Genomic DNA, 57,671 nt, shown 5'->3' on the forward strand with positions numbered 1-57,671 from the left:
TTCCATGCTGGCCCAATGTTTGGGCATCGGCTCCACGGACAACACCCGCAATAGAGCACGATCTCGCGATCCAGCGGCATGTCTTCCACCCGCGCTCCCAGCACGTTCAATCCCGCGGCCTGCGCGGTCGGGCCCGCATACTGCGCTCCGGGGATGTGTGCCTGCTCGAACAGCACCCGGGAGCCTACTTGCAGGATCAGCACGCCCTTCGCACCGGCCTTGAGTTCCGTTGCAAAGGCCTCGGGCTGAATCAGCCGATCCTGAGGCACCACGGACGCGGGAACATGATCGGGCGCGGGAGACGCCTGGGCGGCAATGTTCCGCGCACACAAGAGCACTGTGACGAACATCAAGAGCACTGTGACGAACATCAAGCCGGCGACGAGCCTGCCGGCGGAGAAACGATGGAGGTGCCAACGGATCATCAAAGATTCCTTTCCCGCCATCGTAACTCGCTCCAGCGTTACGACCCCTGCGGAATCATCCTGAAGTCCTCGGGCTCGCCACTCTGTGGAACCTCCCAGCCTCCCGGCGGCGTGGTGCGCTCGCTGGTCGGACCCCAGGTATGCGGCTCGTAGACGCGCAGCGGCGTATGGGCCGCAAGCACCGGATCGACAATCCGCCATGCTTCTTCAACGTAGTCCTGGCGCGCAAACAGGGTCGGATCTCCGGCCATGGCATCGGTGAGGACGCGCTCGTACGCCTCCATCTCGTCCGGCTGCTCGTGGCGGCAGGCAACCAGCTCCACACCGGCACGTCCCGGCTTGCCAGGATTGACCACGCTGACCGCCATCGCGATGGTCATCTCCGGGCTGATGCGAAGCCGAATGTAGTTCTGCGGCCCCGGATCTTCATTGATCCACGTCTCCGGAGGCTTCTTGAACTTGGCCAGCACCTCCATGCACGTCATAGGAAGCTGCTTGCCCGCGCGGATGTAGAAGGGAACTCCGCTCCACCGCCAGGACTTCAGATCGACCCGCATCGCCGCGAAGGTCTCGATGTCGGAGCCCTTCGCCACTCCCGGCTCATCCAGGTAGCCGTCGAACTGTCCGCGCATCACATCGTCGGGATGCACCGTCTGCATCGCTCGCAGCACCTTCACCTTCTCGTTGCGGACGGACTCGGCATCGTTGCACGCCGGCGGCTCCATCGCCACGTTACATAGCACCTGGAAGATGTGGTTCTGCACCACATCGCGGATTGCTCCGGTCTGGTCGTAGAACGCCCCTCGACCCTGAATGCCGAAGTCCTCCGCCATCGTGATCTGCACACTCTCGATATAGTTGCTGTTCCAGAGCGGCTCCAGGAAGGTGTTGGAGAACCGGAAGCTCACCAGGTTGTGCACCGGGCCTTTGGCCAGGTAGTGATCGATGCGGAAGATGGCGGACTCCGGAAACGCGCTCAGCAGGATGCGATTGAGCTCCCGGGCCGACGCCAGGTCATGGCCGAAGGGCTTCTCCACGATCATGCGTGCGCCTTGCGCCGCACCGGACGCCACCAGCTGTTCGACCACCTTCTCAAACAGCACTGGAGGAATGGCAAGGTAATGCGAGGGGCACTTTGCATCGCCAAGCTGTAGCTTGACCTGAGCGAAGGTCGCAGGATCGGCGTAATCGCCATCGACATACCGCAGCAGGGAACTCAGCTTCTCCCAGGCGGCGGCATCGACACCGCCGTGCTTCTCGAGTGAATCATGAGCCCGGGCCTTCAGCTGGTCCAGGTCCCATCCCGCCTTGGCCACGCCAATGACAGGAACGTTTAGCGAACCTCGCTTCACCATCGCCTGTAGGGCGGGGAAGATCTTCTTGTAAGCCAGGTCTCCGGTGGCGCCGAAAAATACCAGCGCGTCCGACTGCATCTTGCTCATGTACACGACCTCCAGGAGTGCGCCGGCCGCTCCGGCAGAGATGCTTGCCGGCAGCACCAGCTGTCTCCCAGCATAGATGTCCCGAGCTTCCGTGAGCGAACCCGGGAGAAAGCAGCAAGAGGATCATGCCCGAGTGCAGCCAGGCAGCACCATGAAAGTACCATTACGAAGGTCATAGCCCGCCCCGATGTGCCTAAAGGCTAAGGTCTGCATGCCTCGGTAACGTGCAGTGTGCAAAATTGACCGCACGCAAGAGATGTCGTCCACATTGAAAACACCGCGCGGCCGTAGGTCATTGTTAACCATGCATCGATGGGAGCGATATCACACGCCACAACCGTTTTTCGCGTCGTGCGGGGACTCAAATTCCGTCGTGCATCTGCCGGGGGAGATGCGCCCCGTTTGTGTCATATCGAATCGTGGTTCACGCCGTAGCATCGATCTTGCGAAGGGGCAGGAGGGACCGGCCTATGTCTTACAGCGTCGGAAGAGTCATCGAATGCGAGCGCGGCGTGTTCGAGCGAAACCTGGATCTGCGGCCATTCGAGGTTGCCCACACGCTGCGAGATCATCCTCTGTTGCAGCTCCCTTCCCTCGTCGAATTGGCCGAGACCATGTCCCATCGAGCCCCGAAGGATGTCCACTACAACCAGGGAGTGATCGAGACACGCGACGTCGGGGCCCACCGTTCTCCTCCCTCCCGCGACTATGCGGCCCGGCTGCTGCACTTCATCGATCAGGCCGACGCCTCCGTCCTCCTCCGCCGGGTGGAGCAGCAGGATGGCTATCGTCAGATCATGGAGGCGCTGGTGCTGGACGCCCTCTCGCTGGCCGGCAACGAAGCCAGCAACCTGCTTCGCCGCATCGAGTGCTTTGAGTTGGTCCTGCTCGTCACCTCACCCAACCGCGTTACCGAGTACCACGTGGACAGCGACTGTTCCTGGATCTTCCAGATCCACGGCGCCAAATCCGTGCACCTGTTCGACCGCGATGACGCGCACGTGCTGCCCCAGGAAGAGCTTGAGCGCTTCTATGCCGTCGACAGGCGTTCGCCTCGCTATAAACCGCAGTACGAGGCCCGTTCGACGGTCTCGACCATCGCGCCCGGAACGGGACTCCACATCCCCGCCAACACCCCACATTGGCTGTTGAATGGCCCCGACGTCTCGATCTCGCTCAACATCATCTTCCACCTCAGGGACACGGTCCACGCGAGCCTCTATCGCGCCAACCACTTCCTCCGCCGCATCGGTGTCAAACCCGCAATCCCGGGCCGGAATCCTCACAGGGATCGCGTCAAGGCTGTCGCCTCGAGCATCCTGACCCAAATGGGTCGCCAGCTCAACTCGAAGAACATCCGCGTCCCACGCGAAGCTGTGATGGAACGCCGCCGGATCGCCTCCCTCGTCGCAGCCCGCTGACGCCGTTTCGCCGTAATCGCAGCAGCAAGCCGTGCGCTTGACTGCGGCATGGCAGAGTCCCACCGCTACAATGGAGAGAGCGTCGGTCGCCTCGCGAGTCTCACTGCGGGCTGCCCGGCGATAGATTCAACCGGAAGTCTCTCTCCATGTCGCGCACCTTCTACATCGAAACCTTCGGCTGCCAGATGAACGCCCACGACTCCGAAAAGGTCGTCGGCACACTCGTGCAGGAGGGCTACACCCAGACCTCCGATGAGGCCGAAGCGTCGCTCATCCTCTACAACACCTGCTCCATCCGCGATAAGGCCGAGCAGAAGGTCTTCCACCGCCTTGATGTGTACAAGCGGCTGCAGGGAGAAGGGAAGCGTTTCGCCGTCATCGGCTGCGTCGCCCAGCAGGAAGGCACCAAGATCTTCGAGCGCGCCCCCCACGTCACGCTGGTCGCTGGATCGTCCTCGTATCGCAATCTTCCACAGATGCTGGAGCGCCTCGAAGCCGGCGAGCGCCGCATCACCGGCCTCGATGATCGCGACACCGACGAGACTTTCGACACCGAGTTCACCGCGCGCTCCAACCCGCACCGGGGCTACATCACCATCATCGAAGGCTGCGACAAGTTCTGCGCCTACTGCGTGGTGCCCTACACCCGCGGCAAGGAGCGCTCGCGCACCTCTGGCAGCGTGCTCGCCGAAGCCCAGCGCATCGCCCAGATGGGCTACACCGAGATCCAGCTTCTCGGCCAGAACGTCAACAGCTACGTCGACCCGACCGGCAAGCGCAACTTCGCGGAGCTGCTCGCCGCCGTCGGCGAGGTCCCCGGCATCCAGCGCGTCCGCTTCACAACCTCGCATCCGCGCCAGTTCACCAAAGACATCGTCGACGCCATCGACGAGCGCCCCGCGCTCTGCAACCACATCCACCTGCCCGTGCAGTCGGGCTCGTCGAACGTCCTCAAGGCCATGCAGCGTGAGTACACCCGCGAGTGGTACCTCGAACGCATCGCCTGGATCCAGTCCGCCAAGCGCGACATCTCCATCACCACCGACATCATCGTGGGTTTCCCCGGCGAGACCGACAAGGACTTCGAAGACACCATCACCCTGCTCGATGTGGCGAAGTACGACAGCGTCTTCGGCTTCAAGTACTCCCCCCGCCCCAACACGCCCGCGATTCACATGCACGACGCCATCCCGGACGAGGTGAAGGTCGAGCGCTTGAGCATCCTCAACACCCGCCAGCGGGAGATCCAGCGCACCAGCTACGAGCGCCACATGGAAGCTCTCGTTGAGGTGATGGTCGAATCTAATACCGCCAATCCACGCGGTCAGTTCACCGGCCGCAGCTCGCAGAACAAAACCGTCAACTTCACGATGGAAGACTGCATCGTCGCGCCGCCCGTCGGCAGCTATCTCGACGTCCGCATCGACCGCATCTTCCCCAGCTCCCTGGCCGGCATCGCCATTTCGCAGCCCAAGGCACCCTCGCCGGCCCTGCTTGCCCAGCAGGCACTGAACGCTCGCTTCAGCCCGGCGGCCGGCTGATTCCACGCTGTTCGCCACAGCCAGCCCCTCAGAGTAAACTCTTCGCATGCAGATTCCGGGCTTCAAGTCGGAGGTCGCCGCCAGCGAGCAGGAGGTTGAGGTCCGCATCCGTGGCCTCATGATGGACCCCTCCACCCGGCAGCCCATCGTCGTTCTCAACGACCTCTCCGGCCAGGTGGTCCTCCCCATCTGGGTTGGCCTCTTCGAAGCCAATGCGATCTACCTCGAGATCGAAAAGTCCACCATGCCCCGCCCCATGACGCATGACCTCATGCGCAACCTCGTCAGCAGTCTCAATGGCCGCGTAGCGCGAGTGGTCGTGGGCTCGCTCCTCGAAGACACCTTCCACGCCACCATCTGGCTCGACCAGAACGGTGAATCCGTGGCCATCGATGCCCGTCCCTCCGACGCCATCGCACTCGCCCTGCGCTCTGACTGCCCCATTTTTGTCTCCAAGTCCGTCTTCGACCATGCCAAGGCCGCCACAACAGGCGCTAACATGAACGCCTCCGACGAGCTGCGTCGCTGGCTCGAGGGACTGAACGACGACGAGATGGGCCGCTACAAGATGTAGCTGCCGCACGTTGTAGTCTGGGTGGGAATGCGGACCCTTCTTCTCCGAGGACTGTACTCGGTCTTACGTGCCATGCGGCCCCGCCGGCCCACAGGTCTCGAGGTCCGTACCGTCCTCCTGCTGCACTACCAGATGCCTCTCGGCTGTTGTGTGCACGCCACGCCCATCTTCGCCGCCGTCAAAGCTGCAAGACCCTCGTCGCGTCTCATCGTGGCGACGCGAGGGCTCGGCGCCGAAACCTTCCGCCATGATCCCCACATCGACGTGCTCATCGAAACCTCTGACCCCAGAGGCTCCCTCGGAGCGCTGCGCAAGACCGCGTCCGAGCTGATCGCGATACTGCGAGATCGCGGCGAGTCAGTGGACCTGGTGCTGCAGCCCGCGACCGACCGTGCAGGCTCATTCGCTCTGCTGGCACTCCTCTTGCGGCTTGCGCCAACGGTCGGCTTCGCCAACCTGCCTGAGCTCTACGACACCTATCTCGCGTACAACAGCGAGCTGAGCCTCATCGACAACAACCTCCGCCTCGTCGGAGCACGGAGCCCTCATCGCGAACCCGCCGTCTACTTCGTGCCGCGGGAGTTGGCCGAGGCGCGTGCGCTCCTGCTCGAAGCAAACCCAGCCCAGCTCCCTGTGTGCGCCTTCGTCATGCAGGGCAGTGGAGGCCAGAGCACTGGCTGGCACGCCGACCGCTTCGCCTCGGTCATCCAGCACGTGGAGGTACGAGGCTACGAGACGATCTTCCTCGGCACCCAGGCGGATGAACCCAGGATCCAGTCGGTCCTCGATCTCGCCGGTTCCTCTGGTACTTCTCTAGCCGGTCGCACTACCATCGCGCAGCTATCTGCGCTGCTGACCCAGTGTGACCTGCTGGTCTCCATCGATACCGGCACGATGCACGTAGGGCGCGCAGCGGGTGTCCCGATGGTCGTCCTCGGGCCCTCATGGCAGCGGCCCATCGAGTGGCTGCCGCTCCAGGTCGCGAACGCCCGCGTCCTGCGCGGCCAGGATCGCAGCGAAGCCCCCCCCGGCTATCAGCTTGACGAGATTCAAACCGCCGACGTGATCGAGGCGATCAACAACCTCAGCACGTTCTATCCGCCCTCGCAAGAGTCCCGCGAGTCTCGCGCCCAACGCCTGCTCAGTAATGTCCGCGCCTAGCGAACCGCCAGCTCATCCAGCCACGTATAGAACTCAGGGAACGACACCGCGGCAGCCTCAGCACCCTCGATTGCAGTCTCGCCCTGCGCCCGCAACGCCGCAATCGAGAACGCCATCGTAATGCGGTGGTCGAGACCTGAGTCCACGACGCCGCCACGCAACGTCTGTCCACCCGGGATGTCCATACCGTCCTCGTGCTCCGTCACCTCCGCACCCATCGCGCGCAGGTTCTTCACCACCAGCGCAATGCGGTCGGACTCCTTCACGCGCAGTTCGCGCGCATCGCGAATCTTCACACCATTCTTGCTATAGGGCGCAATCGCCGCGATCACCGGAAGCTCGTCGATCAGCTGCGCCGCAAGCTCGCCCGCAATGTCCACGCCCTTCAGTCCCTCGTGTCCGCGATTCACCTGGATCGTGCCCACCATCTCGCCATGCTGCTCCTGCACGTCGAGGATCTTCACCACACCACCCATCGCCGTCACCACATCCAACATGGCCGCCCGCGTCGGGTTCACTCCCAGCGAGTCCAGTACCAGGTTCGAGTCCTCAAACAGCAGCGCCGCACACAGGAAGAATGCAGCCGAGCTCATGTCGCCGGGGATCGTCACCGACTCGATGGCCTTCAGCTTCTGCCCGCCACGAATGTGCAGTCGATTGTCCTTGCGCTCCAGCTTCACGCCGAACGCCCGCAGCGCGTGCTCCGAGTGGTCACGCGTCCGCACCGACTCCGCGATGGAGGTCACACCATCCGCTTCGAGCCCCGCGAACAGCACGGCCGTCTTGACCTGCGCGCTCGCAATCGGCGACTCAAAGTCGATCGCCTTCAGCTGCGCTCCGTGAATCGTCATCGGAGCATGACCCTCGGTCAGGTCGATCTTCGCTCCCATCAGCTCCAGCGGCTTGCGGATACGCTCCATTGGCCGCACCGTCAGCGACTCATCGCCGATGAAACGGAACTCGCCCTTCTGACCCGCAACCAGCCCCGCCAGCATCCGCATCGTCGAGCCCGAGTTGCCGCAATCCAGATCGCCCGCCGGCTGCTGCAGCTTGCCACCCACCCCCGTAACGTGGATATCCTTGCCGTCGAACTCGACCTTCGCGCCCATCGCCTTCATGCAACCCAGCGAGCTGTGCGGGTCTTGTCCGCTCGAGAAATTCTCCAGCTTCGTCGTGCCCTCGGCATACCCCGCCAGCATGGCATAGCGGTGCGAGATCGACTTATCGCCTGGCAACATCAGTGAGCCGCGGAAGCCACGTGCCGGGCGCACGATCTTGGTGATGGACGGAGAACTCGAGTGGGACGCGGTACTTTCTGTTGCGGATGCCATGGCAGTATTTTACCGTCCTATTCCGGATACTTCGTCCGTATCCGCACGGTGCGCTCGAGCTCGTCCGCGTTCTCAATCACCTTGCGCCGCAGGTCCGGATCCAGCCCCGGCTGCGCCGTCCACTCTTTCACCACCTCCAGCGACGCCGCGCTCGTCTGCCCATCCAGGAACGCGCCCAGCCACCCGCCCAGGAAGAAGATCTTGCGGTCCCTCTTGATCTCTGGCAGCTGATCGAGCGCACGACGAAGATATGGCGCGGTCAACTCCGTCTGGTTCCACGCATTGAAGCTCCCCAGGCTCTGCGTGATCCAGTCCTCCGGCTTCGCTCCGGGAGACCCAGGCAGCTGCTGATACGCCGCAAAGTAGCTCGCCTTCGTCGTAGCATCCGGGGTGCCCGCTGCGAGTGCCCACGCATATTTCTGCCCATCACCTGAGGAATCTCGCTTCTGCTCGTCAGCAAGAATCCGCGCCGCATCTTCATCGCCCAATGCAATCAACTTGCCCACAAGGTTCCACCGGTCGAGCGGACGCAATTCGACGCCCGGTACCTTCAGTGTCCCCGCCAGCATCTGTTTCAGCGTCCCTCGCGCTGCAGGCGTCTCCGCAGCAGAAGTCAGCAGCCGGAAGTGAATCAGTGCCAGATCCGTGCTCTGAGCATGCATCATGCGATCCGTCATCGCAGCTTCCAACGCCGCAGCCAGCGGCTGCCGCGAGCTCGCACTCAGATACCGATGCATCGCTGTGATGGCGTGAGATCCCTGCGCCCGGGCAAGGTCGGGATCCTCTTCACTCGGTAGACTCTTCTGGACCATCGCCACGTACTCACGCGGTGCCCAGCGCACCGTGTGGACCTGATCCCACAACGCTCCCCACAGCATGCTGCGCAGCAGAGGATCGAAGCTCGCACGCTCTGCTACCAACCGCGTTTGTAGTGCTGCGCGCGAGCCATCATCCATCAGAAATCGTCCATAGCCCTCGTCGCCTGCATTCGCGAAGACATAAGCGGGGCATGGGCGCCCCACAGCTGCGCGCACCTCATAACTCTTCGTCGCCCAGTCGACGCGCAGCGTCTCAGCCTTGCCCTTAGTATCCGCAGGCGCCAGCAGCACCTCATTCGCGATAGGCCACGTAAATCCATCCGGCAGCACATCCTGCTGCGAGAGCGTCAGCTTCGCAAGCTTGCCCTGCGCATTGCAGCTCCAGCTGACGGACACCTCCGGCATGCCACGCCGCAACACCCACGCATCCGCCCAGCTCTTCACATCCTGCCCACTCGCCCGATGAAACGCATCGACCAGGTCCGCCCATGTCGCGTTTGAATATGCATGCTCGCGCAGATAGATCCGCAACCCATCGCGAAACGCCTCATGCCCCAGCCGGAACTCCAGCTGCTTCAAGATCGACGGTGCCTTTTGATAAACAATCGCGCCATACGCGCTCTTCGCGTCCTTCAGGTTCGGCACGTCCTGGTAAATCGGCGTGGTGCCTTCGGTTTCGTCGATCCCATACGCCGCGGGCTTGATGCTCTCGTAGAAGTGCTTCCACGGGTTCGTCTCCGAATGCAGCGAAGCCATCGCGCTATACGCCATGTACTGCGCGAAGCCCTCCTTCAGCCACAGGTCGTCGAACCACCGCATCGTCACCAGGTCGCCGAACCACTGGTGCGCCAGCTCATGCAGCACCGTCACATCGCGATTGAACCGCTCGGTCGCCGTCGGCGCCACGCGGAACAGCACGCTTTCTTCCTTCAGAAACGTCTCGCCTGCATGCTCCATGCCCCCAAACGGGAAGCCCGGCACCAGCAGCAGATCGTACTTGGGGAACGGATATGGCTGCGCGAAGTACTGCTCGAACCACGTGCGGCCTTCGGCAGTAAGTTTCTGCACCGCCGGAGCCTCAACTTTCGCCTTCGCGAGTTGCGAAGCACGAACGTAGAGATCCGGCTCGCCCGGCTGTCCCGCCAGCTTTGCCCACGGTCCCGCAGCAAACGCGAAAAGGTACGTTGAGATAGGCTTCGACTCCGAAAAGATCCACCGCTGCTGCCCCTCGCGCGACTGGCTCACGTCCGGCTTCGTATTCGCAATCACCGTCCACGCCGCCGGAGCATCGATCTGCAGCGTGAACTTTGCCTTCAGGTCCGGCTGATCGAAGCACGGAAACGCCATGCTCGCGTCCATCGGAACGAACAGCGAGTACAGGTACTCGTTGCCGTCGTCCTTATCCTCAAAGCGTGTGATCGCCGCTCCAGCTGCGGCAACCCGCGTGCCAAAGGTCAGCTCCACGACGTTGTCGCCAGCGCGCAGCCGCGCCGCGGGAAGCATCAGGTGGCCGTCGGTCTCCGCGACGCCAAGCGGCGCTCCATTCAGCATCGCTGAGTGGAGCACGCCATCGCGGAAATCCAGCGCGAGGTCCTCGCGCGCGCCCTCAGGCGGCAACGTAAATCGTAGCGTCTCCCGGCCGGGAAGGACGCTGGCATGCGCCGCGACGGCAAACTCGAGACCATACCGCACGTCACTCACCTGCGCTGCTCGCTCCTTCGCCAGCGTCCGCGATACGCCGCCGCCCGGCCCCTCGGCTACCGCCGCCCCAACGCCCAACATGCCCAGACCGATCGCCGCCACGCACCACGTCCCAAAACGCACCGTTGGGCCCTCCACTCGTTCGCTGATTTCTCTGGTTCCAGCTCGATGCTACCCTCCCGGCCACTTACGTGTATGCGCGGAATGATCTGATAGCGTTATCACACCCTTGACGGACGTCTCTTGCTCAATCCTTGCGTTGTAGAGAGAATGTCCCGACTCCATCTTTCGCAGGCGACATGAAACTCAACTCCTACGTTCTTCGCAGCACCATGGTCGGCGCACTCGGCGGCCTGCTCTTCGGCTTTGACACCGCGGTCATCGCCGGCGCCAACCACGGCCTCACGAGCACCTTCCACCTCCAGAACGTTCTCTGGCATGGCCACACCGTCTCCCAGCTAGGCATCACCGTCTCCATCGCGCTATGGGGAACCGTGATCGGCGCCTTGACCGCAGGCGCGCTCGGCCAGAAGTACGGTTCGCGAGAGATGCTCCGCCTGACCGCGGTGCTTTACCTGCTCTCCGCTATCGGTTGCGCGTTCGCGCCCACCTGGGGCATCTTCCTCGCGGCGCGCTTCCTCGGCGGACTCGGCATCGGCGGCTCCTCCGTACTCGGCCCCGTCTACATCGCCGAGCTCGCTCCCGCCCACATCCGCGGCCGTCTAGTAGGCACATTCCAGATCATGATCGTCGTCGGCATTCTACTCGCCTACCTGTCCAACTACCTCATCAGTCTCGCCCACCTTGGCGCCATCGAATGGCGTTGGGAGCTCGGGGTCGCCGCATTGCCGGCGGCAATCTTCATGGTGCTGCTCTATACCATCCCTCGCTCTGCGCGTTGGCTCACTACGCAGGACCGCTTCGATGAAGCTCGCGAGGTTCTCGAGCTCATGGGCTCGCCGAACTCGCAGGCCGAGATCGACGAATTCAAGGAGTCGCTTCACCTCGAGATCTCCGGCAGGCAAGCCAGCCTCTTTGAGCGTCTAAACGGCCGCTTCCGATACGCGATCCCAATGTTTCTCGCCTTCTCCGTTGCGGCGTTCAATCAGCTTAGCGGCATCAACGCGATCCTCTACTACCTCAACGACATCTTCGCGGCCGCTGGATTCAGCCAGGTGTCAGCCAACATGCAGGCCGTGGCCATCGGGACGATGAACCTGCTCGCCACGTTTCTCGGCATGCTGCTGATCGATAGACTCGGCCGCAAGGCTCTGCTGCTTATCGGCGCGGTCGGAACAACAGCGTGCCTGGCTTTCGTCGCGATAATCTTTTCCACCCACAGCCATCAGAACCTTCTCGTTTGGGCGCTGGTGGCCTATATCGCGTTCTTCGCGATCTCCCAAGGCGCCGTCATCTGGGTCTACATCAGCGAGGTCTTCCCGACCCGCGTCCGCAACAAGGGCCAGAGCCTCGGCTCCGGAACGCACTGGGTGCTCAACGCGATCGTCTCGTATGCGTTTCCGCTGGTAGCTGCAAAGTCCGGGGGCGGGGCGCCCTTCGTCTTTTTCGCAGTGATGATGGCTCTGCAGTTCATCGTCGTGCTCTTCTTCTTCCCGGAGACCAAACAGGTCTCCCTCGAAGAGCTGCAGAAAAAGCTCAAGATCGTGTAGCCAGCCACACGCCAAGCAAAAGGCCGCCCTCAATGGACGGCCTTTTGCTGCTCGTACGTGGTACGCCGAATCCTAATGTCCCGGAGGCGTATCCGGGTACAGCCGAATGTCATCGATGCCGCGATAGCGCTCGGCATAATCCATGCCATAGCCAATCACAAACCGGTTCGGAATCTGGAAGCACACATAGTCGGCCTCGATCGGCACCAGGCGGCGCTCCGGCTTGTCCAGGCAGGTCGCAATCTTCAGCGACGCCGGCTTGTGCTGCAGCATCAGTTGCCGCAGGTAGCTCAGCGTCAGACCCGTATCGAGGATGTCCTCGACGATGATCACGTGCTTGCCCTCGATCGGGTTGTCGATGTCCTTGATCAGCTTCACCGCGCCCGACGAAACGCGCGCCCGGCCATAGCTCGAGACCGCGACGAAGTCGAAGGTGTTGTCCACGGTGATGGACCGGGCAAGATCGGCAAGAAAAATCGCCGCGCCCTTCAGTACGCCGATGAGCACGATCGACTGCCCGGCATACTCCTCCGAGATCTGCTTGCCAATTGACGCAACGCGCTCCGCGATCTGATCTTTCGAGAAAAGAATGTCCATGGAGGCGGGCGCAAGGTACGGGGGGAGGGGGGGCGTGGCCATAACGAATCAAGCCTAGCGAAAGAACCGCCGCGAAGCGACCCTCCCGCTGAGGAAAACTAGCGCTATTCGAACATCGTGCTCCGTTGATCGCACGCTCCGTATACTTGAAGACGCATGTATCCGTATCTCAATCTGGGGTCGATCCACATCGGCACCTTCGGTTTGCTCTTGTGGGTCGCCGCTGTCTGCGCGACCATCGTCCTCCACAAGAACTTCGTTCGCAACGGTGTTGCGACTGATGCTCTCAATGTCGTCGCCCTCGTCGTGCTAGCCGGAATCCTCGGCGCCAAGGCCTGGCACGAACTCGAAGACCCAGCTCAGCTCGCCGAATCCTGGCGCCTCATCATGCTGCCCGGCTGGCATCGCCCCCTGGATATGGTGATGGACTTCCTGCGCTGGTTCCAGGCCGGCTTCGCGTGGTACGGCGGCCTGCTCGCCGCCATCGCCACGCTGATGGCCTGCGGCGCATCCACAAAGCCCAACGGCCTCACTGGTCTGCGTGGAGCGATGCGGATGCTCGACCTCGCCGCCCCCGCGGCGGCACTCGGCTACGGCATCGGCCGCATCGGTTGCCTCACCTCGGGCGACGGCGACTACGGCGTCAACACCACGCTCCCGTGGGGCGTGCACATGATGACTGGCCCGGACCAGTACCACCGCGCCCTCGTCGTCCCCACGCCGCCCACAGCCGCCGTACAGCCCACGCCCATCTACGAGCTCCTCTTCGGCTTGCTGCTCTTCTGGCTGCTCTGGACGCTCGCCGCGAAGGCTCGCCCCCTAGGCTGGATGACCGGCCTCTACCTCGCCCTCGCCGGCGTAGGGCGCTTCCTCGTAGAGTTCGTCCGCGTCAACCCCAGGCTCTACTTCCACCATACGATGTCGAATGCGCAGGTAGCCTCACTGGGCAGCGTGCTCTTCGGCATCGCCCTTGCCGTGGCTTCGCGAAAGAACCTTGCCATCGAGCCAGTACCTTTGCCTCCAGAGGCAAGGGAAGCGACAGCTTAGCGCGAAAGGAAACGGGTGCCCCATATCTCGAAGAGATGTGGATTTGCAGGATCTCAGCGTCGCCGCGAGATCCTGACTTATAGCCGCTTCAAATACTCCCGCGCCAACGCCAGCTCCGGGAACAACCTCTCCTCGGCCTGGAACTCGCGCGAGTGCACGCACCGCCGTCCCGCGCGCACCCGCACCGGATGCTTCAGGTGCAGCATCTCGTGGTACAGCAGGTATTCGATGGCATACCGCGGCGTCCCCGGCTTATCAAACACCTTGCTCACGACGATCGTGTTGTGCGCCGCGTCATAGTGGCCTAGCATCCGCCGCGCCACGTGCTCGCTCCAGGTCAGCGTTGGCCGTCCCAGCAGGCCATGGAAGAAGCGCTTGTTCACCGCTTCGAAGACCTCGTCGAGGTCATACACGCGCCCCTTCGCCGTCGTAATGCGCTTCCGCCCACGATCCTGCCGAATGCGTTCCGCCTGCTTCGCCACCGGCTCGGACTGCGTGTAGCGGCGGTAGCGGTCGGCGAGATACGGGGCAATTGGTTTGCGGTAGAGCTTCGCCAGAAGAATGTGTGCAATGGCCTGGTGGATCGTCTCGGGCGCGTGCTCCAGCAGGTCCGACAGCCGCACGATCAGCTGGCCTTCACGTAGACGGATCGTGGTGTTCAGGCTCGTGAAGCGGCGGAACTTGATCTCCATTGGCGGCATCGGAGCCCGAGGGCGGAGATCGCGATACGCCTCCGCGAAGATCGCATACACAGCTTCAGAGACGGGGGGAAGTACGGTCGGCACGCTCTTTCGAGGTTAACACGCTGGGCCCCCGCGCATCCTGTACCCCGTTCACGCGATGAAACCCATTGCGAACTATGGCTCACGACCCGCCATCGGCGCATGCGGATCGCCCCGCTTCGCCTTTTCGGCCTTTTCCGCATCAGGATGCGCCTTGAAGTACGCCTCCTGTTCGGTCTTCATCTGGTCGGCAATCTGCCGCGTGTCCTTCACCGCGTCCAGCGCGATGCGCCGCACCACGTTGTAGTGCTCGTCGTCCACTGCTGCCCGCAGAGAACTCGCCCACCGCTCCGTCGCTTCCACCAGCTTGGGCAACTCCTTGCGAACATCGCGGTGCTTCTGCCCGTACTGATCGAGGTTGTCATTCAGCTCGTCGGCAATCTGTCCAAACTGGTCCATCGCATCATGGAGATCCTCAGCCGTGGAAACATGCTGGCGTCCATGCAGCAACTCGTCGATCCACCGCTGCCGGTCATCGAGGATCTTGACATACGCCGCAATGCGCGACAGCGGCTCGTAGGCCGAATCCCGCAGCGAGTCGACCTCCTTCTCGCTGAGCACACCCTCCGTAGCCTGTGCCCGCAGACCCGCCACACAGCCAGCCAGCACAACGCCGGCAAGCAGCATCGCCAGCCCTCGAGCAAACCGCTTCACCGCGAGAACACCAGCCGCAGCATCGTCGCGTGCAGTTTGTCGAGCTGCGTCAGCGAAGCCTGGACGGCGTCCCGTTCTTCGGCCGTGGCTGCGCGCGCCATGTCCGAGAGCCTTTGCTGCGTATGTTCCATCAGCTTCTCGGCGTTCTTCAGCCGCCTCGCGTTGCCCGCGGAAGCCGCGTCGATCTTATGCATCACGCGATCGATCCGCCCCATCGTCGCTGCGACCTTCTCTTCATCTCCCGCAGCCATGGCTCTGCCCGCGGCCTCGGTAAGGCCGTGCAGCACCTCGGTGTAAAGGAAGCATTGTTCCTGGGGTTTGGCTTCATCAGCCCGCTGCTCGAGCAGCGCCAGCGCCGGTGCGTCCAGCATCGCCTCATCCGGTGCGGAGGCCGCCAGCGCACAGGGCGCGCCCGCTACAAAGAGGCCCAAAGCAAGTCCCAGTCCTGCCCACGAACTGGCCCGAGGTGAGATTCCCACAAACTGCCGATCGACCATAGCGCACCTCCCGGGGTGACGCCTTGTTGGTGACGACGGAGCCGATTTCCTACTTCGTCGACTTCAGTGCTACCAGCCGATGACGCGCCTCAAACTCCTCGTCGGGGAATTTGCCGTTCGCCATCGCCAGAAAGGCCCGATATGCTTTCGCCGCTTGCTGGTACTGATGCAACGTATCGTACGCGGTTGCCTCGAGGAATAACGAAGCTGGCGATTCGGCAAGCACTGTAGCACGCGCAGACAAGGCCTGCAACGTGGTCTTAGGATCGCTGTTCCTGGAGGCGGCGAACGCCAAATGTCCTGCAGCTTCTCCCCAATCCGTATCATTCTGGAACCCGGCCCGCTGCGCCACCGCGCGAGCCAGCACCTGCTGCGCTTCGGCGTACTTCTGCTCCTTCACCAGCAGCCCTCCCAGCGCATCTTTGAGCGCGGGTTCGCCCGGGTTCGCCGCCACCAGCTGCCGGTACAGAGGCTCCGCCTTCGCATTGTCGCCGGCCAGCCCGTACAGCTGCGCCAGCATCCGCGTCATTGCGGGATCCGCCGCAAACTCCGGCGACCGCTCCCGCAATCCCTCGACCAGCGGGATCGCCTCAGCGGTCTTGCCTTCTGCCGCCAGCACGGAAGCCATCTGCGCCACCAGCCGCGGGTCGTCCGCGTGCTTCTCCAGCGCAGGCTTCAGCACCGCTTCCGCATCGGCGTTGCGGCCCAGCTTCACCAGCACATGCGCCAGCCCCGCAGTCGCATCCACGTCGGCTGGATTGACCGCCAACGTCCGCCGATAGGCCGTTTCCGAGTCCGTGGGATCTCCCGAGCGCTCGGCCAGCTCGGCCGTCAGCGCGGAGTCTCCTGACAGCTCTCCCGTCAGCCGCACCGCCGTCAGCAACTCATCCGAGGCCGCAGCGGGATCGGTCGAAGCATCCAGCCGCGCCAGCGCCCTAAGCGCGCGCCCACGAAGATCCGGGGCAGCGGTCTTCATTCCGGCGACCACCGTCAGCTGGCTCCGAGCCTCGTCTGCCTTGCCCACACGCGCCTCGAGCAGACCCAGCGCCAGCCTCGGCTGCGCCAGCCCGCCATCGGCAGCCACCGCAGCCGCGTAAGACTTCGCCGCCGCATCCCGCTCGTCGTTCGATTCCTGCGCATAGCCCAGGTCGTACAGCACCTGCGAGTCGTTGGGCTGCTTGGCGGCGAGCTCCTGCAGCTTGCCTTCGGCGGTCTTGAAGTCACCCTTCTCAAGCGCGGCCTCAGCTTCACGTAACGTCTGCGTCGTCGGGTCCTCACGCACCTCATCTGCCCGGTGTGCTCCCGGAGGAGGAGCCTGCGCTACCGAGAAAACCGCACCCGCGAAGAAGACGAACGCCGCGCCCAACCCCGACCTCATTGCCAACCGACCCACTACGCTACCTCTTGCTCTTTCGCCGCGCGCTCCTGCTTGATCGCAGCCCGCGGCGAGATCTCGCCCTTCAGCACCGGCGCCAGCCAGTACCCAGTGTGAGACTCCTTCACCTTCACAATGTCTTCGGGCGTGCCCGTCGCGACCACCGTGCCGCCGCCCGATCCACCCTCCGGACCCATGTCGATCACCCAGTCCGCGCACTTGATCACATCCAGGTTGTGCTCGATCACCAGCAGGGAACCGCCGCCATCGATCAGCTTCCGGAATGCCGCCAGCAGCTTCGCTACGTCCTCGAAGTGCAGACCGGTAGTCGGCTCGTCAAGGATGTACAGCACCCGGCTCGCCGCCCGCTTGGCCTCGCCGCGCACGCCCACCGCACCACCCGAAGCTCCACTGCGCGCATTGGCAAGATGAGTCGCCAGCTTCACGCGCTGCGCCTCGCCGCCCGAAAGCGTCGTCGCCGACTGGCCCAGCCGCACATAGCCCAGCCCCACCTCGTCCAGCACGGCCAGCTTGTCCACGATCTTCGGGTGCCCGGCAAAGTACGTCAGAGCCTCGCGCACCGTCATGCCCAGCACATCGTGGATGTTCTTGCCCTTGTACTTCACCTCGAGGATCGCCGCCTTATAGCGTGTGCCGTTGCACTCCTCGCACGGCAGCTCCACGTCGGCAAGGAACTGCATCTCCACCGTCACCGTGCCATCGCCCTCGCAGACGTTGCATCGCCCACCCGGCACGTTGAAGCTGAAACTCCCCGCCGTCAGGCTCTTGCGCTTGGCATCCGGTTGCGACGCGAACAACTCGCGAATCGCGTCGAAGGCCTTGATGTACGTCACCGGATTTGATCGCGGCGTGCGCCCAATCGGCGACTGGTCGACCAGGATCACATCGTTGAGAAACTGCGTACCCGTAAGCTCGCGGAACAGATGCGCCGGAAGATCCTTCTGGCCCTCTTCGCCTTGTCCCAGCGACTGTGCCAGCGCGCGATATAGCACCTGGTGCACCAGCGTCGACTTACCCGAGCCCGATACGCCAGTAACGCAGACCAGCATGCCCAGCGGAATCTCAATATCCACCCCGCGCAGGTTATGCTCCCGCGCACCCCGCAGGATCAACGTCTCACGGCCCGGCTCGCGCCGATGCTTCGGCACCGCGATCTGCGTGCGCCCGCTGAGGTAACGCCCCGTGATGGAAGCGTCGCTCTTCTTGATCTCATCGACCGTCCCCGCGGCCAGCAACTTGCCACCCAGCTCACCCGCTCCCGGCCCCAGATCCAACATATAGTCAGCTGCGCGGATCACATCGGGATCATGTTCGACCACGATGATCGTATTGCCCAGGTCGCGCAGGTCTTCAAGGATGTGGATCAGCTTCGCTGTATCCCGCGTGTGCAGCCCGATCGACGGCTCATCGAGCACATATAACGCACCCACCAGCCGCGAGCCCAGCGAACTCGCCAGCTGGATGCGCTGCGACTCACCGCCGCTCAGCGTCGAGCTCAACCGATCCAGCGTCAGGTACTCGAGCCCTACCTGCTCCAGGAATCCGATCCGCTGCCGCACCTCTTCGAGAATCTTGCCCGCAATCTCCTCTTGCGAAGGCGATAGCTGCAGGGCATTGAAGAAGTTCTTCGCCTCGGTAATCGTCAGCGACGAAGCCTCGCAGATATTCTTCGTCCCACCCGACACATAGTCTGCCATCACCACAGCGCGAGCCTCTGCTCGCAGCCGCTGGCCCTTGCAGTCCGAGCACGTGGCATAGCCGCGATACTTCGAGAGGAACACCCGCACATGCAACTTGTACTTCTTGCGCTCCAACTCCGCGAAGAAGCCACGCACGCCGGCCCAACCACGGCCACCGTCCCACAGGAAGTCCCGCTGCGCCTGCGTCAGGTCGAACCACGGCACATCGATAGAAATCCCAGCGGCCTTCGCCGAACGCTTCATCTCGCCATGCCAGGCGCGGTACTTGGTCTTCGTCCACGGATCGATCGCGCCCTCATCGAGCGTCTTTGACTTGTCAGGAACAATCAGCCCCGGATCGAAGTCGATGGTGTTCCCAAAACCCTGACAGCGTGGGCAAGCTCCATAAGGGTTGTTGAAACTAAACAGCTGTGGCTCTGGCTCGCGGTACGCCCTATGGCAATCCACGCACGTGAACGCCGACGAGAACCTCAACACCCTCGGCTCTTCCGTGTCCTCGCGCGGCATCGTGCGAAATACAATCTCTCCCGATTCGCGATAGCCCGTCTCGATCGCATCCACAAGCCTCGAGCGGATCTCGGCCGAGAGCGCAAGTCGATCGATCAGAACAAAGATCGGCCGCTCCGGGTTATCGCCCTCGGCCGCCACAAAGTCCAACTCCAGCAGCGACTCCGGCGTCGAGAACTCCACAATCTTCCCACGCGGGTCCGCACCCGACTCAAGCTGCCAAAGCCGGTTGAATCCGCGCCGCCGCAGCTCGCCCAGCCGATCCCGCAACGCATCGGTCAGCGGATCAGCCTCGCTCTTCGCGCCCTTCACAACCTTGGCGGCCTTCTTCGCTGCAACGCTCTTCGTGGCCCGCTTCTTCGGAGCAGGCTCTTCGCCTTCCGTCTCCAACCCTTCCGGCGCAGCCACACCATTCAGAGACTCCAGCTTCACCTCGCGACGGAAGATAGGGAAGAGCGCATACACCCGCGTGCCCTCAGGCTGCGTTAGCACCCGCGTCACGATCTCATCCACCGTGTCGCGCCGCACGATGCCGCCGCAGTGCAGGCACGTCACCGTGCCGCAACGCGCATACAGCAGGCGCATGTAGTCGTAGATCTCAGTCGCCGTCGCCACAGTCGAGCGAGGATTGCGCGTCTGGTTCTTCTGCTTGATCGCAATCGCTGGCGCCAGCCCATCCATGAAGTCCACATCCGGCTTCTCGATGCGCTCCAAAAACTGCCGCGCATACGCTGACAGCGACTCAACATACCGCCGCTGCCCCTCGGCATACACCGTGTCGAAAGCCAGCGAACTCTTGCCCGAGCCCGAAACCCCACTCACCACCGTCAGCGCACCATGCGGAATGTCCACATCGATGCCCTTGAGGTTATGTGTCCGTGCTCCCCGAATTGTGATCTTGTCGTTCAATATTGTCTGTTCTTTGCTCTCTGAACCCTTGGCCCTGAGCCCTTGGCCCTAGTTCTTCTGTGGCCGCAGCATCTCGATCAGCAGCAGACACGCCCCGACAACAATCGCCGAGTCCGCCACGTTGAAGTCCGGCCAGTGGTAGTGGTAAATGTGCACCTCGAGGAAGTCCACGACGTGTTGCAGCTTCCACCGGTCATAGAGATTCCCGATGGCGCCACCAAGAATCAGCGCCAGTGCAATCGCAGTGCCGTTGATCGTGCGCCCCAGCTTCCACAGCAGGCCCACGACGACCAGCGCAGCGATCAGCGAGAAGCCAATGAGCATGAAGCGCACCGTCTCGGGGTTCTTCGCTTCGTCGAACATCGAAAACGCCGCGCCCGTATTGAGCACATGCGTGATCCGGAAGACGCGCGGGATCACCACAATCGCGCGCCCTGGTTGGATATGCTTCACCACCCAGAGCTTCGAGATCCGGTCCAGCACAATCACCAGCGCTGAGAGAACGAAGAGCAGCGGACGCGCATCGCGCCGCAGGGTCGAGGTCGAAGACATTAGGCCGCGCCCCCGTTCGTCGCTGCAAAACCAACTGCATCCAGCGCCTCAGCGCATCGCCCGCACACGGTGGACCACCGGGAATCGATGCCAACATCCGGCACCACGCGCCAGCAGCGCTCGCACTTAACGCCCTCGGCAACCTTCGCTTCGATGATCACCGCTGCCGCATCCTTCGTCGCTCCCACCGCCTGCACACTTGCCTGCGAGACATTGAAGAACTCCGCCAGCGCGGACTCATACTTCACCAGCACATCCTGCTCCGGCGAGCCCTCAGTCACGATCACCGTCACCGCCGCATCCAGTCCCTTGCCGATGGCCTTCGCGTTGCGCAAAGACTCGAGCTCGAGATTCACCAGCTCACGCACGCCGAGCAACTGCTCCCAGTCCTTCTCGAGCCTCTCCACCGATCCCGGCACGATCTCGTCGATGGCAGGGAACAGGGCAAGGTGCACACTCTCCGCTCGCCCTTCGACCTTTGGCAGGTGCTGCCACACTTCATCCGCGGTAAAGCTCAGGATCGGCGCGATCAGCCGTGTCATGGCCTCCGCGATCCGCCACATCGCCGTCTGCGCGCTGCGCCGTCCTGCACTATCCGGAGCGTACGTATATAGCCGGTCCTTCACCACGTCGAGATACAGCGCACTCAGGTCCGTGTTCGTGAACTCGTTCAGCGCCTGGTACGCGCGATGAAACTCAAACTCGTCGTATGCCTTGCGAATCGCCGCATCCAGCTCCGCCGTACGCGCCAGGATGTACTGATCGAGCGGCTGCATCAGCGCAAACGGCACAGCATGCTTCGCTGGATCGAAATCGGCGAAGTTCGACAGCAGAAACCGCAGCGTATTGCGCAGCTTGCGATAGTTGTCACTCACGCGTTGCATCAGGTTCTCGCTGGCGGCCACGTCCTCGCGGAAATCGACGGAGGCCACCCATAACCTTATGATCTCGCCGCCGAGCCGCTTCGCGATATCGACCGGATCGACACCGTTGCCCAGCGACTTCGAGAACGCCCGCCCCTGCTCATCCAGCGTCCAGCCACAGGTCGCGACAATCTTGTACGGTGCGGCATCGCGCATCCCAACAGCGCACAGCAGCGAGGAGTGGAACCAGCCGCGATGCTGATCTCCGCCCTCAACGTAGAAGTCAGCAGGGAACTTCAGCTCCGGCTCTACCTCGAGCACCGCATGCCAGCTCGCCCCCGACTCGAACCACACGTCAAGGATGTCCATCTCCTTGCGGAACGGCATGCCCGCATCTCCGGCGCAAGCTCCGCAGCTCTTGCACGCCGTGCCCGCAGGCAGCAGCTCGCCAACATCCTTCACGTACCAGGCATCCGCGCCATCCTTCGCAAACAGCTCCACGATGGACTTATTGATCGCCTCATCGTTCAGCGGCTCATGGCACTTCTCGCACAGGAACACCGCGATCGGCACACCCCAGATCCTTTGCCGTGAGATGCACCAGTCCGGGCGTGTCGCAATCATGTTGCTGATGCGCTCCTGCCCCCACGCCGGGTCCCACACCACGCGCGCGATCTCATCCAACGCGCGTTGGCGGAACGTCGTCTGCACCGTCTCCTTGGACGACAGCACCGGCGTCTCCATCGAGATAAACCACTGCTCCGTCGCGCGGAAGATCAGCGGCTTGTGGCACCGCCAGCAGTGCGGATACGAGTGCACCAGGTCGTGGCGGCCCATCAGAGCGCCGCGCTCCTTCACCAGCTCGATGATGACCGAGTTCGCCTTCTGCACGAACATCCCGTCGAACGGCATGCCATCGTAGTTGCGTAGCTTGCCCTGCGGATCGACGTTGCACACCAGCGGCAGGCCATACTTCACGCCGGTCGCAAAGTCATCCGGGCCATGCGAGGGAGCCGTATGCACCGCACCCGTACCCTGCTCGGTGGTGACGTAGTCCGCGTTGACGCCCAGGATCGAACGATCCAGGAACGGATGCTGGAAGGTTGCGTACTCCAGTTGATCGCCGCCTAGGTAGCCAACGATCTCGAAGGGGCCCAGATTACAGGCAATTGCCGTCTGCCCTAATAGAGGCAACGCGACAATGTAGGTGGCACCGTCCGCAGGTCGCACCAGGGCGTATTCGATCTCCGGATTGAACGCAATTGCCATTGAAGCTGGCAACGTCCAAGGGGTCGTCGTCCAGATAATCGCGTACGTCGGACCGCTAAGGTCGACAGGCTTGGATGCGATGGCGTGGCTGGCCTTTGGTGAGGGGCTAGTCATCTTGTACCGCACATACACGCTCGGCGAGGTGTGCTGCTCGTACTCCACCTCCGCCTCGGCCAGTGCCGTGCGGTCATGCGTGCACCAGTACACCGGCTTCAGCCCCTTGTAGACGAAGCCCTTCTCGTAAAACCCGTAAAACGCTTCGAGGATCTTCGCCTCGTAGCCGAAGTCCATCGTCTGGTACGGCTTGTCCCAGCGCCCGAACACCCCCAGCCGCTTGAACTGAGAGCGCTGCAGGTCCACGTACTTCGCCGCGTACTCGCGGCACGCCTTGCGGACCTCCACCGGGTCCATCTCCAGCTTCTTGCCGCCCAACTGCTCGTCTACCTTGATCTCGATCGGCAGCCCATGGCAGTCCCAGCCCGGGACGTATGGCGAATCGAACCCGGCCATGGTCTTCGTCTTCACCACGAAGTCCTTGATGCACTTGTTCAGTGCGTGGCCCAGATGGATCGCTCCGTTCGCATATGGAGGGCCGTCGTGCAGAATGTACTTTGGCGCGCCGGCACGGGACGCTCCCTCGGCGTACAGCCCGCGAATCTTGTCGTACAGGCCGGTATTCTCCCAGCCCTCCAGCCGCGCGGGCTCGTTCTGCGGAAGATTCGCCTTCATGGCGAAATCCGTCCGCGGCAGGTTCAATGTTCCCTTCAGACCCTTGTTCTTCTCGCCGTCTGCCATCCGCTTGCTCGTTTCGTCTCCTGCAGGTCAGGCATAACCCGGCGTGGCTCCACGGTGGAACGCTGCCGCCGGGCAGCCAAACCCTTATTGTAGTCGGGAAGCGGCCCGAAACCGGTTGCGCACCGCATCCCCGGCAGCAGGCTTTTCGAACGGGCGGAACCCAGAGTGGCACCTTAAAAACTTCCACTGAACTTCCTGCGTCTAATCACGTACAGCATCACGAGGCCAAAGATTTGTACAATAACCTCGGATGTTCAAGAGCGGCCCCCACTGTCTGGAAGCCAGCAGAAAAGCTCAGAGCGCTGCAGCTCCGTTAGCGGAAAGGAACCTCCCCCGAGCCCGTCGCTCCCCAAGCCGCACACTATGCCCCTTGAAACCATCTCTCCTCCCGACAATCCGCAGCAGGAAACCCTGCATGCACAGGCCGAGGCGCCACACCTCGCCGGCGAGATCAAAGAGCCAGGCGTCTTTCAGTCGCTGATCGAAAACGTCCGCGACATCTTCTTTGCGCCCAAGCTTCCTCCGCTCGTGCTCGAGTCCACCCCCATCGCGGTCGCCGACCCCATGGCGACCAAGCGCGACCCCGTCTCCACGGCAATCGCCGCCGGCATCCATATCGCCATCGCCCTGGCGATCCTCTTCGTCGTTGGCAAGAAGGTCGTCGAGACCGTCGCTCCGGAGAAGAAGGAAGTCGTTTCCCTCACCCTTCCTCCGCCGCCTCCCGTGCTCCCACGAGCCGACCGCATCGGCGGCGGCGGTGGTCAGCATGACGTTGGTCCGGTCACCCAGGGCCGCCTGCCCAAATTTGCGCAGGAACAGATCGTCCCGCCCAAGGCCCCCCCCACCCAGGCTGCCAAGATCCAGATCGAGCCCACGGTCATCATGCAGAAAGACCTCAAGATGGCCAACAACGACATGCCGAACCTGGGCATGCCGAACTCCAACCTCAAAGGGGCGTCGCTGGGCAATGGCACGGGGACGGGCATCGGTTCCGGCAACGGCGCCGGCATCGGACCGGGATCAGGCGGCAACACCGGCGGCGGTGTCATGCACATCGGCGGCACGGTCAAGGCCCCGCAACTCACCTTCTCCGTGGAGCCGGAGTTCTCCGAAGAGGCTCGCAAGGCCAAATTCTCCGGCAACGTGCAGGTCTACCTCATCGTGGACGAGCAGGGAAATCCCAGCCACGTCAAGGTGGTTCGCGGCGTGGGGATGGGTCTGGATGAGAAAGCCGTCGAGGCCGTCCGCCAATACAAGTTCAAGCCTGCCATGCAGAATGGCAAACCTGTGAAGGTGGACTTGTACGTCGAAGTAAACTTCCAGATCTTCTAGCCGAATCCCGAAACGCGAAAGGCCCGCCAATCAGGTGGGCCTTTCTGTTTGCTCATTAACTCCGGTCAGTGCGCCAGCGCCACCGCATGAACTTCATCGAACGTCAGGTTCTCCGCGTCGCTGCCCGTCTCGTCCTTCCAACGCTCGAACAGCTTGCCATAGCTATCCGTCGAGCACCGCTCGCGATCCACCTGCAGCTGCTCCAGCATGGCGTCGATCCATTCCGGCGCACCCTCCAGCTCGGCCCACACGCCGATCGGCGTCTCGTCCAGCACCAGGTGTCCTGCATCCAGCGCAAACTCCGTCCGGAACTTCTCGTAGCGGAACACCGGCCCATACCCGAGCTGGGTAAACACCTCTGCCATCGCGTCGCCGTCGTCGACCACCGTCTCGGTCTCCACCCGCGTCTTGAATCGAGCATCCAGCTCGCTAGGCGCAGCCGTACGCTTGTGCGTCATTACGTGGTGGCCGTTATAGTCCCGCAGCCGCAGGATCTGTTTCTTCACGCGGAGCTGGCGGTCGGGCGTGTCGTAGAGAATATTCGTCTCGAGCGTCCGTTCCGTGACCAGCTGGAATCCAGCGCGTAAGGCCGAGAATCGGAAGGAGACCGGATCCTCGACGGAAAACTTCAACTCGATCTCGGCCGCCTGCATGGGGGGAGTATAGGCCTGCGGAAAAGAGCCTGCCGTGGAAAACGGGGCACACTTTCAGTGGATAGGCTCCATTTTGGCAGCGTAGCAAGGCAATCTGGATGGCCACCCGGACGCGCGGCCCCGCTACCTCGTCCGCGCCGCCTTGGCCAGCCGGTCGCGAATGGCGTCATAGAAACCACCCTCCCGCGGCATGGGGGCGACGATGACATCGACCCCGCGATCGTCGAGCTCTCGAAGGCCGGCAAATAATCCCGCCGCCAGCTGTTGCGGGTCAGCCCAATCTCCCCAGGCAAAAAATGGCGATCCAGGCGGAATCGCCCAGCCATCCGGAACGAGCATCCCGACGAGACCGCCAGCCTGCTGTTCAGCTACAACAGCCTCCAGCAGCGAATGCGTAAGATCCTCCTCATCCGGAGCGACGAGAACCACTCGCGCCCGTGGAGCATAGTGTCGAATCCCCACTCCCGGTGAGGGCAGCGACGAAGGCTCATCGCTCGAGGAGGTTGCAGGGGGAACATAAACCTCCACCGCAATCCCCGTCACCTCTGTTAGCTCCTCCGCAGACACAGCTCCCGGCCGGTAGAGCACCATCGGCGTCTGCGTCGGATCGAGCACCGTGGACTCCAGGCCAATCGCGCTCGGCCCGGCATCCAGCACCGCATCAATACGGCCCTCGAGATCAGCCAGCACATGCTCCGCGGTCGTCGGGCTGGTGTGCCCAAAGCGATTCGCGCTTGGTGCCGCGACCGGAACCTCCGCCGCAGCCAACAGCGCCAGTGCCGCAGGATGCGCCGGCATCCGCACTCCCACCAACGGCCGGCCCGCAGTCACCGCATCTCCAATGGCCGCAGACCGGGGCAGCAGCAGCGTCAGCGGTCCGGGCCAGAATGCCGCTGCCAGTGCGGCAACCCTTGCCTGCAACTCCACAGGGACCTGCGCCACCACCTCAAGTTGTTGCAGCGAAGCCAGATGCACGATCACCGGGTCCCATGCCGGTCGCCCCTTCGCCGCAAAGATTCCCGCTACCGCCTCCGGTAGCAGGGCATTGGCTCCCAGACCGTACACCGTCTCGGTGGCAAACGCGACTAGCCCACCCGAGCGCAGCAACGCTGCGGCGCGGGCGAGATCGTCCGCCTGATCGGCATAAAGATGGAGGGTTTCGGGCAAATCAGACCTGGGCCGCGAGCAATTGGATCCCGCCGCGGCGTGTACCTCTACTTCATCACACTGATGCGCGGCTGCGCTTCGGAGGCCTTGAAGAGATACTTGATGCTCGACTTATAGATCAACACCCGGCTCTTGCCCGTGCGCAGCTTCACCACAAACCGGTCGAACCACTCGATGATCCCGTGCAGCTCTTCGCCATCGTCCAGCACCACCGTCATCTCCGTCTGCTGCTGGATCTGCTTCTGAAAATAAAACGCCTCCGCATGCGTGCTCTCGGGCGACGAGAGCGATTCCTGCGCGTTCGCGTGCGTCAGAGGATCTTCACCGTGCGAGGGGTCGTGCCGCAGGCTGCCCAGCGGAAGGCGCGGCCTGATCAGCTTCCGCGTTCCGTTGAACGTGTCATCGCGTCGGCTGCTGCGTTTGTCGTCGGTCAACGGTCGTTCTCCCTTGAAACAAAAAGCTACTACCGGCAGGCGAAGTTCCGGCCCGCAAGCCTTCTGGTATCTCCGCATGAAATGAGTGCTGGCCGTAGGATGCAGAAATCTGTGGTGGCGATATCCGGGATTCCCACAGTCCCGCCATCGAAACCATCTATTAATCGTGACACAGATCGTTTCTAGGGGCATCCTGTCGAAACTGGCTTACCGGACGCTCTCAAGCCCCACCGCCATCGCATCCAGGCTCAGGGATCGCAGCAGATTGCGTCGCATCCCGCTCTGCACCTGGTCCATCGCCCGCACCGCGGCCTCAATCCACGGGTAGTCGAACCCTGCGGCCATCCGTTCCAGCTCGGCTCGCTTATCTACGTTGCGGATACGGTCCGGTACGCCAGCATTCAGCAGCAGCAGGTCCTCCAGCACCGACGACAGCGCCCGCAACAGGGCAGTCGTCTTCTCCTGGCCCTCCGCGCCCGCGCGGTAGCTCTCCGTCATCTTGAACAGCACGGAGTGATCCTGCATCCCACCGGACCGCTCCGCCGTCTGCAAGATGGTCAGCGCGTCGTTGCGCGCTGCCGCATAGGTCGCGAGATCGAACGCAAGCGCCCGCCCCGGAGCTCCCTCACTCAGCCGTGCCACCAGCTCCCGCTCCGCGCCCTTCAGCTCCCGCCGATGCTCCGCCAGCAGCGCCGTAATCTCCTCCACCGACATCGCTCCCAGGTGCGCCACTGCGCACCGCGACCGGATCGTCGGCAATAGCTCGCCCAGGTTCTCCGCCAGTAGGATCAGGTGAACCTGGTTCGGCGGCTCCTCCAGCAGCTTCAGCAGCGAGTTCGCCGCCTCCTTCATGAACGCCGCCGAAGTAAACACAAACACTCGTCGCGGAGCCTCCGTCGGCTCATAATGCGACCTCTGGATCACAGTTCGAATCTGCCCCAGCTTGATCATCAGCTGCGGAGGATCGGGCGGCACGATCAGCACATCCGGATGCGTCTGCACCAGCACCCGCGTCTCCCGCTTGTCCGTCTCGGACTTCATCTCCTCGCGCGTAGCGATCGCCTCTTCCACCCGCGCGCTCAGGTCCGCACACTCCGCGATCCGCGTGCAGTTCCGGCACTCCCCGCAGAACCTCGCCAGCTCGCGCGTCTCCCCCTCTGGCAGCCCTCGCCCGGAAACCTCGCGAGGCTGCCGCTCGCACTCCAGCGCCATCGTCAGCATCACCGCCAACGTGTACTTGCCCACCCCTCGGGGTCCCAGCAAGATCATCGAGTGCGGCAACCGCCCCGAAGCAATCGCCGCCCGCAGGTTGTCGAGCACAGCATGGTTGGCATGAAAATCGTCGAACGTGCGCGGAAGAGGCATGGCTATCCCAGCTTATCGCCCCGGTCGGTGTGAAACGCCTCAGCCAGTGCCTCCACATCCCCTGCCACAATCTTCGCCACGTTCGCCGAGATACGCTCCACCGGCCAGTCCCACCACGCGATCTCTTCCAACCGGGCGACGGTCTCCTCATCGAATCTCCGACGAATCACCTTCGCCGGATTTCCACCAACCACTGCATAGGCCGGCACATTCGCAATCACCACCGACCGCGCCGCAATCACCGCGCCGTTCCCAATCGTCACGCCCGGCATAATCAGCGCCTCATACCCTAACCACACATCGTTTCCGATCACCGTATCCCCCTTGTACGGAAGCTCTCCCGGCTCAGGAGCGGCCGCTTCCCACCCATTCCCGAAGACGAAGAACGGATACGTCGAGATCCCCATGAGCTTGTGGTTTGCGCCGTTCATGATAAATTTCACGCCCCGCCCAATCGCGCAGAATCGCCCAATCACCAGCCGATCGCCGAGGAAAGGGAAGTGGTACAGGACATTGCGTTCGAAGTTCTCGGAGTCTTCCGGGTCATCGTAGTACGTGTACTCGCCGACGAGGATGTTCGGGCTCTTCACCGTGTTGCGGACGAAGCAGACCTGTGGAAAGCCGGCCATCGGGTGCGGGTTCTTCGGATCAGGACCATGCATGCCCTTCCGTCATATCACGCCGTCACATCACGCATCGACGAGATCCCGGTATCGCACTCTCGTCATCCGGTGTATCACCACCATCGACGCCGCGAGCCACACCAGGAACAGCACGTCGAGGGATGTGATCAGAAACTCTGTGATGAACAAGGAGGTCGCGACGGACCAGGGGATGCCGCGTGTTCCCCACAGGCCCCGGACCACAGCCACGACGACAGCGAACAGGACAGCCGTCACGAGCCGCCACCGCCATACCAGGGGAAGGTGAAACCGGGCTCCATGCGAAGGCTCGTTCCAGTAGCTCCACAGCCAGATTCCGACGATCCCCAGCCCCGCAACGGAGCTAAACAACTGCATCACCTCATAGCCGCGCAGGTGGTGCCTATGCCCCGGGAAGAAGAAGGCCCGCCTCAAGAGAGCGATATGGTGATACGGCCAGAATCCGCGATGCGTGAACGCGTCCCATAGGAGGTGCGAGGCCACGCCCAACAGGATGCCAACCACAACGAGCAGCGCGAACGGCGCACTCCAACGGCGCTTCGCCAACGCGTTCAGGGCCGTCTCTTCCGAAACCACCACCGCAAGCGCAGCGGGCCGGAGATATGCTCCCCAAATCCAGAACAGCCCCAGCGCAAGCGGGAGGTCAAGGACAAAGACTCCCGCCAATGTGTGCCCAAAGCGCCCATGCGGCGCCAGCCTCAGGAAGTACAAGAGGTCTGGCGCAAGGCAACCGATCGTAATTGCGGCCACGGGAAGGCGCGTCCTGCGAAACGGGATGGCTGCTGCCGCGTGAGCGGGCGTAAAGGGCATAGATCCAGTGTCGCATTCAGCCCGGAAATCGCCGGTCCGCGAATAATCCTGCCGTGCCTTATTGCGCGTGAGCGCGAACCACTTTTGCCGACGTGATCAGCCCGTCGAGCCACATCTGGTCGGCATTCAACATGGGGTTCGGGCGGCGTCTCGCCATATCCGCTGCGATCTTCCCAATCATCGACGCTTGCGTGAGAATCCGAACCCGGTCGCCGGGAAGGTCCTCGAGCAGCCAGCAATGCAGCAGATCGATGGTCCCGTTCTCATCGTCCTCAATCTGGCCACGGAAGCTCATCCGCGCCGCTTGACCGGGTGTCGGCGGAACGAACTCGGCGACCTCAGCCTCTAACTGAAAGCCAAACGTGCTGAAGGAAAACTTCATCCCCGCGCCTAGCTTTTTGCCAGGAACCGACACGTCGGAGACTTGCGGGTAATATGCCGGCCACAGGGACGCATTGATCAGGATCGGCCATACATCCGCAGCCGAAAGGCCCTTCACAATGTCTTCGTTGGAGACGAAATTGTCGGTCGTTCCCGGCAGGTAGCGCTCGGGCCAATGGATACAGTTCACGGGGTTACCTCTTCTGAGAGCTATCGGCGCACCTGGGCAGATGTCTGCCGAGAAGCCAGCGCGTTATCTTGCGAAGTCTTATCGCGCCAAACCACGACTTCTGTTCACTGTGCCCCAGGACGCGCCATGCTTCGCGGAAATCTGCGCCGCCGCAACAAAACGGTCCAGTCCGTTGGCCGTTCTCGTTCCCAAATGGTTCAGCGGGCAATCGGCCGCATCACCATCGGATACTTCGGCCGTAGCGTGATCTTCGCCTCGAGCTCCACCGGAAAGCGCGGCACAAAGTCCAGCTTCCAGCGCTGCGCAATCGTCGCTAGCGCCAGCACGCCTTCCATCCATGCAAAGCTCTCGCCGATGCACTGCCTCCGCCCGCCCCCAAAAGGGAAGTAGACGAAACGTGGCCGCGCAGCCTTGGCCTCCGGCGTATGCCGCTCCGGCTGGAACGCCAACGGCTCCTCCCAGTACTCCTCCGACCGATGCAGGATGTACTGGCTGATGAAGAAGTGAGTCTTCGGAGGCAACCGATACTCCCCCAGCGTCACCGGGGAGGTCGACTCCCGCCCCATCGCCCATGCCGGAGGATACAGCCGCATGGCCTCCGCAAACACCATCTCCGTGTAGCGCAACTGCGGATAGTCCGCCAGCGTCGCAGGCCTCATACGCCCGCTCGCATTGCCCAGCAACCCATCTACCTCGGCGTACATCCGGTCTCGAGCTTCCGGGTTCTGGCTCAGCAGGTACCAGGTCCACGTCAGCGCATTGGCGACCGTCTCATAGCCTGCCAGGAAGATCGTCAGCACCTCATCGCGCACCTGCGCATCGCTCATGCCACTGGCCGAACTCGCCGCCAACCCCTCTTCCTCGTAATGCGCCGCCACCAGCATCGACAGCAGGTCGCCCTTGCCCTCCAACTGCTCCGGGCTCAAGGTCCGCCGATTCGCGATCAGCTTGTCCACGATCGCATCCAGCCGCGCCTTCGCCCGCCGGAACTGCATGACCCCTGGAATCGGCCAGTGCAGCACCCTCTCCAGCTTCGGGAAGGCGATCAGGAAGTTGTACAGCCCCATAATCGTGTTCGACTCATCCGCCACCGACAGCACATCGTCGTCCACCTCGCTGTCAAACAGCGTCCGCGCCACAATCCGCAGACTAAGCCGCATCATCGCGTCAGCAACATTGATCTCTTCGCCCGCCGTCCACGTGTCGGCAACGATCTCCGCCGCCTTGACGATCTCCTCGGCGTAGCCCGCAATCCTTCCGCGATGAAACGCCGGCGCAATCAGCTTGCGCTGCCGCATGTGGATCGGATCGTCGGAGGTAATCAGCCCTTCACCCAGTAAGATCTTCATGCGCTTGATCGTGCGCTCCCGCACGAACGCCTGCCCCTGGTTGACCAGGATCTCCTGCACGAACTCCGGATCGTTGACGAACACGATCGTCGTGCCCATGAACTTGTAATGCGCTATCGGACCGAACGTTTGGTGCAGGTGCTCGAACAGCGGAATCGGCTGCCCGAAGTTCACCCACTTGCGCCGCGCGTACCGCACCAGGCTACGCTTCAACCCGGGAGGGAAGCGATACTCGCCCTCGGTGTGGGCAGGGATGTAATCGTAGCTGCTGGCAAGATCCTGCATGGGTCGCCTACATCCGATGCTATGGAGCGGTCGGGGACGCGGCATCCGGAGCAGAGATATCTCCCGCATCTTCATGAGCTCGCAGCCGGTCCATCACCACGTTGAGCACGGTGGAAGCAATCGCCTCGATGCGCGCATCCTCGGTCAACGCAACCACCCTCTTGGGCTCGCGCCCTGCAATCGTCCGGTAAGCCTCATACACCCTCCGGTAGAACTCATCGTCCTCGCGCTCGAACCGGTTCTCATCCGTCCCTGAGGTCTGGATGTGCCGCTCGTTGCGGCGTCGCGCCCGGCGTAACGAGCTCTCCAGCGGCGGCAGCAGCAGGATCGTCAAGTCCGGCTGAAAGCCTCCACAGACCGCCTGGTGCATCGCCAGCACCCGCTCCGAGCCCAATCCGCGCCCTCCGCCCTGGTATGCCTCGGACGAGTCCGTGTAGCGATCGCACAGCACAATCGCGCCATCAGCCAGCGCCGGCTTCACAATCTGCTCCAGCGACTGCGCGCGGTCCGCAAACATCAGTGCTAGCTCCGCCGTCGGCGTAATCGCACCCAGCTCCGACTCCGACCGCGAATCCAGCAGGATCGCCCGAATCCGGTCGCCCAACGCTGTCCCACCGGGATTGCGCAGCGTTACGACGCGCCGCCCCTCGGCTTCCAGGGCAATCGCCAGCCGCCGCACCTGGGTGGTCTTGCCCGAGCCATCCAGCCCTTCAAACGTGATGAACAAACCTTGCCGCACAGGCCCGAGTGTACCTCGCCGGCAGGCTGCCCCCACTTGGCTGCCGGGCATCCTAGTCCCTCGTGGCCGGAAACCGCGCGACGCGCCACATCGGGAATCCGAACGCGCGCAGACACGGGAGGAACCCATGATCGTCGTTCTTTTGCTGGCTATCTTCGCGCTGATAGGTCTATGCTTTGCCGGTCTGGCATACTCTGCGAGCAAGCGGCGGCGAGCAGGCCAGCGCGGCGTCAATCCGGCCGATGTCGCAGCCGGACGTTCGACGAAATAGTCGGACCGCCGTCATCGCAATTCGCTCTGGTAACTACGCGAACGCGGCACGTCCATCCCTGAAGCCCGCGTAGAAGTGAGGCTTGTCATGCTTCTTTTCCTGTTGATTGGAATCTTCACCCTGCTCAGCATCGCTCTGTTTGTACTCGCCGGCGTCGCATTCCATGACGAAGCCATCCACTCCCACGACGTCGTGCATGCTACACCGATCCGAGGGACGCACTAGCCTGCAAAACCAGCCCGCGCGGCTCACCCGCCTCTAGTGGGAAAGCTCGGGCTTCCAGACCGCCGTACCGTTCGGTTGCAAGCTGATAGCAACCGCGCCCCGCTCACCCTCCGTCACCGAGGGCCCAGTCGCGCTGTGCGGCTTCTTCGCCGCGTCCGTCCACGTGACCTTCAGCGGTCCGTTCCCAATCAGCTCGAACCGATAGTGATACTCGCCGCCCGGCTCCAGCGTGCTGGTGCCAAAGCTCGCGCTCGGGTAGTCGACTTCGATCTCCGAAATCCTGCCCCCCGTGGCGTTCGTCACCGTCGCAGCGATGAACGCGGACTTGCATCCACTGAGTCCCAACATCCCTGTAGCGGCCATTAGTACCAGCACGTACTTTTCGATTCTCAAGCTCACTCCGCACTTCCTTGCGTCTCTGTCTCTGCGGGCTGGGCTGGAGTCAGCTTCGCCAATCCTTGCTCCACCGCCCGCACGCGCCGCATCAGCTCCGGCAGCCGCGGCAGCGACGTCACCATTCGCAGCCAGGTCCGGTTGTCCATCGACGGCGACCCGCTCACCATGGCTCCCGGCTCGATATTCATTCCTACGCCCGACTGCGCGGTCGCGATCGACCCATCGCCCATCTTCAGGTGGCCCGAGACCCCCACCTGCCCCGCAAGAATCACGTTCTTCCCCAGGATCGTCGACCCAGCCAGCCCCACCTGCGCGCACAGCAGGGAATCCGGCCCCACATCTGACCCATGCCCGACCTGGACGAGGTTGTCGACCTTCGCTCCCGCACCGATCCGAGTCTCCCCGATGCTCGCCCGGTCGACGCAGGAGTTCGCCTGCACCTCCACCCGGTCCTCCAGCACCGCGGGACCCGCCTGTTGAATCTTGCTCCAGCGCCCGGCCGCGTCCTTGGCGAATCCAAACCCATCCGCCCCGATCACAACCCCGTTCTGCAGCACAACCTCATCGCCCAGCAGGCAGCCCTCGCGCACCACCGCATGCGCATGGATCAGGCAGCGAGCCCCGACCGTCGAACCCGGATACAGCACCGCGTGCGGCAGGATCACCGTCCCATCGCCGACGACGCACCCGGCCCCAACCACCGCAAACGCTCCAAGATGAACATCCCGCCCCAACTGTGCCGTCGGATCCACCGCCGCCATCGGATGGATTCCGGGAGCATAAACCGGCGCCGGATACATCAGCTCAATGGCTCGTGCCCAGGCAAAGTACGGGTTCTTGATCCGCAGCGTAGCGACCGGCACCTCATGGAACTCCGGCTCCACAATGATCGCCGCCGCTCCCGTCTTCGCCGCCAGCCGGGCATAGGTTGGGTTGGCGACGAACGTCACCTCCGACGGCCCTGCCGTCTCGATGCCGCTAAGCCCCGTAATCTCTTTCGCAGCCACCGCCGCGACATCATCGCCGACGCCCGGCAATAATTCAGCGACCAGCCGCTCGGCCAGCTCTCCTAAGGTCATGGAGGGGATTGTAGCGCGGCAGCCCCTGCGTCGCCGTGATGGATAGCAAGGCCCTCAGCCCTCAAACAGCCCAGCCTGCAACGCATCCACCACAGCCTTCGCCCTGTCCGCCGCTGCCCGCTTCGCGGGTGAACTGATCGACCCCAGCAGCTCCAGCGACCGCATGGCCGCCCGCGGCACGAAGACCTTCTGCGTGTTCCCCCGGCCGTCTGGCGGCGACATCAACACCCCGCGATCCTCCAGCAGCATGTCGATGAACCCCATGTCGAAGTTCGCCAGCCCCTCGACCTGATCGTCGTCCGCAAAACCCACTCGCAGCCACAATCCCTCGCCCCGCGGGCGTCCCTGGAAGGTCCTGCGTCCCATTCGCTCGGGGTCCACGCTGTCCGCCAGATTGAAATCCCGCACATAAGCAATGAGCTTGATCGTAGTGAGCAGAAGTGATTTCGTCCGTCCATCGGGAAGCAGCAGGAGGATCTCCTCACCGCTGACAAACCCCGCTGGCGGCAGGTATCCCCAGGACGGCTCGGCGTCGAACTGGCGTACAACGACTTTCTTGTGCGCCGCAGGCATAGGGAGGTCGGCCCTCAGTCGCAATCGCCGCTTCAAGCCCTTCGCCGCAACTGCTCCGGCTGAGATTTTCGCACGTCGCTATGACAGCGCTGCAGAATGGGTGCAAAAATCTGGAGATTTTGCCTCATTTGCTGTACAATCCACGAGGGCCGAGATGTGCCGGCAGAAGCATAACCTGCTGACAGTCATAGGGTTAGCTCATTGGCCGCACGTCCAACTACCGCACCTCCGTCAAACGACGCGTGCGCTGCCGGAGAACGAATCACCACACTATGGCCGATTACATTTACCTCCTGCAAACTCGCCTGACACCCGCACAGCAAGCTGCTCTGCAGCACGTGCGCGATGCCGCCAGGGCTCATGCCATGACGGTCTTTCTCGTCGGCGGGGCTGTCCGCGACCTCACCAGCGGCTCACCCGTGCGCGACCTGGATTTTGTCATCCAGGGCAACGCCACCAAGCTCAAGAAGGACATCCAGAAGACCGGCGCAACGCTGATCGGAGAACACGCCGCGACGCAATCGCTCTTCTTCAACTTCCCGGGCGGCGCGCGCGTCGAAGTAAGCTCTGCCCTGAGTGCCACTTGGCCCAAGCCCGGCAAACCGGTCTTCAAGCCTTCCACCATCCTCGAGGACCTTCGCCGCCGCGACTTCACGTCCAATGCCATGGCGATCTCCCTCAACGAGGGCTCGCTGGGCCTGCTGATGGACCCGCTCAATGGCATCGCCGACCTTGAGAACCAGGAACTCCGCCTGGTCTCGAACTACGGCTTCATTGAAGACCCCGTCCGCATGATCCGCTCGCAGCGGCTCGCCGCCCGCCTCGGATGGCGTCTCGAAGAAAAGACCCAACAGCGTTACGAGACCGGCAAGGCAGAAAACTACATCGCCGCGATGAGCGATTGGGATCGCGGTTACGAGCTCGAGGAGATCTTCCACGAGGAAGACCCCCTGCGCGTGCTGCGCCGCCTCGAGTCCGAAGGCTGGATGCAGGCGCTCTTCCCGGCGCTTTCCGCCGCCAAGGCCAACGAGGCCGAGCTCAACAAGATGCGCGATCTGGCCGGTCAGCTGGAAGTGGTCAGCATCTTCGCCGACTCCTCCGCCGTCCAGTTCCCGCTGCTCGTCTCCAAGCTGTCCCCCAAGGAAGTCGCCGACCTCAAGCAGTTGCTCGCTCGCCCCGGCTTCGTCGAGCAGATCGCCGCGCTCGAGCCCGCGACCAAGGAGTTCGGAGCTCTCTTCGCAGGCAAGGCCGCGGCTCTGCCGTCGGACGCCTGGAAGCTCCTCCATGCCACCTCGCCTGAGGTCGTCCTCTCGCTGGCGCACAGCTCCAAGAGCGCGCCCGTGCAGGCCCGCTTCACCGCCTTCCTCAACGACTGGTCCCAGGCCCGCACCAGGGTTCCGTATCAGCTCATGCAGGAGATGCGCATCACTCCCGACCTGCCCGGCTACGCGGAGCTGATCGAGAAGCTGCACTTCGCCATCATGGACGGCCTGCTCGAAAATCCGGAGGCCACAAAGGCCTTCCTCGAGCCGTACTCTCCACCCGCTCCGCCACCGCCGCCCACGCTGCGCCGCCGCGCCGCCAAGCCGGCGAAGGCCTCCAAGGCCAAGCCGAAGAAAGTGGCTCCTCCGGTGGACGAGACGCTCGCTGAGGCCGTAGCCGAGGAGCATCCATCGCTACCTCCGGACCCGACACCCGCGGAGCTGGAAACCGTCGGCGCTCCCGAGCCCAAGGCTCCTGTCGCCAAAGTCGCCGCGGTCAAGCCTGCTGCGAAGAAGGCCGCAGAGCCCGCTCCCAAGGCTCCAGCTCCCGTAGCCGCCCCGGCCAAGAAGCCAGCCCCCGCCGTGAAAGCTGCTCCTGCAAAGGCTGCGGCCAAGCCAGCACCCAAGGCCCCGGCCAAAGCTGCACCGCCTGCGAAGAAGGCTGTACCTGCAAAGGCGGTGAAGGCACCCGCGAAGAAGGCGGCTGCCAAACCTGCTCCTAAGCCCGTAGCGAAAAAGGCCCCTGCAAGAACGATCAAGAAGGCTGTCCCTGCGAAGAAGGCTGTCGCGAAGCCCGCACCAAAGCCCATCGCCAAGAAGGCCCCGGCGAAGGCAACCAGCAAGGCTCCCGCGAAGAAATCGGCCCCTGCAAAGAAAGCGGCCAAGCGCCGCTAGGCCCCATCCTCATAACAACGACAACGGCCCGCCGCGATCTCGCAGCGGGCCGTTGTCTCTTGCTTAAGCAGCTCTAATCGCGACCGCGCTTCCGAACCTCGATGCTCAACCGCTTGATCTTCTGATTCAGCGTCGACAGCGGAATCCGAAAGTACGTCGACGCCTCGGTCTGGTTCCAGTTGCAGCGCTCCAGCCGGTCCGTAATGATGCGGCGCTCGATATCCTCCATCACATCGAACAGGGAAGCATCCGTGCGCTGCTCCAGCAGGGCCGTCGAATACGACGTCCCGCGAAGCTGCGCCGGAAGCAGGTCGGGGGTCAGCTGCGGTCCATTGGCCAGCACGACACCCCGCTCCATCGCATTTTCCAGCTCGCGCACGTTGCCCGGCCAGTCATAGTCCATCATGATGCGCAGCGACTCCGCAGCCAGCTCTGGCGGAGGAAAGTTGTTCTCCTCGGCGTAGACCTTGAGGAAGTGCGACGCCAGCAGTGGGACATCCTCCTTGCGGCTGCGCAACGGAGGAAGCTCCACCTGGATCACCGCCAGCCTGTAGAAGAGGTCCTCGCGGAAGCGTCCCTCCTTCACCGCCTGAGACAGATTCACGTTCGTCGCCGCGACGATACGCACATCGACCTGGATCTCCTGCGTCCCGCCGACGTGCATGAACCGGCGGTCCTGCAGGACGCGCAGAATCTTCGCCTGCATGTCCATGGTCATGGTGCCAATCTCATCGAGGAACAGCGTGCCGCCGTCCGCAACCTCGAACAGGCCCTTCTTGGCCGAGATGGCCGACGTAAACGCGCCGCGTTCATGCCCAAACAGAGTGGACTCAAGCAGGTCCGAAGGCACCGCACCGGTGTTCATCGGCACAAATGGCTTGTCGCGACGTGGCGAGTGCGAGTGGATCGCCTTCGCGATCAGCTCCTTGCCCGTGCCGCTCTCGCCCTGGATCAGCACCGTCGACCGCGACGGCGCAACCTGTGCCACCAGGTCGAAGAGCTTCAGCATCGTGTCGCTCTTGCCCACGATGTTCTGGAACGAGTAGCGCTGCTTCAGCGTCCGCTTGAGCTGCGCAACCTCGGTCTCGGCCTTGCTCTTGCCGATAGCAGAACGAATGTCCGCCAGCAGCTTCTCGTTGTCCCATGGCTTCTGGACAAAGTTCGACGCGCCCGCGCGGATCGCATCGACGACGTTGCCCACCGTGCCATACGCCGTGATCATGATGACCGGCAACTCTGGCGACAACGCCTTGATGCGGGGCAACAGATCGATGCCGCTCTCACCCGGCAGAGCCAGGTCCAGCAGCAGAAGGTCATAGCTGTGGCGAGTCAACAGGTCCAGGCCTGCGCTTCCGTCGCCCGCCATCTCGACGTTGAAGCCTTCAAGAGTGAGTAGCGTCTCCAACGAGTCACGAATGCCAGCCTCGTCGTCGATGATCAAAATTCGCTGGCCCTGCGATGGTGCCGCGTGGATCATTGCCGACGCTGGCCCATCGCTTAAAGCTGCATTAGACATGCACTACCTTGCCTTCCTCTGTTCTGCCCTGTCGGCCGATCGCGTGAGGCTCTTGGCGTACCGGTGCATCGAGGGCAGGGAATTCCAAACGGAATACCGTACCCTCTCCTACGTTGGAAGATACTTCGATGGTTCCACTGTGCTCCTGAACAATGCCATAGGTTACGGCCATGCCCAGGCCTGTACCCTTGCGCTGCCCATCCTTCGGCGCCAGCTTGGTGGTAAAAAACGGGTCGTAGATGCGGCGCATCACCTCGGCGCTCATGCCGCACCCGTCGTCCTCCACCCGAAGTTCTACGCTTTGTCCATTAGACGTCGCAGTGGTCGCGATGCGCACGGTGCCTCGGCCTTTTTCCTGCAGCGCGTCCTTCGCATTGAGTACGAGGTTCACCAACACCTGCTGCAGCTTGCCGCGATTGCCATTGACCGAAGGCAGGCTCTCTGCCAGCTCCGCGATGACAGCAATACCGGCCGACCGCATCTGGTGCTCCAGCAGCATCACCGTCTCACGCACCGTAGCGTTCACATCGGTGCGTGAGAAATCCGTAGTCCCCATGCGTGAAAAGTTCAGTAGCCCATTGGCGATCTCGCTCGCGCGGAAAGTCTGCTGGATGATCTTGTCCAGCACCGGCTGCAGCTTCGCCCTGCTGACATCGTCAATCGCCAGCTGGTTCCCGAGTTGCTTGTTCAGCATCTGCGCATAGCTGGAGATCACGGCCAACGGCGTGTTCACCTCATGCGCCACACCCGCAGCCAGCAGGCCAATCGACGAGAGCTTCTCCGCCTGCGTGAGCTGGGTCTCCATGTTCACGCGGTCGGAGATATCGTCCACGATGATGATCCGGCCCACTGCGTGGAAGTCGCGATTGAGTAGCGGCGCAATCGTGATGTTGGCGATGCGCGCCTCGCCCGATGGCGTGGGCAGACGGAACTTGTACAGCGTGCTCGTGCCCTGCTCACCGCGCAGACGATCGAACTCCGTCTGAAACTCCGGCGGGAAGACCTCGCTCAGGTGCTTGCGCAGAGCGTCCGCACGCGGAGTCGCGTACATGACCTCCATCTGCGCATTCCAGCTCTCGATCCGGTCCTCGAGATCGACAGCGAACACTCCAATGTTGATCGACTCCACGATGTTTTCGTTGAAGTCGCGAAGCCGCTCGAAGTCGGTAATCTTTTGCTCCAGCCGCTGATACAGCTGCGCATTCTGGATCGCAATTCCGATGTATCCCGCCAGCGATTCCAGCAGCTCCATGTCCTCGGAGCTCAGAAAGTCTCCATCGCCCGTTCGGCCTAGCCCAAGCACCGCAATCGTCGAAAGCCCGTTGCCCTCATGCCGCGCCGCCCGACACGGGACGAAGTAGTTCAGGTCCAGCGCTGACGCCGCACGCCGTTCCGACTCCGGCAGCCGCAGCACAGCCTGCGCATTCTCAAAGAACAGATGCGACCCGCTGTCACGCCGATCGAAGTCCAGGAACCCCAGATCCAGCGAGTCCGGTGCCGAAGCCACCTGCTGCGACAGCCCATGCGATCCCGCCAGGCTGAAGCGAACCTCCATCCGCCCGCGGGGATTGCGATACTCCTGCGCCAGGAACACCGCCACGCGCGTAACCAGCAGCGTCTCCGGAAGCCGCTCCACAATCGAATCCAGCAGCGCGCGAAGATCCGTCTGCGCGTTCAGCTCGCGCCCGAACTCCACCAGCGAAGTCCGGTAGTCAATCTTCTTCGGATCAAACACCCGATCCACGCGTCCCTGCACCATCCGCTTCAGCGGATCGAAGACCAGTCCCGTGACGATGACCGCCGCAACCAGTCCCCAAACCCGCAGGCTGGGCAGCCTAGTATGCACCACCTCTGCGGTCAGTCCAATGACGCCGAAGTAGATCCCCACCAGCGCCGCGGTGACCAGCGTGTACGTCACACCGCGCTTGAAGATCAGGTCCACGTCCATCAACCGGTAGCGCACGATCGCCCAGCTGAACGTTAGCGGCAGCAGGATCAGCGCAAACACCGCAAGGTTGGTCAGGTTCCGCGGCACCGACCAATCGAAGAGGAACGGAATGACATAGATCGCGGTGAAGGGAAGCGTCGTCAGCACCGTGCCACGCGAAAGCCACTTCAACTGCTGGCGCTCCAGTGGCCGGCGCTCCGTGCGATACCGCACTCCGAAGACCACCGCCGCAAGGATGTAGTACGTCACCAGGTACGCGTAGTCGATCTTGTCCAGCCGATGCTGGAGCAGCTGCGTGGGCGACCAGTATTGCAGCGACAGATACCGCAGCGTAGCCAGCGCCGCGCCCGGAACATACAGCAGCGCATACAGCCAGCGATGCCGCCGTGGAGCAGCCGACTCGCCCGTAAACCCTAAGGCAAAGTGCAGGAACAACGCCGGCTGCAGCGCCGCAGCGATAAAGTTCGCGGTGAGCACCGCCAGGTCCAGCCCGTCGAACACCGCCGTGTACTTGAACGCGTACAGGATGAACGAGACCAGGCAGAAGACATAGAAGTGCGTCGACTTCGGCGCCGTCCAGCGCCGGAACAGCACATACAGGCCGATCGCCAGGTAGACCAGCGCGATCAGCCGCATCACCTGATGGTCGGTGCGGTCCGCCGGCTCCAGGACGATCGAGATGTCCACCGGTGTCGGAGGGCCGCCGGCACGTGGATGGCGAAGCACCGTATAGGTAGCCTTCTGCCAGATGCCGATGCCTTCGATGACCCGTTCTGCGACCGCCATCCGCGGCGTCGGCAGATCATTGATCGCGGTCAGGATGTCACCCGTGCGCAGACCCGCTTTGTCAGCCGGAGTCCCCGTCGGGACCATGTAAATCTCAAGCCCGCCGTGAACCTCTACCTTGGGGGCGCCATCGGTCGGGGGAACGTACGTTCCCTCCTGGACCATGTTGGCAATAGCCAAACCGGCCGCGGCCAGCGTAAAGATCGCCAGCAGCAGGGCAAGCAGACGGGTTTGGGCGCCGTTCTTCACGGGAAGCAGCCTATAAGTTGGACGTACGGGATTCTTGGCTGCAACTTTGGTGCCAATCCCGTAAGAGCCCACTGGTATGTCAATTCAGTGTACCGGTAACGCTGGATATGTACGTTTTCATAGTGCGATACGCAATTCGGAAGAAAATTGTTGCAACGATGATGCAGGAAAACGGTGCAAAATCGCGCATCTGGACAAGCTCGCGAATCTTCCCCAACCCTTGACCCAGCCCCCGCCATCCTGTGAACTGAAGAGATCATGTCTGTCTCGCGGCAAGGTGCCAAGGCTCACCCCATCTCAATCAGCGCTTCGCCCCGCCCCCGCGCCGAGGCACGCCGGAACACGACGTCGTAGTGTCTCCCTCTTCCAACCCTAAGCACCAGACGAACTGGCAGCGCTCGGAACGCATCGTGCGCGGCCTGCGTGTGTCTCTGCTGGAGCGTTGCTCCAACGTCCGCGCCACCGCCTCACCTATCCTCATGCTCCACGGCCTGGTCTCTGAGAGCACCTGCTACAAGCGCGTCCTCCGTCGACTGCCCCAGGATCACCGCGTCATCGCTGTGGATCTCCCCGGCTCCGGATACTCCGAACGGCCCGTCCCTGGCAGCGCCTCCTCCTGCACTACCTTCGCCGAAATGTCGGACATGCTCGTCGAGCTCATGGATGAGCTCGGCCTCGATCGTCCGATCCTCATGGGCCACTCCCACGGCGGAGCCATCTCGCTCTCCATCGCCGCCAGACACCCGGACCGCATTCGCGGTCTCGCCCTCATCTGTCCCGCCCATCCCTACTCCGGAGTCGAGCGCAAGATCGTGCGCTTCTACCTCTCCCCGGTCGGCCATGCCTTCGCCAATCTCCTCCCGCGGCTTCCGGACTGGCTCATGCTCTGGGTCTTCCGTCACATGCCGGGGTCACGCCGCACGCTGGAGATGACCGATATCGCGCCCTATCTGCACACGCTGCGAACCCCGGGCACCGTTGCGCAGATCCTGCGAATGGTCCGCTGCTGGAACGACGACATGCATCAGCTCGCGACGCGGCTCGACGCTACACCGCTGGACCTTCCCGTGCTCATGGTGTGGGGAGAGCGTGACGTGGTCGTCCCACCCTGGAGCGCAAGGCGCCTCGCCGCCCGCCTCTCAGACTGGAAACTCGTCCAGTTGCACGGAGTCGGCCATCTCCCCAATGACGAGTCTCCCAATAAGACTGCCGCTGTCATTCACGACTGGCTGATCCGCCGCGCACTCTGATTCATCCTCGCCAGCGGCGACATGTATGCCCGCAGTCATGATCCGGATTTGCTCGAATAAAAACCCTTTTGCATACGCCAAAAAGCGATTGTGAGGGCCTCAACAACACGATCACAATCTTCGCGCATCCCTCAATCAATTCAGTTTTGATTTGGGGGAAGAGTGACAGCAAACGGGCCTCGCAGTTGGATCTCCGAGCGCTACCATTCGTTCAATGGCTTACGCGGCACCGCCGTTCTCATGGTCTTCCTCGTGCACTACGGCTACATGATGGTTCCGGCACGTTCGGTCGAGTTTCTTTGGGTGGGAGTGGATCTTTTCTTTGTACTCTCCGGCTTCCTGATCACCGGGATCCTGTGCGACTCAGTCGATTCGCCGACATATTTTCGTGACTTCTACACGCGCCGCGCCTTACGCATCTTTCCCCTCTATTACGGCTTCTATTTCTGCGTCATCCTGCTGACCCCCGTCCTTCACCTGCACTACGACGGCGTCGTAATCTGGGGCAACATGCTGTACGTGATGAACTTCGTGATGCGGCATGCCGTCGAACATCACAATCCCACGATCTTGACCATTGGCCATCTACAACCGCCCGTCGAGCTCGGAGTAGTGTGGAGTCTCTGTGTTGAAGAGCACTTCTACCTGGTGTGGCCGTGGGTCGTGCGGTACTTTCGCGGTCGTCGCCGCGCCTTGATCGTCGTCTGCCTCATCGGCGTACTGGCTGTCATGACCCTGCGCACCGTGCTGTTCCTCCACGACCCCGGGGAGGCCCTCCAGACCCGCTACCTCTATTTCGCGACCTACTCCCGCTGCGACACGCTGCTCCTGGGAGCCTTCCTCGCACTCTGCTTGCGTGAGTACCGCATCACCCCGCAACGCTTCCGCGCTCTAGCAACGTCCGCGATTGCAGTGGGCATCGCGGCCATCGGCATTGGACTGGCTCTCAATCACACACCGGTGGCCAAGGACTCAGGCCACCCCGTGTTCGCCACCTACGGCTACACCTTCGTCGGCATCGCCGCTGTCGGTGTCGTCATGCTGGCGATCGACGACGCCTCTCTCCTGAGCCGGATCTTCCGCACACGTTGGCTCGCGAGGCTTGGCACGATAAGCTACGGCATGTACTTCCTCCACTGCCTTCCGCTGGCGTTCTTTGGCAGCATTCGTGCCGCCAGGTTTCACATCTCAGGTCTGGTGGTGCTAGCTGCCTTCGCCTGCACCTATGCGGCGGCGTATCTCAGCTATCGCTATCTCGAATCGCCGTTCCTGCGGCTCAAGGATCGGTTCGCTCCTCCCGTCGCCCACGAGACGACGCCCGCGCCCGCAGAGGCACTGATCCGCCTCGCGGCCTGAGATTACGCTTCGCCCGATAGCCCAAACTCGTCCCGCACCCACGACCGGATAGCCGCTCCCAGCTGAGGCAGCTTACTGTCCGGCGATCCCTCGATCCCAGCAAAAAAGTGGTCGGCCCCCGGCACCCACACCACCCGCTTTGGCTCTGGCGCTGAAGCCACGATCGCATTCAGCATCTCCACAGGTCCGAACGGATCATGATCGCCCGAGACGAACAGCTTCGGAGCCGCTCCACACGCCGGCAGGAAGTTGTAACTGTAGTTCCGGCCCTCCGCCTCAACCGGCAACCCGATGCCAACCAGCCCCCGAACCCGAGCGTCCCCACAACACGCCCGCAGCCCCACATTCGATCCGAACGAGAACCCAGCAAACAGGATCGGCAGACCGTAGCGCGCATCCAGCCAGTCCAGCGCGGCGCGAACATCATCCACCTCGCCATGCCCCTCATCATGCGCGCCCTCACTCAGTCCTGTGCCGCGGAAGTTGAACCGCAGCACTGGCAGGCCAAAGCTGGAGAACGCTTTGGCCGCGTGGTAGACCACCTTGTTATGCATCGTCCCGCCACCCAGCGGATGAGGATGCGCCACCAGCGCGGCATAGAGCGCGTCTTCGCGCCCCGTGTTCAACAATGCCTCGAGCCGTCCGGCGGGACCGCGCAGGTCCTCCACCGTCTTCACATGCGAACGCCAATCCGACATACCCGCAGTGTAGGGCACAGCGTTTCTTCGTACTCCGCACGTCCTGTATCCCTCAACGTTTACAGCGCTGCGCCGCCACCAAGCTATCCTGTACCAACATGGCCATCGATCCAATCGAGCTGACGAAGCGACTTGTCGACATCGAGTCGACGACCTACCACGAGGGCGAGTGCGGCGAGTTTCTCGCCGAGTACCTCCTCAGCCTGGGCTATGACGTGACCCGTCAGCCTGTGCCGCCGCCTGATCCCGCGCGCACACCCGGAGCTCTGCGCGAGAAGCCCGCCCTTCCGCGCTTCAACATCTACGCCGTCCCACGCTCCGACGGCGGTTTCGGCGTCCAGCCCGAGGTCGTCTTCTCCACTCACTTCGACACCGTGCCCCCGTTCCTCGGCCCCTGCAGCGAGGACGAAACGCATCTCTACGGCCGCGGCGTCTGCGATGCCAAAGGCATCCTCGCAGCGCAGGTCGCCGCCTCGCAAAAGCTGCTCGAAGAGGGAATTCTCACCGGCCTGCTCTTCGTCGTCGGCGAAGAACGCGACTCAGCCGGAGCCAAAATCGCCAACGAGCTCCCGCTCAACGACCCGCCTCGTCCCAGGTTCCTCATCAACGGCGAGCCCACCGACAACCGCCTCGCCCTCGCCTCCAAGGGCTGCCTCCGTGTCGAACTCCACGCCAGCGGCAAGATGGCCCACTCCGCCTATCCTGAACTCGGCGACAGCGCCATCAACAAGCTCCTCACCGCGCTCGAGAACGTCCGCGCCCTCCAGCTTCCCATCGTCGAAGGCATCGGCGACACCACGCTGAACATCGGCATCCTCTCCGGCGGCCGCGCCCCCAACGTCATCCCCGATAAAGCCGAAGCCCACCTCCTCATCCGCCTGGTCGGCCCGGCCGAGGGCATCCGCAAGAGCATCCTCGCCGCCTGCGAAGGACTGTGCGAAGTCCTCTTCACCCTCGAGTTGCCCTTCGTCCAGATGCGCGCCCTTGATGGCTTCGACACCATGGTCGCCAAGTTCACCACCGACATCCCGTCGCTCACCACCTGGGGTGAGCCGCTGCTCCTCGGCCCCGGCTCCATCCACGTAGCCCACACTCCCGACGAAAAAATCCTCAAACGGGAACTGCTCGATTGCGTCGATCTCTATGTCCGTGCCGTGAAGATGCTTTGCAGCTAGAATTCGGCCTGCCACGAGTAGCCCATTTCTAGCATTGCGAGGTCTCCATGAGTTCTCCTCTGAATCGTCTAAATCGCCGCGACGTGCTGAGGGCCGCCGTTGGCTCGTTGTTCGTTAGTCCTGCCACGTCCCTGCTCGCCGCGACACCCGCCGGACAGGATGTCTCCCACTCCCCGCTCTTTCCCGCGCCGGCCACGCCGGAGGCTGCTGTGCGCCTGCTGCAGGAAGGGAATGAACGCTATCTTGCCGAGAAATTCCTCATGTTCCAGCACAGCCCGGCAGAGCTGCGTCGCGCAAGCTGGGAGCACCAGTCGCCGTTTGCGGCCATCCTTACTTGCTCGGACTCCCGTGTTCCCCCTGAGATCATCTTCGACCAGAGCCTCGGTTGCCTCTTTGTGGTGCGCGTAGCGGGCAACATCGCCGCGCCGGACACACTAGCCAGCCTTGAGTACGCAGCCGCGGAGTTGGGGGTAAAGACGATCCTGGTGATGGGCCACACCGAGTGCGGCGCCGTGAAGGCCACCATCGCGCTCAAACCCGTGCCGGGACAAATCAGCTCTCTCTTCCAGTACATCCGTCCCGCCGTTGAAACCTCACACGATGTGAACGAAGTCTCTCGCAGGAACGCGATACTTCAGGCCAAAACGCTGCGCGAATCTTCACCTGTCCTCGATGACATGGTGCAGCAGCGCAAGGTCTCCGTGCGGGCGTCTCTCTACGACGTCGTTTCGGGCAGAGTAAGACTGCTCGACTGAACCGGCGCATTCACGCTCCTTAGCGCCGCATGACATAAGATCGGGGCAACATGCTGCTCCGACACTGGCTCCTCCTGCCGGCGGCCACCATTACCGCGACCGCGCTCATGGCGAACTACCACGCCATCCCGCTGAGCAACACCACCGCGAAACACTTCGACGCCATCATCGTCCTCGGCACTCCGACCAAGGACGACGGCACACCCAGCCCCGAGCAGCGCGAGCGCACCGAAGAAGGCGTCCGCGAGTTCAAAGCCGGAGTAGCACCAGTCCTCATCATGACCGGAGGCCCCGCACACAACACCTTCGTCGAGGGCGAGGCCATGAAGAAGCTCGCGGTGAGCGAAGGAGTGCCTGCCGAAGACGTCCTCGTCGAAGGCCAGGCCAGGGACACCATCCAAAACATCTATTACTCCGACCAGATCCTCGAAGCCCACCGCTGGCACACCGTCGAGGTCGTCAGCAGCCCGAGCCACTTACCCCGGGCCGCGCTGATCCTCTCCCACTGGAAGGACCTCAAATGGTCTACCCACGCATCGCACTGGCCCCCCGAGTACACCCAACCCATCATCGACGCCATGTTCACCCACGAAGCCACCTACGTCTGGACCCTCACCCACGAAGGCTTCAAGCACAATGACTACCTGCCGGGAAGCTAGTAAGTCATAACTCCGGGGAGTAGACTTTCCCCATGGCTTCCCAGCCCAAACCCGAGCCTGAGTGGGTGCCGATGACCGCCGAGCAGCTGCTCGCCATCCGTGGTACGCCCGAGTTTGAGATCGAATACCGCCGGCAGATGAAGGTCATCGCGGAACACGACCGCAAGTCCGGTGAGAACCTCGCCGCTGAGTTCTTCGATTGGAACGTTCCCGGATGGACTTACGACGCGGATCTATAGTGACTGCCGCACCAGCGGGCAGCTTTGGAAAGCCGCGACCGGTGCTCGTCGTTCAGGCCATCTTCACCGAGCCGCGCGAGAACATTGCGGTTTGTTTCATTACTAGCGACCTCCTGCGCCAGCCCGGCTTGCGTGTTCCGATCGCGCCAACTTCACAGAATGGCCTCCGTATCCCGTCTGAGGTCATGGTGGACATGGTTCAGACCGTTCCCTTGGGCCGCCTCGGCCGCGTCGTTGGTTTTATGGACGAAGCGACCATGCACGAGGTTGACGCTGCACTCCGCCTCTTCCTTGGACTTCCATAGATTCCAGCACCCTTTTCCACGCCATGCCTCCCGTTAACCACGCAGTAAACTAGCCCTATGGCGGCCGAGTTTACCCATCTCCATCTCCACACCGATTACTCACTCCTCGACGGCGCCTGCGACGTCGACAAGCTCGCCGCGCACGTCGCCAAGATGGGCCAGACCTCGGCCGCGATGACAGACCACGGCAACATCTACGGCGCCGTCCACTTCTTCGACGCCATGAAGAAGAAGAACCTCAAGCCCATCCTCGGCTGCGAGCTCTACGTCTGCAAAGAGGACGACCATCGCCGCGAGTTCGCCAAGGCCGACTCCAAGTACAACCACCTGCTCATCCTCGCCGAGAACGAAGCCGGCTACCGCAACCTCGTCCGCCTCACCAGCGAGGCCGCGCTGCATGGCTTCTACAAGAAGCCCCGCGTCTCCAAGAAGTTCCTCTCCGAACACACCGAAGGCCTCATCGCCTTCTCCGGCTGCCTCGCGGGCGAGGTCTCCGAGCACCTGATGGGGGGCCGCTACGAGCAGGCCAAGAAGGTCGCCGGCGACTACGAGACCATGTTCGGCCGCGGCAACTACTTCCTCGAAGTCCAGGACCATCACCTCGAGCCCGACAAGGCCGTCATCGAGGCCATGTTCCGCCTCGAGCGCGAGCTCGACATCCCGCTGATCGCGACCAACGACTCACACTACGTCGCCGACACCGACTCCCGCGCCCACGAGATCCTGCTCTGCGTCCAGACCGGCGGATCGATGAACGATCCCAAGCGCTTCAAGTTCGACACCCAGGAGTTCTACATCAAGAGCGCCGAAGAGATGCATCGCCTCTTCGCCGACGCTCCAGAGGTCTGCACCCGCACCATGCAGTTCCCGGAGCGTTGCGCCCTCGAGCTCGCCAAGGTCAAGAACCCATTCCCCAAGTTCGATTGCCCCGACGGCATGGATCTCGACGCCTACTTCGAACACGTCTGCCGCGAGGGTTGGAAGATGCGCCGCGACACCGCCATCGCGCATCTCGAAGCCACCGGCAAGCTTCGCCACAGCATCGCCGAGTACGAGGCCCGCCTCGATCGCGAGATTGACTGCATCAAGAGCATGAAGTTTCCCGGCTACTTCATGATTGTTTGGGACTTTATCGCCTACGCCAAGCGGCAGAACATCCCCGTCGGCCCCGGCCGTGGATCGGCCGCTGGCTCGCTGGTCGCCTACGTCATGGAGATCACCGACGTCGATCCCATCCAGAACAATCTTCTCTTCGAGCGCTTCCTCAACCCCGAGCGCGTCTCCATGCCCGATATCGATATCGACTTCTGCATGAACCGCCGCGGTGAGGTCATCGAGTATGTGCGCGGCAAGTACGGCGTCGATCAGGTCGCGCAGATCATCACCTTCAACACCATGGCCGCCAAGGCTGCGATCAAGGATGTAGGCCGCGCGCTCGACGTGCCTTATGGCGAAGTCGATCGCATCGCCAAGCTCATCCCCGCAACCATCGGCATCACCATTGAGCAAGCGCTCAAAGACTCTCCACCGCTGCTGCAGGCCTACGAGTCCGACACCAAGATCCGCGAGATCATCGACACCGCGATGAAGCTCGAAGGCCTCGTGCGCGGGGCCGGCGTGCACGCCGCCGGCGTCGTCATCGCGCCGGCTCCGCTCACCGAACTCGTCCCCGTCACCCGCACCAAGGACGACGCCATCGTCACCAGTTACGACATGAAGGCCGTCGAGAAGATGGGCCTTCTCAAGATGGACTTCCTCGGGCTCACGACTCTCACCGTCATCGACGATTGCCTCAAGCTCATCAAGTCCAATCGCGGTGAAATCGTCGAGATGGCGAAAGTCCCGCTCGACGACCAGGAGACCTACGAGAAGGTCTACCACCGGGCGCTCACCTCGGGCGTCTTCCAGTTCGAGTCCTCAGGAATGCGAGACGTGCTTCGCCGCTACAAGCCCACCAGCGTCGAAGACCTCACCGCCCTCAACGCACTCTATCGTCCCGGCCCGATCCAGGGCGGCATGATCGACGACTTCATCGAGCGCAAGTGGGGCCGCCGCCCGGTCGAGTTCATGTTCCCCGAGCTCGAGCCCATCCTCCGCGAGACCCTTGGCGTCATCGTCTATCAGGAGCAGGTCATGCAGATCAGCTCTGCCATCGGTGGCTACTCGCTCGGTGGCGCTGATCTTCTTCGTCGGGCCATGGGTAAGAAAGACCCCTCGGAGATGGCCAAGCAGCGTGACATCTTCATGAAGGGCGCCGCCGAACGCAAGTTCGACAAGAACACCGCCGGCGCTCTCTTCGATCTCATGGAGCAGTTCGCGGGCTACGGCTTCAACAAGTCGCACTCGGCCGCGTACGCCATGCTCGCGTATCACACCGCGTGGCTCAAGACCCACTATCCCGTCGAGTTCATGGCCGCGCTGCTCACCTCCGAAACCTCGAAACCCGAGAACGTCGTCAAGTACATCGGCGAGTGCCGCGAAATGAACATCTCGGTCGTCCCGCCCGACGTCCAGATCTCCGCCGCGAACTTCACTCCCGCCGGCGACTCCATCCGCTTCGGCCTCGCAGCCATCAAGAACGTCGGCCACAACGCCATCGAGTCGATCATCCAGGCCCGCGCAGCACTGCAGGCGGAAGGGAAGCAGGGCTTCGCAACGCTGTGGGAGTTCTGCGAAAAGATTGAGCTCCGTCTGCTCAACAAGCGAGTGCTCGAATCGCTCTGCAAAGCCGGTGCCCTCGATGCCTTCGGCCCACGTGGCCAGGTCATGGCCGCTTTAGACAAGTGCATCGAGCGCGCGCAGAAATCTCAGAAGGATGCCGCCGCAGGCCAGCACGGTCTCTTCGGCATGTTCGACGAGCCCACGACAAAGTCCTCCGGCGGCGCCGATCCACTCCCCGCCGCGCCCGAGTGGGACGAGCACGAGCGCTTGCAGAACGAGAAAGACGTTCTCGGCTTCTTCGTCTCCGGTCACCCCATGGACAAGTACCGCGAGAAGCTCCGCAACATGAAGGTCGTCGACACCGCGACCGCGTGCGAGATGAAGCCCGAGCCCGCCGTCTTCACTCGCGGTCGTCGCGAAGAGTCCAACAACGAAATCTCGATCGCCGGTGTCATCACCGGTCTACGAGTCGCCAAGAGCAAGCGCTCCGGCGAGATGTATGCCTCCGCGAACCTCGAAGACACCTTCGGCAAGATCGAGATGATCGCCTTTCCCGCAGCCTATGAGAAGCTCGCCGAGAAGCTGAAGATCGATGTCCCCGTCCTTGTGCGCGGCTCGCTCCGCGGCGAAGAAGACTCCGCGCCCAAGCTCGCCATCAGCGGCATCCAGGCGCTTGAAGACGTACAGATCCGACTCCCCGACGCACTCCGCATCCGAGTCCCGCTCCATCATCCTGACGTCGAGCTGCTCGACAAGCTCGTCGCCATCTTCCGCGATGCTCCGGGCAAGGGCAAGCTCCTGCTCAACCTCGAAGAGCCCGACAGCTTCTGCGCCGTGCTCGAGCCCAGCGGCATGTCCGTCGCCGCCGACGTGCAGTTCATTGAGCGCGTCGAATCGCTCGTAGGCCGCGGCGCCGTACAGGTGATCAACTGATGCGCAGTCATCTGCTCTTGCTCACCCTTGCGGCAACGACTCTTACTGCAACAGCGCAAAGCCCAACACCCCTTCCCGCAAACTACAAAACCGTCCTCGAAAACTCCGACGTCCTCGTCCAGCGCGTGCACTACGGCCCGCATGAGTTCGTCCCGCCGCACGACCACTACGCCGTCGTCACGGTCCTCGTCTATCTCAACGACTCTGGCGTCGTCGAGCTCATCCACGACCCCAAGCCCGGCGACACCGAGCCCGATGTCGTCAAGCGCCCGCCCACGCACACCGGAGCCTTCCGCATCGGCCCCGCCGCCTTCGAGCGCCATTCCGTGCGCAACCTCGGCGACGTCCCCTCCGATTTCTTCCGCGTCGAACTGAAGAAGTACCCGCCCGACGCCCTCAAAGACCAGGTCCGCGGCCCCGCTCCCACACCGCCGCTGCACGATGGCGTCACCACCGAGTACAAGGACGCCCACCTGCGCATCGATCGCATCGTCTGCAAGGCCGCAACGCTATGCAACGTCGACGCCGATCCCGCACCCTCCGTGCTCATCACCATTCCCACGCCAGAAGAGCTCAACAAGGATCCGCGCCTCGCTCAGTGGATTCCCGCAGCCGCGCACCTCGTCATCACCACCAGCAACGATCACGCGCAGTATCTTCGCATCCTGCTATTGCAGCCGTAGCCGTATCGTCGCGGCGGGCTTAAGCGTCTCAACCTCCAGGAATGAAACGAAGGAGCGAGACGCCCATGCTGACCACCTACGTACCAGCCACCCGCGACCAGCGCCTTGCCTACCAGCTGCTTCGCCTCTTCATCGGTCTCGACTTCTTCGGCCACGGCTTCGCGCGCATCTTCACGGGAACGCACCTCGCCGGCTTCGCGCAGGGCATGGTCAAGAACATGTCTTCCGCACCGCTCCCTCCGCAACTCGTGCTCGCCACTGGCTACATCGTCCCCTGCGTCGAGCTCCTCATTGGCATCCTGCTGATCTCCGGCCTGCTCGTCCGCCACGCGTTAGTCGCCGCGCTGCTCCTGATGCTAGTTCTCATCTTTGGCGTCACCATGAAGCAGGACTGGAACGTAGCAGGGCAGCAGCTCCTCTATGCTCTTGTACTTGCGCTACTCCTCTTCGGCCGCGAACGCTACAACCTCTCCTGGAGCGCGCTGTTCCGCCGAGATTGATACCCGATTCCGAAGCCACAGTCTGAGCTGCTCCCCGCACGCCACTTCCCAAGCACTTCGAGATAGAGTTCAATCACGCCATGCTTGAGTCGTTCGAACGCACCACCACCCGTGAGCAGCAATTCGCCTACGCTGTGCTGCGTTCATTTCTCGGGATATGTTTTTGCGCTCACGGCTTCCTCCTGCTCTTCTTTGGCAGCGGCCTTCCCTCGGTCGCCAGCCACATGATGTTCGCGCTGGCTGAGACCCAACTGCCTCCCAGCCTGACGTTGCTCTTCGGCTACTCGCTCCCGTTTATTGACATCCTCATCGGCAGCATGCTCATTCTCGGCGTTGCCACCCTGCCGGCGATCACGCTCGCGATCCTTTACCTCTTCATCCTCGTCATCAGCTTCGCGCTCGAGGCCGACTACCTCTCGCTGGTCATCGTCCTTGGGACCGGCTGCGCGCTCGCATTCCTCCTCGTGGGCCACAAGCGCTTCGACCTCCCTTGGCACCGCTTGCTGATCAAGCGCAAAACTCAGCCCTGAAAGCCCGCGTTCGCTTACAATCGAACAGGTATTGAGCATGGCTGAAACCACACCGCAGAAAACACTCCCCAAAACAGTTCCCGGTCCCGCCGCTCCCGTCCCTGAGGCCTGGCTCCAAACCGAGCTTGCCCGGCATCCGCAACGACCCTACCCGATGGACTACATCAACGCGCTGTTCACGGACTTCAGCGAGATCCACGGCGACCGCCAGTTCGCGGACGATCCCGCGATGTCCTGTGGCATGGCCCGCTTCCACGGCGAGCCCGTGTTGGTGGTCGGCAACCTCAAGGGCCGCACGCTCAAGGAGCGTGTCGTGCGCAAGTTCGGCTCGCCCGACCCCGAAGGCTACCGCAAGGCCCTCCGCGCGATGAAGATCGCCGAGAAGTTCGGCCGCCCTGTCTTCACCTTCATCGACCTCGCCGGCGCCAACGCCGGCCTTGGTGCCGAAGAGCGCGGCCAGGGTGAAGCCATCGCCCGCAACCTCCTCGAGATGTCCCGCCTCCGCGTCCCCACCATCGCCACCATCACCGGCGAAGGCGGCTCCGGCGGTGCACTCGCGCTCGCAGTCGCCGACCGCGTCCTCATGCTGGAGAAGGCGATCTACTCCGTCATCTCTCCCGAGGCCTGCGCATCGATCATGTGGCGCGACGCCAATAAGCGGCAACAGGCCGCCGAAGCCCTTCGCTACACCGCGACCGACGTCAAGATGCTCGGCTGTGTCGACGACGTCGTCCGCGAGCCCGAAGGTGGAACCCACACCGATCCTGCCTGCGCCATGGAGCTCGTCAACGAGCGCCTGGTAGCGCACTTCGCTGAGCTGAAGAAGCTTTCCATCGACGATCTCCTCGCCGCCCGTTACGCCAAATTCCGCAACATCGCGCAGTTCTACACCAGCGCGGCCTGACCCTTTCGCGGGCAGGCCATCTCTGGTGGCCTCCACCCCGCTCCCGCCGGAGACGCGTCCAACCCCCATTGCAAGCTCCACTCCAGCCCGCGACACCTCGCTCCATGCAGGTGGCCCAGTTTGTTACGGGGCTGCTGTGGATGTTTGCCGCTCGCTCCGTCTCCGAGCGCGCGACACAGCTCCTTGTCTCGCGCCTCAATCTCCCACTGCTCTACGCTCCACTGCAGCACGCCATGCTGGTCGCCCTGCTGGCGGCAGGTTTCGCCGCGCTTAGCTGGCTCGGTACGCGCCGCGGCAGCCTGCGAGACTCCAACGCTCTGCCCGCCCGTCCCACCACCCTTGAAGAGTGGTCCCGCGGCTTTGCTCTCGGCTGGGGCATGGTGCTCTTCGCCCTCCTGCCGCTGGTGCTCTTCGGTGGTCTTGGCCCGAGCTTCCTCTTTACGCCCTCGCTCATCGGCCGCACCCTCCTGGCCATCGTCTCGCTTGCCCTCTCTTCGCTAGCCACCGAGCTCGCCTTCCGCGGCTTCCTCTACCAGCGCCTCACCGCAGCCACCGGCATCATCGCCTCCACCTTCCTGATGGCGCTCTTCTACGCCTTCTTCTGCGCCGCGCACCCCAACTCCACCGCCTTCACCTTCGTGGTCACCTTCCTCTTCGGCCTCTTCTACTCCGTAGCCTGGCAGCGGACCCATGCCCTGTGGGTCGGCTGGGGAGTGCACTTTGCCTGGAGCCTGGTCGCTGGCGTCGTCTTCGGCCTTCCCGTCGCCGGATACTCCACCTACTCCACGGTGGTGCAGAGCTCTACCTCCGGCTATGACTTTCTCACCGGCGGAGCCTACGGGCTGGAGGGCTCGCTCGTAGCCGCGATCGCCGTCTGCCTCGGACTCCCTGTCCTCTATCGCATGACCCGCGACTACGCCTGGCACTACACCGTGCCGGAGATCGTTCCCGCCGGCTTCCCGATGGAGGTTGCGCCTCCCCCGGCGCACGCCGAGATGGAAGCCAAGGCTGCCCCACTGGTCCAAATCGCTACGATCACCCCCGCAGGCGCCTCGACAATGACCGAGGCCAACGAGTTGCTCCGCCGCGAACGCGACGCTCGCGATACTCCCGACTCCGAGTAGCCACCAAGTCGCAGCCAGCACATCCCCGTTTCATCCGGAATCTTCCCGCCAGGAGAGATGGTCTCTCTCGCGCAGGGCAGATCAAGGCCCCACCTAGCTCTTTCGCTTTATGGAACACCTGCGTCCGATCATGCATTCCGCCACTTGCCAGAAGCAGAGCGAAGGTGGACAATCTCGGCATCTGAAGGTGGTGCCCCATGGGCTCTCTTCCGCTGCGCAGGCTTACGCGAGACATACCACTCACCATGGCGCCCGTGGTTGTTCTCGCCACGCTCCTGGCTGCTATGGGGTTCGCGCGTGCTCAGGTCTTCGTCGTCGGTGAAAAGACCGCCGAGGCCGATGTCACCACCGACTTCCATCCCACCCACGTCGAGCTCCCCACCCAGCCCCTCAGCGAAGGCGGCTACATGGATCTCATCCGCAATCTTGAGGCGGAACAAGGCTTCGCCCATCGTGAGCTCCCACTGGGCGCCGGCCTCACACTGGTCGCCAACGGCAACCTGACCCCTCGCGGCGACGACTACAAGCAGCTGCTTTACAAGAAGGGAGAGTCGGCCGCAGCAGGCGAGCGCGTCGCCATCACCTCACTCAAGGTGGAGCGCGACCGCATCATCCTCGATGTCAACGGCGGTCCCTACGCGAAGCACCGCATCCTCTCCCACATCAGCCTGAACGACATGCAGCTGGCTCAGCAGGGTCCGCTTGCCACTGGCTCCCGCATCACCCTGGTCTTCGAAGGCGGCATCCCTGAGGTCACCGCCGCCGAGGTCAAGGCGCTCCTCGATCCGATCATCGACTTCCGCGCCCGCTCCGCCGCCGAGGCCTATGCCAACTCCATGAGCCCAGTCGTCCGCGACGCCATCGAGTCCCACAAAATCCTCGTCGGCATGGACCAGCGCATGGTGCTCGCCTCGCTGGGCGCACCCCAGACCAAGCACCGCGAGCACGCCAGCAGCAACGACCCCAACTCTCCCGTCCTCGAAGAATGGATCTACGGCGAGCCTCCCACCCCCATCCAGTTCGTCCGCTTCCGCGGTGGTCGAGTCGTGCGGCTTGAGATCGCCGCCATCGGCCGCCCCATCGAGATTCACGACAAGAGCGAACTCGGCGGCGACCTCAACGAGCCTGTCCTGCAGGCCCGCACCATCCTCAACGGCGATGAGCAACGCGTCCGCGGCGGAGACCTTGGAGCACGCCGCCCGCCAACACTCGCGCGTCCCGGCGAGGTGCTCGACGCCTCCGTGACCACCATGGGCAAAGTACAGATCCCCGGCAGCGCCGCCGACGCGAAAGACTGCAACCCGGCAGGGAACAGCTCGCCTAGTTCCTCTGGCTCGACCAACTCGACGTCCGCCGCGACCTCGACTCCCACACAAACCCCCACCACCACCCAGCCCGCGGCTTCGTCCGGAACCGCCTCGCCCGCGCCCTGTCCCGCAGTCGCACAACAGGACGAACCAAAGAAGCGCACCACGCAACCCACCATTGCCAGCGGGACACCCCCGATCGGAATGCCGGAAGACGCCGGCAACCCCAGCTCCGACAGCCCAGCCAGCATCGGCACCTCAACTCAGTCAGGCCCCGGAGCCACCCCCGGAAGGCCCACTTCCGGACTCCCGGGCGCAGGGCTTCCAGGCTCCAGCTCACCCGGAGGCGGCTATCCCGGATCGACGCCGACCTT

Annotated in this window: 51 protein-coding genes (2 of these 51 only partly in view); 23 read left to right on the plus strand and 28 right to left on the minus strand. The window is 62.9% G+C overall.

The features are described 5' to 3' along the window. Both AC5E6W_RS11480 and zwf read right to left on the minus strand, forming a co-directional pair. A protein-coding gene (locus tag AC5E6W_RS11480; RefSeq protein WP_491752428.1) for a rhodanese-like domain-containing protein crosses the window boundary here: on the minus strand, positions 1 to 425 show its 5' portion. 106 nt of this gene lie to the left of the window's left edge; the window shows 425 of its 531 coding nt (coding positions 1–425); it begins with the start codon at positions 423 to 425; the stop codon falls past the left edge of the window. A gap of 38 nt (positions 426 to 463) precedes the next feature. Next, entirely contained in the window at positions 464 to 1,867 is a 1,404-nt protein-coding gene (zwf, locus tag AC5E6W_RS11485; protein WP_491752429.1) for a glucose-6-phosphate dehydrogenase, read from the minus strand. A 470-nt stretch (positions 1,868 to 2,337) separates the two neighbouring features. Between zwf and AC5E6W_RS11490 the strand changes: the two genes are divergently transcribed. The 4 genes from AC5E6W_RS11490 (at position 2,338) to AC5E6W_RS11505 (ending at position 6,564) form a co-directional block, all read left to right on the plus strand. Then, complete coding sequence (locus tag AC5E6W_RS11490; RefSeq protein ID WP_491752430.1) at positions 2,338 to 3,288, plus strand: hypothetical protein; 951 nt, start codon at positions 2,338 to 2,340, stop codon at positions 3,286 to 3,288. 146 nt (positions 3,289 to 3,434) lie between these two features. Further along, complete coding sequence (gene miaB, locus AC5E6W_RS11495; RefSeq protein WP_491752431.1) at positions 3,435 to 4,829, plus strand: tRNA (N6-isopentenyl adenosine(37)-C2)-methylthiotransferase MiaB; 1,395 nt, start codon at positions 3,435 to 3,437, stop codon at positions 4,827 to 4,829. A gap of 46 nt (positions 4,830 to 4,875) precedes the next feature. Then, a complete protein-coding gene (locus AC5E6W_RS11500) occupies positions 4,876 to 5,403 on the plus strand; it encodes a bifunctional nuclease family protein (protein WP_491752432.1) in 528 nt (175 codons plus the stop codon). A 27-nt stretch (positions 5,404 to 5,430) separates the two neighbouring features. Further along, a complete protein-coding gene (locus AC5E6W_RS11505) occupies positions 5,431 to 6,564 on the plus strand; it encodes a glycosyltransferase family 9 protein (RefSeq protein ID WP_491752433.1) in 1,134 nt (377 codons plus the stop codon). Here the strand turns inward: AC5E6W_RS11505 and aroA are convergent. After that, positions 6,561 to 7,895, minus strand: coding sequence for a 3-phosphoshikimate 1-carboxyvinyltransferase (gene aroA / locus AC5E6W_RS11510; RefSeq protein ID WP_491752434.1), 1,335 nt, complete (start codon positions 7,893 to 7,895; stop codon positions 6,561 to 6,563). The genes AC5E6W_RS11505 and aroA overlap by 4 nt on opposite strands. Before the next feature lie 17 nt (positions 7,896 to 7,912). Beyond that, positions 7,913 to 10,537, minus strand: coding sequence for a M1 family metallopeptidase (locus AC5E6W_RS11515; RefSeq protein ID WP_491752435.1), 2,625 nt, complete (start codon positions 10,535 to 10,537; stop codon positions 7,913 to 7,915). A gap of 176 nt (positions 10,538 to 10,713) precedes the next feature. On the opposite strand from AC5E6W_RS11515, the gene AC5E6W_RS11520 reads away from it, so the two are divergent. Next, positions 10,714 to 12,084 carry a sugar porter family MFS transporter gene (locus AC5E6W_RS11520; protein WP_491752436.1) on the plus strand — a complete coding sequence of 457 codons (1,371 nt, stop codon included), beginning with the start codon at positions 10,714 to 10,716 and terminating at the stop codon, positions 12,082 to 12,084. A gap of 72 nt (positions 12,085 to 12,156) precedes the next feature. On the opposite strand, the gene hpt is transcribed toward AC5E6W_RS11520, so the two are convergent. Beyond that, positions 12,157 to 12,723 carry a hypoxanthine phosphoribosyltransferase gene (hpt, locus tag AC5E6W_RS11525; RefSeq protein WP_491752437.1) on the minus strand — a complete coding sequence of 189 codons (567 nt, stop codon included), beginning with the start codon at positions 12,721 to 12,723 and terminating at the stop codon, positions 12,157 to 12,159. 114 nt (positions 12,724 to 12,837) lie between these two features. On the opposite strand from hpt, the gene AC5E6W_RS11530 reads away from it, so the two are divergent. Further along, positions 12,838 to 13,728, plus strand: coding sequence for a prolipoprotein diacylglyceryl transferase (locus tag AC5E6W_RS11530; protein ID WP_491752438.1), 891 nt, complete (start codon positions 12,838 to 12,840; stop codon positions 13,726 to 13,728). 77 nt (positions 13,729 to 13,805) lie between these two features. Here AC5E6W_RS11530 and AC5E6W_RS11535 read toward each other — a convergent pair whose 3' ends face one another. From AC5E6W_RS11535 to ileS, 7 genes are all read right to left on the minus strand, one after another. Next, entirely contained in the window at positions 13,806 to 14,429 is a 624-nt protein-coding gene (locus AC5E6W_RS11535) for a M48 family metalloprotease (protein WP_491752500.1), read from the minus strand. Positions 14,430 to 14,585: 156 nt separating this feature from the next. Then, a complete protein-coding gene (locus AC5E6W_RS11540) occupies positions 14,586 to 15,164 on the minus strand; it encodes a hypothetical protein (RefSeq protein WP_491752439.1) in 579 nt (192 codons plus the stop codon). Beyond that, positions 15,161 to 15,595, minus strand: coding sequence for a hypothetical protein (locus AC5E6W_RS11545; RefSeq protein WP_491752440.1), 435 nt, complete (start codon positions 15,593 to 15,595; stop codon positions 15,161 to 15,163). Before AC5E6W_RS11545 ends, AC5E6W_RS11540 begins: the two co-directional genes overlap by 4 nt. 115 nt (positions 15,596 to 15,710) lie before the next feature. Further along, on the minus strand, positions 15,711 to 17,039 hold the full coding sequence (locus tag AC5E6W_RS11550; RefSeq protein WP_491752501.1) for a tetratricopeptide repeat protein: 1,329 nt from the start codon (positions 17,037 to 17,039) through the stop codon (positions 15,711 to 15,713). Positions 17,040 to 17,053: 14 nt separating this feature from the next. Continuing rightward, a complete protein-coding gene (gene uvrA, locus AC5E6W_RS11555) occupies positions 17,054 to 20,173 on the minus strand; it encodes an excinuclease ABC subunit UvrA (RefSeq protein WP_491752441.1) in 3,120 nt (1,039 codons plus the stop codon). 48 nt (positions 20,174 to 20,221) lie between these two features. Next, positions 20,222 to 20,725, minus strand: a complete 504-nt coding sequence (gene lspA / locus AC5E6W_RS11560; RefSeq protein ID WP_491752442.1) for a signal peptidase II — start codon at positions 20,723 to 20,725, stop codon at positions 20,222 to 20,224. Beyond that, complete coding sequence (gene ileS, locus AC5E6W_RS11565; RefSeq protein ID WP_491752443.1) at positions 20,725 to 23,652, minus strand: isoleucine--tRNA ligase; 2,928 nt, start codon at positions 23,650 to 23,652, stop codon at positions 20,725 to 20,727. The genes lspA and ileS overlap by 1 nt, the downstream gene beginning before the upstream one ends. A gap of 363 nt (positions 23,653 to 24,015) precedes the next feature. Here ileS and AC5E6W_RS11570 point away from each other — a divergent pair, with 363 nt between their 5' ends. Beyond that, positions 24,016 to 24,984 carry an energy transducer TonB gene (locus AC5E6W_RS11570; protein ID WP_491752444.1) on the plus strand — a complete coding sequence of 323 codons (969 nt, stop codon included), beginning with the start codon at positions 24,016 to 24,018 and terminating at the stop codon, positions 24,982 to 24,984. Between the two features lie 65 nt (positions 24,985 to 25,049). On the opposite strand, the gene AC5E6W_RS11575 is transcribed toward AC5E6W_RS11570, so the two are convergent. The 9 genes from AC5E6W_RS11575 to tmk form a co-directional block, all read right to left on the minus strand. Continuing rightward, positions 25,050 to 25,637: a class IV adenylate cyclase gene (locus tag AC5E6W_RS11575; RefSeq protein ID WP_491752445.1), complete on the minus strand. Its 588-nt coding sequence runs from the start codon at positions 25,635 to 25,637 to the stop codon at positions 25,050 to 25,052. Between the two features lie 123 nt (positions 25,638 to 25,760). Continuing rightward, on the minus strand, positions 25,761 to 26,804 hold the full coding sequence (locus tag AC5E6W_RS11580; protein WP_491752446.1) for an L-threonylcarbamoyladenylate synthase: 1,044 nt from the start codon (positions 26,802 to 26,804) through the stop codon (positions 25,761 to 25,763). A gap of 47 nt (positions 26,805 to 26,851) precedes the next feature. Continuing rightward, entirely contained in the window at positions 26,852 to 27,238 is a 387-nt protein-coding gene (locus AC5E6W_RS11585; RefSeq protein ID WP_491752447.1) for an RNA chaperone Hfq, read from the minus strand. Between the two features lie 207 nt (positions 27,239 to 27,445). Then, positions 27,446 to 28,603 (minus strand): DNA polymerase III subunit, encoded by a 1,158-nt coding sequence (locus AC5E6W_RS11590; protein ID WP_491752448.1) that lies wholly within the window; start codon positions 28,601 to 28,603, stop codon positions 27,446 to 27,448. A gap of 2 nt (positions 28,604 to 28,605) precedes the next feature. Continuing rightward, positions 28,606 to 29,265 (minus strand): Vat family streptogramin A O-acetyltransferase, encoded by a 660-nt coding sequence (locus AC5E6W_RS11595; RefSeq protein ID WP_491752449.1) that lies wholly within the window; start codon positions 29,263 to 29,265, stop codon positions 28,606 to 28,608. 27 nt (positions 29,266 to 29,292) lie between these two features. Next, on the minus strand, positions 29,293 to 30,075 hold the full coding sequence (locus AC5E6W_RS11600; protein ID WP_491752450.1) for a DUF4184 family protein: 783 nt from the start codon (positions 30,073 to 30,075) through the stop codon (positions 29,293 to 29,295). Positions 30,076 to 30,133: 58 nt separating this feature from the next. Further along, positions 30,134 to 30,646: an SRPBCC family protein gene (locus AC5E6W_RS11605; RefSeq protein WP_491752451.1), complete on the minus strand. Its 513-nt coding sequence runs from the start codon at positions 30,644 to 30,646 to the stop codon at positions 30,134 to 30,136. A gap of 197 nt (positions 30,647 to 30,843) precedes the next feature. After that, on the minus strand, positions 30,844 to 32,280 hold the full coding sequence (locus AC5E6W_RS11610) for a cytochrome P450 (protein ID WP_491752452.1): 1,437 nt from the start codon (positions 32,278 to 32,280) through the stop codon (positions 30,844 to 30,846). A 19-nt stretch (positions 32,281 to 32,299) separates the two neighbouring features. Next, on the minus strand, positions 32,300 to 33,070 hold the full coding sequence (gene tmk, locus AC5E6W_RS11615; protein WP_491752453.1) for a dTMP kinase: 771 nt from the start codon (positions 33,068 to 33,070) through the stop codon (positions 32,300 to 32,302). Between the two features lie 76 nt (positions 33,071 to 33,146). Here tmk and AC5E6W_RS11620 point away from each other — a divergent pair, with 76 nt between their 5' ends. Next, the gene (locus tag AC5E6W_RS11620) at positions 33,147 to 33,290 is read left to right on the plus strand and encodes a hypothetical protein (RefSeq protein ID WP_491752454.1); all 144 of its coding nucleotides are present in this window, start codon (positions 33,147 to 33,149) and stop codon (positions 33,288 to 33,290) included. Between the two features lie 33 nt (positions 33,291 to 33,323). Here AC5E6W_RS11620 and AC5E6W_RS11625 read toward each other — a convergent pair whose 3' ends face one another. The 4 genes from AC5E6W_RS11625 to AC5E6W_RS11640 are packed head-to-tail and all read right to left on the minus strand — an operon-like array spanning position 33,324 to position 35,563. Beyond that, the gene (locus tag AC5E6W_RS11625; RefSeq protein ID WP_491752455.1) at positions 33,324 to 33,488 is read right to left on the minus strand and encodes a hypothetical protein; all 165 of its coding nucleotides are present in this window, start codon (positions 33,486 to 33,488) and stop codon (positions 33,324 to 33,326) included. A gap of 60 nt (positions 33,489 to 33,548) precedes the next feature. After that, positions 33,549 to 33,914, minus strand: coding sequence for a hypothetical protein (locus tag AC5E6W_RS11630; RefSeq protein WP_491752456.1), 366 nt, complete (start codon positions 33,912 to 33,914; stop codon positions 33,549 to 33,551). Next, the gene (gene lpxD / locus AC5E6W_RS11635; RefSeq protein ID WP_491752457.1) at positions 33,911 to 34,990 is read right to left on the minus strand and encodes a UDP-3-O-(3-hydroxymyristoyl)glucosamine N-acyltransferase; all 1,080 of its coding nucleotides are present in this window, start codon (positions 34,988 to 34,990) and stop codon (positions 33,911 to 33,913) included. Before lpxD ends, AC5E6W_RS11630 begins: the two co-directional genes overlap by 4 nt. Positions 34,991 to 35,044: 54 nt before the next feature. Continuing rightward, on the minus strand, positions 35,045 to 35,563 hold the full coding sequence (locus AC5E6W_RS11640; RefSeq protein WP_491752458.1) for a DUF6982 domain-containing protein: 519 nt from the start codon (positions 35,561 to 35,563) through the stop codon (positions 35,045 to 35,047). Between the two features lie 272 nt (positions 35,564 to 35,835). Between AC5E6W_RS11640 and AC5E6W_RS11645 the strand changes: the two genes are divergently transcribed. Further along, a complete protein-coding gene (locus AC5E6W_RS11645) occupies positions 35,836 to 37,719 on the plus strand; it encodes a tRNA nucleotidyltransferase/poly(A) polymerase family protein (protein ID WP_491752459.1) in 1,884 nt (627 codons plus the stop codon). 73 nt (positions 37,720 to 37,792) lie between these two features. On the opposite strand, the gene AC5E6W_RS11650 is transcribed toward AC5E6W_RS11645, so the two are convergent. Further along, entirely contained in the window at positions 37,793 to 39,196 is a 1,404-nt protein-coding gene (locus AC5E6W_RS11650) for a sigma-54-dependent transcriptional regulator (protein WP_491752502.1), read from the minus strand. A 31-nt stretch (positions 39,197 to 39,227) separates the two neighbouring features. Next, positions 39,228 to 42,218 (minus strand): ATP-binding protein, encoded by a 2,991-nt coding sequence (locus tag AC5E6W_RS11655; RefSeq protein WP_491752460.1) that lies wholly within the window; start codon positions 42,216 to 42,218, stop codon positions 39,228 to 39,230. 353 nt (positions 42,219 to 42,571) lie between these two features. On the opposite strand from AC5E6W_RS11655, the gene AC5E6W_RS11660 reads away from it, so the two are divergent. Together AC5E6W_RS11660 and AC5E6W_RS11665 are read left to right on the plus strand one after the other, a co-directional pair. Beyond that, on the plus strand, positions 42,572 to 43,468 hold the full coding sequence (locus AC5E6W_RS11660; protein ID WP_491752461.1) for an alpha/beta fold hydrolase: 897 nt from the start codon (positions 42,572 to 42,574) through the stop codon (positions 43,466 to 43,468). Between the two features lie 162 nt (positions 43,469 to 43,630). Further along, positions 43,631 to 44,824 (plus strand): acyltransferase family protein, encoded by a 1,194-nt coding sequence (locus AC5E6W_RS11665; protein ID WP_491752462.1) that lies wholly within the window; start codon positions 43,631 to 43,633, stop codon positions 44,822 to 44,824. 2 nt (positions 44,825 to 44,826) lie between these two features. On the opposite strand, the gene AC5E6W_RS11670 is transcribed toward AC5E6W_RS11665, so the two are convergent. After that, on the minus strand, positions 44,827 to 45,522 hold the full coding sequence (locus tag AC5E6W_RS11670; RefSeq protein WP_491752503.1) for an alpha/beta hydrolase: 696 nt from the start codon (positions 45,520 to 45,522) through the stop codon (positions 44,827 to 44,829). Positions 45,523 to 45,620: 98 nt separating this feature from the next. On the opposite strand from AC5E6W_RS11670, the gene AC5E6W_RS11675 reads away from it, so the two are divergent. The 12 genes from AC5E6W_RS11675 to AC5E6W_RS11730 form a co-directional block, all read left to right on the plus strand. Next, entirely contained in the window at positions 45,621 to 46,697 is a 1,077-nt protein-coding gene (locus AC5E6W_RS11675) for a M20/M25/M40 family metallo-hydrolase (protein WP_491752463.1), read from the plus strand. Between the two features lie 47 nt (positions 46,698 to 46,744). After that, the gene (locus AC5E6W_RS11680) at positions 46,745 to 47,452 is read left to right on the plus strand and encodes a carbonic anhydrase (protein WP_491752464.1); all 708 of its coding nucleotides are present in this window, start codon (positions 46,745 to 46,747) and stop codon (positions 47,450 to 47,452) included. A 50-nt stretch (positions 47,453 to 47,502) separates the two neighbouring features. Then, positions 47,503 to 48,111 (plus strand): YdcF family protein, encoded by a 609-nt coding sequence (locus AC5E6W_RS11685; RefSeq protein WP_491752465.1) that lies wholly within the window; start codon positions 47,503 to 47,505, stop codon positions 48,109 to 48,111. Between the two features lie 32 nt (positions 48,112 to 48,143). Further along, on the plus strand, positions 48,144 to 48,350 hold the full coding sequence (locus AC5E6W_RS11690; RefSeq protein ID WP_491752466.1) for a hypothetical protein: 207 nt from the start codon (positions 48,144 to 48,146) through the stop codon (positions 48,348 to 48,350). Continuing rightward, positions 48,350 to 48,655 carry a type II toxin-antitoxin system PemK/MazF family toxin gene (locus AC5E6W_RS11695; RefSeq protein ID WP_491752467.1) on the plus strand — a complete coding sequence of 102 codons (306 nt, stop codon included), beginning with the start codon at positions 48,350 to 48,352 and terminating at the stop codon, positions 48,653 to 48,655. The genes AC5E6W_RS11690 and AC5E6W_RS11695 overlap by 1 nt, the downstream gene beginning before the upstream one ends. 57 nt (positions 48,656 to 48,712) lie before the next feature. Then, on the plus strand, positions 48,713 to 52,249 hold the full coding sequence (gene dnaE, locus AC5E6W_RS11700; RefSeq protein WP_491752468.1) for a DNA polymerase III subunit alpha: 3,537 nt from the start codon (positions 48,713 to 48,715) through the stop codon (positions 52,247 to 52,249). Further along, complete coding sequence (locus AC5E6W_RS11705; RefSeq protein WP_491752469.1) at positions 52,249 to 52,932, plus strand: hypothetical protein; 684 nt, start codon at positions 52,249 to 52,251, stop codon at positions 52,930 to 52,932. The genes dnaE and AC5E6W_RS11705 overlap by 1 nt, the downstream gene beginning before the upstream one ends. A gap of 65 nt (positions 52,933 to 52,997) precedes the next feature. Then, positions 52,998 to 53,432, plus strand: coding sequence for a DoxX family protein (locus AC5E6W_RS11710; protein WP_491752470.1), 435 nt, complete (start codon positions 52,998 to 53,000; stop codon positions 53,430 to 53,432). Positions 53,433 to 53,512: 80 nt separating this feature from the next. Then, positions 53,513 to 53,962: a hypothetical protein gene (locus AC5E6W_RS11715; RefSeq protein WP_491752471.1), complete on the plus strand. Its 450-nt coding sequence runs from the start codon at positions 53,513 to 53,515 to the stop codon at positions 53,960 to 53,962. 37 nt (positions 53,963 to 53,999) lie between these two features. Next, a complete protein-coding gene (locus tag AC5E6W_RS11720) occupies positions 54,000 to 54,866 on the plus strand; it encodes an acetyl-CoA carboxylase carboxyltransferase subunit alpha (RefSeq protein WP_491752472.1) in 867 nt (288 codons plus the stop codon). Between the two features lie 104 nt (positions 54,867 to 54,970). Next, positions 54,971 to 55,990: a CPBP family intramembrane glutamic endopeptidase gene (locus AC5E6W_RS11725; RefSeq protein WP_491752473.1), complete on the plus strand. Its 1,020-nt coding sequence runs from the start codon at positions 54,971 to 54,973 to the stop codon at positions 55,988 to 55,990. Positions 55,991 to 56,235: 245 nt separating this feature from the next. Then, positions 56,236 to 57,671, plus strand: partial view of a hypothetical protein gene (locus tag AC5E6W_RS11730; RefSeq protein ID WP_491752474.1) — the 5' portion only. 58 nt of this gene lie beyond the right edge of the window; 1,436 of the gene's 1,494 nt are visible here — the first part of the coding sequence; the start codon lies at positions 56,236 to 56,238; its stop codon lies beyond the right edge, outside the window.

Source organism: Bryocella sp., from assembly GCF_058498515.1.

Bases quoted from the DNA above. Each gene is read 5' to 3' on its own strand.
- AC5E6W_RS11620 (WP_491752454.1), top strand. From the start codon at position 33,147: ATGATCGTCGTTCTTTTGCTGGCTATCTTCGCGCTGATAGGTCTATGC.
- ileS (WP_491752443.1), bottom strand. From the start codon at position 23,652: ATGGCAGACGGCGAGAAGAACAAGGGTCTGAAGGGAACATTGAACCTG.
- AC5E6W_RS11530 (WP_491752438.1), top strand. From the start codon at position 12,838: ATGTATCCGTATCTCAATCTGGGGTCGATCCACATCGGCACCTTCGGT.
- zwf (WP_491752429.1), bottom strand. From the start codon at position 1,867: ATGAGCAAGATGCAGTCGGACGCGCTGGTATTTTTCGGCGCCACCGGA.
- AC5E6W_RS11650 (WP_491752502.1), bottom strand. From the start codon at position 39,196: ATGATCCACGCGGCACCATCGCAGGGCCAGCGAATTTTGATCATCGAC.
- AC5E6W_RS11535 (WP_491752500.1), bottom strand. From the start codon at position 14,429: ATGCCGCCAATGGAGATCAAGTTCCGCCGCTTCACGAGCCTGAACACC.
- AC5E6W_RS11500 (WP_491752432.1), top strand. From the start codon at position 4,876: ATGCAGATTCCGGGCTTCAAGTCGGAGGTCGCCGCCAGCGAGCAGGAG.
- lpxD (WP_491752457.1), bottom strand. From the start codon at position 34,990: ATGACCTTAGGAGAGCTGGCCGAGCGGCTGGTCGCTGAATTATTGCCG.
- AC5E6W_RS11575 (WP_491752445.1), bottom strand. From the start codon at position 25,637: ATGCAGGCGGCCGAGATCGAGTTGAAGTTTTCCGTCGAGGATCCGGTC.
- AC5E6W_RS11610 (WP_491752452.1), bottom strand. From the start codon at position 32,280: ATGCAGGATCTTGCCAGCAGCTACGATTACATCCCTGCCCACACCGAG.
- AC5E6W_RS11550 (WP_491752501.1), bottom strand. From the start codon at position 17,039: ATGAGGTCGGGGTTGGGCGCGGCGTTCGTCTTCTTCGCGGGTGCGGTT.
- AC5E6W_RS11690 (WP_491752466.1), top strand. From the start codon at position 48,144: ATGGCTTCCCAGCCCAAACCCGAGCCTGAGTGGGTGCCGATGACCGCC.
- hpt (WP_491752437.1), bottom strand. From the start codon at position 12,723: ATGGCCACGCCCCCCCTCCCCCCGTACCTTGCGCCCGCCTCCATGGAC.
- tmk (WP_491752453.1), bottom strand. From the start codon at position 33,070: ATGCCCGGCAGCCAAGTGGGGGCAGCCTGCCGGCGAGGTACACTCGGG.
- lspA (WP_491752442.1), bottom strand. From the start codon at position 20,725: ATGTCTTCGACCTCGACCCTGCGGCGCGATGCGCGTCCGCTGCTCTTC.
- miaB (WP_491752431.1), top strand. From the start codon at position 3,435: ATGTCGCGCACCTTCTACATCGAAACCTTCGGCTGCCAGATGAACGCC.
- AC5E6W_RS11675 (WP_491752463.1), top strand. From the start codon at position 45,621: ATGGCCATCGATCCAATCGAGCTGACGAAGCGACTTGTCGACATCGAG.
- AC5E6W_RS11720 (WP_491752472.1), top strand. From the start codon at position 54,000: ATGGCTGAAACCACACCGCAGAAAACACTCCCCAAAACAGTTCCCGGT.
- AC5E6W_RS11680 (WP_491752464.1), top strand. From the start codon at position 46,745: ATGAGTTCTCCTCTGAATCGTCTAAATCGCCGCGACGTGCTGAGGGCC.
- AC5E6W_RS11725 (WP_491752473.1), top strand. From the start codon at position 54,971: ATGCAGGTGGCCCAGTTTGTTACGGGGCTGCTGTGGATGTTTGCCGCT.
- AC5E6W_RS11570 (WP_491752444.1), top strand. From the start codon at position 24,016: ATGCCCCTTGAAACCATCTCTCCTCCCGACAATCCGCAGCAGGAAACC.
- dnaE (WP_491752468.1), top strand. From the start codon at position 48,713: ATGGCGGCCGAGTTTACCCATCTCCATCTCCACACCGATTACTCACTC.
- AC5E6W_RS11710 (WP_491752470.1), top strand. From the start codon at position 52,998: ATGCTGACCACCTACGTACCAGCCACCCGCGACCAGCGCCTTGCCTAC.
- AC5E6W_RS11590 (WP_491752448.1), bottom strand. From the start codon at position 28,603: ATGCCTCTTCCGCGCACGTTCGACGATTTTCATGCCAACCATGCTGTG.
- AC5E6W_RS11705 (WP_491752469.1), top strand. From the start codon at position 52,249: ATGCGCAGTCATCTGCTCTTGCTCACCCTTGCGGCAACGACTCTTACT.
- AC5E6W_RS11490 (WP_491752430.1), top strand. From the start codon at position 2,338: ATGTCTTACAGCGTCGGAAGAGTCATCGAATGCGAGCGCGGCGTGTTC.
- AC5E6W_RS11670 (WP_491752503.1), bottom strand. From the start codon at position 45,522: ATGTCGGATTGGCGTTCGCATGTGAAGACGGTGGAGGACCTGCGCGGT.
- AC5E6W_RS11715 (WP_491752471.1), top strand. From the start codon at position 53,513: ATGCTTGAGTCGTTCGAACGCACCACCACCCGTGAGCAGCAATTCGCC.
- AC5E6W_RS11595 (WP_491752449.1), bottom strand. From the start codon at position 29,265: ATGCATGGTCCTGATCCGAAGAACCCGCACCCGATGGCCGGCTTTCCA.
- aroA (WP_491752434.1), bottom strand. From the start codon at position 7,895: ATGGCATCCGCAACAGAAAGTACCGCGTCCCACTCGAGTTCTCCGTCC.
- AC5E6W_RS11685 (WP_491752465.1), top strand. From the start codon at position 47,503: ATGCTGCTCCGACACTGGCTCCTCCTGCCGGCGGCCACCATTACCGCG.
- AC5E6W_RS11625 (WP_491752455.1), bottom strand. From the start codon at position 33,488: ATGCACGACGTCGTGGGAGTGGATGGCTTCGTCATGGAATGCGACGCC.
- AC5E6W_RS11520 (WP_491752436.1), top strand. From the start codon at position 10,714: ATGAAACTCAACTCCTACGTTCTTCGCAGCACCATGGTCGGCGCACTC.
- AC5E6W_RS11645 (WP_491752459.1), top strand. From the start codon at position 35,836: ATGGCCGATTACATTTACCTCCTGCAAACTCGCCTGACACCCGCACAG.
- AC5E6W_RS11505 (WP_491752433.1), top strand. From the start codon at position 5,431: ATGCGGACCCTTCTTCTCCGAGGACTGTACTCGGTCTTACGTGCCATG.
- AC5E6W_RS11600 (WP_491752450.1), bottom strand. From the start codon at position 30,075: ATGCCCTTTACGCCCGCTCACGCGGCAGCAGCCATCCCGTTTCGCAGG.
- AC5E6W_RS11640 (WP_491752458.1), bottom strand. From the start codon at position 35,563: ATGCCTGCGGCGCACAAGAAAGTCGTTGTACGCCAGTTCGACGCCGAG.